Source organism: Desulfuromonas thiophila, from assembly GCF_900101955.1.
GTDB lineage: Bacteria > Desulfobacterota > Desulfuromonadia > Desulfuromonadales > Desulfuromonadaceae > Pseudodesulfuromonas > Pseudodesulfuromonas thiophila.
On sequence record NZ_FNAQ01000020.1, the window covers coordinates 1 to 41,870 of the forward strand.

The 41,870-nt window shown below is 62.3% G+C and carries 36 protein-coding genes and 1 pseudogene; 11 read left to right on the forward strand and 26 right to left on the reverse strand.

What is annotated here, in order from left to right:
- The 11 genes from BLR80_RS11410 to BLR80_RS11460 form a co-directional block, all read right to left on the reverse strand.
- On the reverse strand, positions 1 to 1,851 hold a 1,851-nt coding region (locus tag BLR80_RS11410), incomplete at its 3' end, for a HAMP domain-containing methyl-accepting chemotaxis protein (protein ID WP_143012157.1).
- 51 nt (positions 1,852 to 1,902) lie between these two features.
- Complete coding sequence (locus BLR80_RS11415) at positions 1,903 to 2,382, reverse strand: chemotaxis protein CheW (protein ID WP_092080257.1); 480 nt, start codon at positions 2,380 to 2,382, stop codon at positions 1,903 to 1,905.
- A gap of 64 nt (positions 2,383 to 2,446) precedes the next feature.
- Complete coding sequence (locus tag BLR80_RS11420; RefSeq protein WP_092080260.1) at positions 2,447 to 4,543, reverse strand: chemotaxis protein CheA; 2,097 nt, start codon at positions 4,541 to 4,543, stop codon at positions 2,447 to 2,449.
- Positions 4,544 to 4,573: 30 nt separating this feature from the next.
- Complete coding sequence (locus BLR80_RS11425; protein ID WP_092080263.1) at positions 4,574 to 4,948, reverse strand: STAS domain-containing protein; 375 nt, start codon at positions 4,946 to 4,948, stop codon at positions 4,574 to 4,576.
- 24 nt (positions 4,949 to 4,972) lie between these two features.
- Positions 4,973 to 5,338 carry a response regulator gene (locus tag BLR80_RS11430; RefSeq protein WP_092080266.1) on the reverse strand — a complete coding sequence of 122 codons (366 nt, stop codon included), beginning with the start codon at positions 5,336 to 5,338 and terminating at the stop codon, positions 4,973 to 4,975.
- A 71-nt stretch (positions 5,339 to 5,409) separates the two neighbouring features.
- Positions 5,410 to 6,621, reverse strand: coding sequence for a methyl-accepting chemotaxis protein (locus BLR80_RS11435; RefSeq protein ID WP_171906438.1), 1,212 nt, complete (start codon positions 6,619 to 6,621; stop codon positions 5,410 to 5,412).
- Between the two features lie 234 nt (positions 6,622 to 6,855).
- Entirely contained in the window at positions 6,856 to 7,455 is a 600-nt protein-coding gene (locus BLR80_RS11440; protein WP_092080272.1) for an NUDIX hydrolase, read from the reverse strand.
- Positions 7,456 to 7,480: 25 nt separating this feature from the next.
- Positions 7,481 to 8,464 (reverse strand): tRNA 5-methoxyuridine(34)/uridine 5-oxyacetic acid(34) synthase CmoB, encoded by a 984-nt coding sequence (gene cmoB / locus BLR80_RS11445; protein ID WP_092080275.1) that lies wholly within the window; start codon positions 8,462 to 8,464, stop codon positions 7,481 to 7,483.
- Positions 8,461 to 9,240, reverse strand: a complete 780-nt coding sequence (gene cmoA / locus BLR80_RS11450) for a carboxy-S-adenosyl-L-methionine synthase CmoA (RefSeq protein ID WP_245691510.1) — start codon at positions 9,238 to 9,240, stop codon at positions 8,461 to 8,463. Before cmoA ends, cmoB begins: the two co-directional genes overlap by 4 nt.
- 2 nt (positions 9,241 to 9,242) lie before the next feature.
- Complete coding sequence (dksA, locus tag BLR80_RS11455) at positions 9,243 to 9,599, reverse strand: RNA polymerase-binding protein DksA (protein WP_092080278.1); 357 nt, start codon at positions 9,597 to 9,599, stop codon at positions 9,243 to 9,245.
- Between the two features lie 75 nt (positions 9,600 to 9,674).
- Positions 9,675 to 10,169 carry an RrF2 family transcriptional regulator gene (locus BLR80_RS11460; protein ID WP_092080281.1) on the reverse strand — a complete coding sequence of 165 codons (495 nt, stop codon included), beginning with the start codon at positions 10,167 to 10,169 and terminating at the stop codon, positions 9,675 to 9,677.
- Positions 10,170 to 10,302: 133 nt separating this feature from the next.
- Here BLR80_RS11460 and gluQRS point away from each other — a divergent pair, with 133 nt between their 5' ends.
- A complete protein-coding gene (gene gluQRS / locus BLR80_RS11465; RefSeq protein ID WP_092080284.1) occupies positions 10,303 to 11,283 on the forward strand; it encodes a tRNA glutamyl-Q(34) synthetase GluQRS in 981 nt (326 codons plus the stop codon).
- Here the strand turns inward: gluQRS and BLR80_RS11470 are convergent.
- The 10 genes from BLR80_RS11470 to BLR80_RS11515 form a co-directional block, all read right to left on the reverse strand.
- The gene (locus BLR80_RS11470) at positions 11,252 to 12,898 is read right to left on the reverse strand and encodes a GGDEF domain-containing protein (protein ID WP_092080287.1); all 1,647 of its coding nucleotides are present in this window, start codon (positions 12,896 to 12,898) and stop codon (positions 11,252 to 11,254) included. The genes gluQRS and BLR80_RS11470 overlap by 32 nt on opposite strands.
- A 163-nt stretch (positions 12,899 to 13,061) precedes the next feature.
- The gene (locus BLR80_RS11475) at positions 13,062 to 13,802 is read right to left on the reverse strand and encodes a succinate dehydrogenase/fumarate reductase iron-sulfur subunit (protein WP_092080290.1); all 741 of its coding nucleotides are present in this window, start codon (positions 13,800 to 13,802) and stop codon (positions 13,062 to 13,064) included.
- Positions 13,802 to 15,718: a fumarate reductase/succinate dehydrogenase flavoprotein subunit gene (locus BLR80_RS11480; protein ID WP_092080293.1), complete on the reverse strand. Its 1,917-nt coding sequence runs from the start codon at positions 15,716 to 15,718 to the stop codon at positions 13,802 to 13,804. Before BLR80_RS11480 ends, BLR80_RS11475 begins: the two co-directional genes overlap by 1 nt.
- An 11-nt stretch (positions 15,719 to 15,729) precedes the next feature.
- Positions 15,730 to 16,407: a succinate dehydrogenase cytochrome b subunit gene (locus BLR80_RS11485; protein ID WP_092080295.1), complete on the reverse strand. Its 678-nt coding sequence runs from the start codon at positions 16,405 to 16,407 to the stop codon at positions 15,730 to 15,732.
- Positions 16,408 to 16,729: 322 nt separating this feature from the next.
- Positions 16,730 to 17,473, reverse strand: coding sequence for a tRNA threonylcarbamoyladenosine dehydratase (locus tag BLR80_RS11490; RefSeq protein ID WP_092080297.1), 744 nt, complete (start codon positions 17,471 to 17,473; stop codon positions 16,730 to 16,732).
- Between the two features lie 32 nt (positions 17,474 to 17,505).
- Positions 17,506 to 18,264 carry a TatD family hydrolase gene (locus BLR80_RS11495; protein WP_171906439.1) on the reverse strand — a complete coding sequence of 253 codons (759 nt, stop codon included), beginning with the start codon at positions 18,262 to 18,264 and terminating at the stop codon, positions 17,506 to 17,508.
- Entirely contained in the window at positions 18,239 to 19,525 is a 1,287-nt protein-coding gene (locus BLR80_RS11500) for a hypothetical protein (protein WP_245691512.1), read from the reverse strand. Before BLR80_RS11500 ends, BLR80_RS11495 begins: the two co-directional genes overlap by 26 nt.
- Positions 19,525 to 20,304: an outer membrane lipoprotein-sorting protein gene (locus BLR80_RS11505; RefSeq protein WP_245691514.1), complete on the reverse strand. Its 780-nt coding sequence runs from the start codon at positions 20,302 to 20,304 to the stop codon at positions 19,525 to 19,527. Before BLR80_RS11505 ends, BLR80_RS11500 begins: the two co-directional genes overlap by 1 nt.
- A 5-nt stretch (positions 20,305 to 20,309) precedes the next feature.
- On the reverse strand, positions 20,310 to 23,306 hold the full coding sequence (locus tag BLR80_RS13015; RefSeq protein WP_171906440.1) for an efflux RND transporter permease subunit: 2,997 nt from the start codon (positions 23,304 to 23,306) through the stop codon (positions 20,310 to 20,312).
- Between the two features lie 177 nt (positions 23,307 to 23,483).
- Positions 23,484 to 24,446 carry a chemotaxis protein gene (locus BLR80_RS11515; RefSeq protein WP_092080307.1) on the reverse strand — a complete coding sequence of 321 codons (963 nt, stop codon included), beginning with the start codon at positions 24,444 to 24,446 and terminating at the stop codon, positions 23,484 to 23,486.
- A 391-nt stretch (positions 24,447 to 24,837) separates the two neighbouring features.
- On the opposite strand from BLR80_RS11515, the gene BLR80_RS11520 reads away from it, so the two are divergent.
- From BLR80_RS11520 to BLR80_RS11540, 5 genes are all read left to right on the forward strand, one after another.
- On the forward strand, positions 24,838 to 25,881 hold the full coding sequence (locus BLR80_RS11520; RefSeq protein ID WP_245691515.1) for a TRAP transporter substrate-binding protein: 1,044 nt from the start codon (positions 24,838 to 24,840) through the stop codon (positions 25,879 to 25,881).
- A gap of 223 nt (positions 25,882 to 26,104) precedes the next feature.
- Entirely contained in the window at positions 26,105 to 27,139 is a 1,035-nt protein-coding gene (locus tag BLR80_RS11525; RefSeq protein WP_092080310.1) for a TRAP transporter substrate-binding protein, read from the forward strand.
- A 103-nt stretch (positions 27,140 to 27,242) separates the two neighbouring features.
- Positions 27,243 to 27,761 (forward strand): TRAP transporter small permease, encoded by a 519-nt coding sequence (locus tag BLR80_RS11530; RefSeq protein ID WP_092080313.1) that lies wholly within the window; start codon positions 27,243 to 27,245, stop codon positions 27,759 to 27,761.
- Positions 27,748 to 29,037: a TRAP transporter large permease gene (locus BLR80_RS11535; protein ID WP_092080316.1), complete on the forward strand. Its 1,290-nt coding sequence runs from the start codon at positions 27,748 to 27,750 to the stop codon at positions 29,035 to 29,037. Before BLR80_RS11530 ends, BLR80_RS11535 begins: the two co-directional genes overlap by 14 nt.
- 28 nt (positions 29,038 to 29,065) lie before the next feature.
- Positions 29,066 to 29,488, forward strand: a complete 423-nt coding sequence (locus tag BLR80_RS11540; RefSeq protein WP_092080319.1) for a universal stress protein — start codon at positions 29,066 to 29,068, stop codon at positions 29,486 to 29,488.
- A 477-nt stretch (positions 29,489 to 29,965) separates the two neighbouring features.
- On the opposite strand, the gene cls is transcribed toward BLR80_RS11540, so the two are convergent.
- Both cls and BLR80_RS11550 read right to left on the reverse strand, forming a co-directional pair.
- Positions 29,966 to 31,396, reverse strand: a complete 1,431-nt coding sequence (gene cls, locus BLR80_RS11545) for a cardiolipin synthase (RefSeq protein ID WP_092080322.1) — start codon at positions 31,394 to 31,396, stop codon at positions 29,966 to 29,968.
- 18 nt (positions 31,397 to 31,414) lie between these two features.
- Positions 31,415 to 31,741, reverse strand: a complete 327-nt coding sequence (locus tag BLR80_RS11550; RefSeq protein WP_092080324.1) for a hypothetical protein — start codon at positions 31,739 to 31,741, stop codon at positions 31,415 to 31,417.
- Between the two features lie 193 nt (positions 31,742 to 31,934).
- Here BLR80_RS11550 and BLR80_RS11555 point away from each other — a divergent pair, with 193 nt between their 5' ends.
- Together BLR80_RS11555 and BLR80_RS11560 are read left to right on the forward strand one after the other, a co-directional pair.
- A complete protein-coding gene (locus BLR80_RS11555; RefSeq protein WP_092080327.1) occupies positions 31,935 to 33,620 on the forward strand; it encodes an FAD-dependent oxidoreductase in 1,686 nt (561 codons plus the stop codon).
- A gap of 201 nt (positions 33,621 to 33,821) precedes the next feature.
- Positions 33,822 to 34,274: a hypothetical protein gene (locus tag BLR80_RS11560; RefSeq protein WP_092080330.1), complete on the forward strand. Its 453-nt coding sequence runs from the start codon at positions 33,822 to 33,824 to the stop codon at positions 34,272 to 34,274.
- Here BLR80_RS11560 and BLR80_RS11565 read toward each other — a convergent pair.
- The 3 genes from BLR80_RS11565 to pdxA all read right to left on the reverse strand — a co-directional run bounded on the left by BLR80_RS11565 (position 34,262) and on the right by pdxA (position 39,072).
- The gene (locus BLR80_RS11565) at positions 34,262 to 35,155 is read right to left on the reverse strand and encodes a lipid A deacylase LpxR family protein (protein ID WP_092080333.1); all 894 of its coding nucleotides are present in this window, start codon (positions 35,153 to 35,155) and stop codon (positions 34,262 to 34,264) included. The two genes, BLR80_RS11560 and BLR80_RS11565, sit on opposite strands and share 13 nt — an antisense overlap.
- Positions 35,156 to 35,225: 70 nt before the next feature.
- Positions 35,226 to 38,039 carry an excinuclease ABC subunit UvrA gene (uvrA, locus tag BLR80_RS11570; RefSeq protein WP_092080336.1) on the reverse strand — a complete coding sequence of 938 codons (2,814 nt, stop codon included), beginning with the start codon at positions 38,037 to 38,039 and terminating at the stop codon, positions 35,226 to 35,228.
- The gene (pdxA, locus tag BLR80_RS11575; RefSeq protein ID WP_092080339.1) at positions 38,029 to 39,072 is read right to left on the reverse strand and encodes a 4-hydroxythreonine-4-phosphate dehydrogenase PdxA; all 1,044 of its coding nucleotides are present in this window, start codon (positions 39,070 to 39,072) and stop codon (positions 38,029 to 38,031) included. The genes uvrA and pdxA overlap by 11 nt, the downstream gene beginning before the upstream one ends.
- Before the next feature lie 400 nt (positions 39,073 to 39,472).
- Between pdxA and BLR80_RS11580 the strand changes: the two genes are divergently transcribed.
- The 3 genes and pseudogenes from BLR80_RS11580 to BLR80_RS13475 all read left to right on the forward strand — a co-directional run.
- A complete protein-coding gene (locus BLR80_RS11580) occupies positions 39,473 to 41,176 on the forward strand; it encodes a type I restriction-modification system subunit M (RefSeq protein ID WP_092080342.1) in 1,704 nt (567 codons plus the stop codon).
- On the forward strand, positions 41,166 to 41,696 hold the full coding sequence (locus tag BLR80_RS11585) for a restriction endonuclease subunit S (RefSeq protein WP_092080344.1): 531 nt from the start codon (positions 41,166 to 41,168) through the stop codon (positions 41,694 to 41,696). Before BLR80_RS11580 ends, BLR80_RS11585 begins: the two co-directional genes overlap by 11 nt.
- A gap of 81 nt (positions 41,697 to 41,777) precedes the next feature.
- Positions 41,778 to 41,870: pseudogene (locus BLR80_RS13475) on the forward strand (IS3 family transposase); the annotation flags it as partial.

A 41,870-nucleotide genomic window follows, 5' to 3' on the forward strand; every position in this document is an offset into this window, starting at 1 on the left:
GTCCTGCAGCTGCTCGGCCTGACTGGAGAGCTCCTCGCTGGTGGAGGCCATCTCCTCCGAGGCGCTGGCGTTCTGCTGGATCACCTGGTCAAGCTGCTGAATGGCCTTGTTGACCTGTTCGGCGCCGGTATCCTGTTCCTTGCTGGCGGCGGCGATTTCCTGCACCAGCTCGGCGGTGCGCTGGATGTCGGGTACCATCTGGCTGAGCATGGCGCCGGCCTTTTCGGCCACCTCGACACTGCTGGAGGACAGATCGCTGATCTCGGCGGCGGCGCTCTGGCTGCGCTCGGCCAGTTTGCGCACCTCGGAGGCCACCACGGCAAAGCCCTTGCCGTGTTCGCCGGCGCGGGCGGCTTCGATGGCGGCGTTGAGCGCCAGCAGGTTGGTCTGGCGAGCGATCTCTTCGATGATGCTGATCTTCTCGGCGATGTTCTTCATCGCCTGGACGGTCTGGGCCACGGCCGCGCCGCCGTTGCGGGCATCTTCGGCGCTCTTGATGGCGATCTTTTCCGTCTGCAGGGCGTTGTCGGCATTCTGGCGGATGTTGGCGGCCATCTGCTCCATGGAGCTGGACGCCTCTTCGGCGGCGGCCGCCTGTTCGGTGGCGCCTTGGCTCATCTCCTCACTGCTGGCCGACAACTGCTGACTGCCGGCGGCCACGTTGTCGCTGGCGCTGCGCACGTCGGCCACCACCTGCTGCAGCTGCTCGACCATGTTATTGAGGGCGGCGGCCAGCTGACCGACCTCGTCGCGCTGCTCGATGGCCAGCTTGCGGGTCAGGTCACCCTCGGCCAGGGCGCGGGCGAAATCCACCCCCTGCAGCACCGGCCCGGTAATGGCGCGGGTGATGAGTACGGCAACAACGATGCCCAGCAGCAGCGCCACCGCCAGCCCCACCAGCATGATGGTCGACGCGCGCCCCAGGGCGGTCACCGCGCCGGTGGCGATCTCCTCGGTCTGGCCGACGCCGGTCTTGGCCAGTTCCTCGGCCAGACGGGTCACCTCGCCGCCCACGGCCGCCCGTGCATTAGCCAGTTCCTCGTTCTTCAGCCAGGTCGCCAGAAAGGCCTCCAGGTTGGATTGATAGTCCTGAGCGCCTCTGCGAATAGCTTCCAACTGATCCTTGTTTTTCTGTTGTGCGGTCTGACCCAGCAGTTCGTTGATGAATTTCTCGATCTCAGGAAACACCTTCTCGGTCTCGCGCAGTACCGCCGGCGAGCGCAGCGCCTGGGCACGCCAGGCCAGCAACCGCACCCGGTTGCCCAGATCGATCAGAGTGCTAGCTTGGACCATTTTTTCCACCCTGTCCTGCAACTGAGTGGCGCCACGGCCGGCGGTCAGCTCCAGCTGGAAGGTCTCCTCCATGGCATCAAGATAGTCCTGTGCATTGGTCATGTAGCCAGCCGCCGCCTCATCCAGTTCCTGCCGATAGCTATCCAGCGCCGCATTGAGCCTTACCGTCTCCTCAATCTGTTCACCATAGCGGTTGACCTGCTGCTGGATGGCACTGATGCTGTCTTTAAGCTGGGTCAGGTGCGGCGCCCGCTCGGCCAGGGCTTCAGCCCGCTTGAGGTTGTCATTAACCTCGGCCATGGCCGTGCGGCCGGCTGTCAGAAAGCGCTCCTCGGCGGTGTAGCCATAGCCGCGCAGGGCGTACATGGTCGCCAGGGCGCTGCGTTCGACATCGTTCGCCACCTGCACCTCGGGCACATATTCCTGCGCCAGAATGGTCGACTGTTCGTTCACCCTGGACATGTTCCATACCGCCAGTCCGCCCAGGATCATGGCGATGGCCAGCAACAGGGCGAAGCCCCCGCCGATCTTGGCCCCCAATTTCAGATTCTTGAACATGTGCTCCTCCGCAATGAATAAAATAAAAGGGAACGAGGCCGAAAACGGCCGTCAGCTGGCCTGGCGTTCGCCGCCCGCCGGTTCCTGAACAAAGATGCTGTCGATGTTCAGCAGAGTAATAAACCGCTCGCCCTGCTTGCCCATGCCGCGCAGATAGTCGCTGTTGAGGCGGGTACCCATGCGCGGCGCCGCTTCGATCTGGCTTTCTTCCAGATCGATCACCTCCTGCACCGAATCGGCCAGCGCCCCCAGGCTGGTGCTTTCGCCGTCGAGATTGACCTCGACGATGATGATGCAGCTGGCCAGGGTGCGTTGCGATGGTGGCAGGCCGAACTTGCAGTGCAGATCAACCACCGGCACGATACTGCCGCGCAGATTGATCACACCGCGCAGATACTCCGGCGCCTGCGGCACGCAGGTGATGTCGGTGGAATCAAGCACCTCCAGCACCCGTTCGATGGCGATGCCGAAGGTTTCTCCGTTGAGCAGAAAGGTCAGATACTGACCGGCCAGGGATTCTTCCTGAAACATGGCAGCTCCTGTCGGCGGGGGCAGGCCCCGCGAAAAACCTTACGAACCTCTGCTGGCGGCCGGGCTAGCGCGCCAGCGCGCCCTCCTGTACCGCCTGCTGCAGCAGATAGGCCAGATCGAGAATCAGCGCCACGCTGCCGTCGCCCAGGATGGTGCCACCGGAAACACAGCGCACATCGCGGTACATCGGCCCCAGGCTCTTGATCACCGTCTGGTGTTCGCCCACCACGGCATCGACCACGAAACCCAGCTGCTGACCATCGATCTGGGTGATGACGATCTGCTGTATCTCGGGCAGCTCGCCGGCAATGCCAAAGGTGCGCCGCAAGGGAATATAGGGAATCAGATGACCGCGCACATTGGCCAGGCAGCGGCCATGGGCCTGCTCCACCTCGGCGCGGCTCAGCTCGATACATTCCTCCACCGCCGCCAGCGGCAGCACGAAACTGCCGCTACCGATCCGCACCAGCAGGCTTTCGATGATGGCCAGGGTCAGGGGAATGCGCAGGCGCACGCGGGTACCCACGCCGGGGGTGCTGTCAATCTGTACCGTGCCGCGCAGGGCCTCGATGGCACGCTTGACCACGTCCATGCCGACACCCCGGCCCGACAAGCCGGTGACCTGGGCGGCGGTGGAAAAACCCGGCGCAAAGATCAGCTGAAACAGCTCCTGATCGCTCAGATGCTCCTCGGCACCGATCAGACCTCTGGCGATACCCTTGTCGCGCAGCACCTGGGGGTTGAGGCCCTTGCCGTCGTCGCGGATTTCGATGATGACGCTGTCACCGGAATGTTGCGCGCCGAGAAACACCGTGCCCTGGCGCGGCTTGCCGGCGGCCTGCCGCACCTCGGGCAGCTCGATGCCATGATCCATGCTGTTGCGGATAATATGAACCAACGGATCGTTGAGCCGCTCGATGACGGTCTTGTCGAGCTCGGTTTCGGCGCCGGCGGTCTGGAACTCGACCTCCTTGCGCAGGTCGGAAGCGATATCGCGCACCAGGCGTTTGAAGGTGGCAAAGGTGCTGCCGATGGGCAACATGCGGATATTGAGGGTGCTGTCGCGCAGTTCCTCGGTGAGGCGCTCGACCTCCTCGGCAATGGACAGCAGCTCGGTATCGCCCAGCCGCGCCGCCGTCTGGCTCAGGCGCGACTGAACCGTGACCATCTCGCCCACTAGGTTGACCAGTTCGTCGAGCCGTTCAGCCGGCACCCGCAGGCTGGTGGCGGCCTGTGGTTTTTCCCGCTCCTTGCGCTGCTGGCGCAGTTCGCGCACCAGCTTCTGTTCCTCCAGTGCCGAGGCCACCTCATCGGAATCGACCAGCCGCGCCTCCACCAGCATCTCACCGATGCGCTTGGTCTTGGCCAGCACCCGGTCAATATCGGCCTGGCTGATCTCACCGCGCTCGATGAGGATATCGCCCAGGCGTTTCTGGTTTTCCTCGCTGTCCTCGCCCAGGTCGATGCGGTTGATCTTCAACTCGCAGTCATCCTCGACAAAGATGAACACATCGCGGATGGCCTCGATGCCGGCACTGGTGGTCAGCAGAATGTCCCAGCGCACATAGCATTGTTCGGGATCAATGACGTCGAGGGGCGGCACCTTGGCTTTGTGGGCAATGGTACGGCAGGTGCCCAGCTCGGCCAGTTCGTCGAGCAGGCTGCTCATGCGCGTGCCATTTTTCAGGATATCGGGATGGGGCGTCAGGCGGATGCGGTAGCTTTGCGGTTCATCCGCCGAGCCGGCGGCCTTTTCCACCGCCACCGCCGGTGGGGCACCGCGGGTGGGAATCAGCGCCTTGAACTGGCGCACCAGGGCTTCGCCGGTGGCCAGATCGGCTGCGGTACCCTCGCAACTGGCCTGCAGCAAGGTGGCGATATGGTCACGCGCCTGCAACGACAGATCGACCAGGGTCTTGCTGACCGGCAGCTGACCGGCACGCACCAGATCGTAAACGGTTTCGACCTCATGGGTGAAGCGGGCAATGCTGTCGAAGCCGAACATGGCGCCAGAGCCCTTGATGGTGTGCATGGCGCGGAACACCTGACCAACAACGTCCATATCCGTCGGCCGCTCTTCCAGCTCAAGCAGTGCCGATTCCAGACTGGCAAGCAGTTCCTCGGCTTCTTCGCGAAAGGCCTGCTGGGGAGTCTCACTCATGACATACCTCGCTCGGGGTCAGACGGGCCATCAGGCATCCGCCGGCTGGTTGGGCGACCACAGACAGCGGGTCGGATCAACCGCACGGGGGCAGCCGCATTCGCGAATAAAACCGAGACTCTGCGCCGCATCGATAACCGGCGCGATAAAGCGGTTGCGCAGCTCGAACTGCTTGCCATGATGCTGCACGTAATCGTTGGTGGCACACATCAGCTGCAACACGGCAAAATCCACCGCCGTCACCTGCGCCCAATCCATCGTCACCCGGTCATATTGCTGCAACGCCCGCAACAACAGATCACGCAGTTCGGTAATGCTGTCGATGCCCAGCGGGCCGCTCACATGCAGCTCCAGCTGTGGCACGCCACCGGCCGTGGTAAGAACACGCTCTTCATAGCTGAACATCAGGTCTCTCCTGTCGCACCGCCGCTAGCCCAGTACCTTTTTGACCACCCCCAGCAACTTGGCTGGATCGAAGGGCTTGACCAGCCAGCCGGTCAGACCGGCAGCCTTGCCCTTGGCCTTAAAGCTTTCCCCGGCTTCGGTGGTCAGCATCAGAATCGGCGTGAACTTGTAGGCCGGTGCGGCCCGCAGCTTCTGCACCAGGGTCAGGCCATCCATCACCGGCATGTTAAGGTCAGTTAAAACCAGATCGAATTTCTGCTTCTGGGCCTGAGCCAGCGCCTCCTGACCGTTACCGGCTTCGACCACCTGGTAGCCGGCCCCCTTGAGGGTCATGGACACCATCTGCAGAATGGAACGCGAATCATCAACGGCAAGAACAGTTTTGGCCATGGAATGAACCTCCTTTGTATCGAAACCTCGGGCGGACGGGCGGCAAGCGGTGCTGTTGGCGCAGGGCCATCTCAGAACAGCTCGATATCGCCTTCGTCCATACTTTTCTGTGACACGGGATTGTGATGGTTGCGGGCGATGGTGTCCGTCGCCGCCTGCAGCATCTGGCGCAGCAAGGCCAGATGTGCATGGTAGGTGTCCAGCTCAACAGACGTCGCCGGCGCTTCACCGCCATCGATGGCCGCCAGTTCATTCAGCAGCTGGTCCATGGCGTCGAGCCGCCGCGTGACCGACTGGATCACCTGCGTGGCCATGTCCTGAAACTGCATGGAGGTAATGGCCACACCGACCTGGCCCGACACCTGCTGCGAGATGGTGGCGATTTCGCCGGCCGCCTGCTTGACCTCGGCATGAAAGGTCTGCGCCTGTTCCATCATGCTGGCAATGTGCTGCTGTTCCTCCTGCACCAGCCGTTCGGAATCGTCGGCCAGCTGATGAATGGCGCTTTCCACGCCGCTGAGGGCAGCGGCAATGCCCTGCACCGAATCATCGATCTGCTGACTGAAACGGTTGGAACGGATCGACAGGTTGCGCACCTCTTCGGCCACCACGGCAAAACCCCTGCCGGCGGCACCGGCCCGCGCCGCCTCCACCGAGGCATTGACCGCCAGCAGATTGGTCTGATCGGCAATCTTGCGCACATCGCCCAGCATGCTGAGCACCTGCTGGAACTGCTGCTGGGTCTGGATCATGGCGCGGGAGAGCTGGCGGGCGTTGTCGCTGCTGCGCCGGGTGGCATCAAACAGCTTGGTCAGAGAGGACTCGATGGTGGTCAGCAGACGGGCAAAGCCCTGAGCCTGGCTGCCCGCGCCGGTCTGTTCGCCACAGATCCGGCCGGCCAGTTCCTTCTGGCGGGCACTGTGTTGTTCCAGGGCGGTAAAGCTGCCAATCAGCTTGTCGATGGCATCGGCCAGAATCTGCTGGACCTGGGCGTTTTCCTGCCGCGCGCCGCCAAACTGCTGCCCCAGTTCGGCCTGCAACTGACGTAACAGCTCGCGGGTGCCCGCCAGCAGGGCAACCAGCTCGGCATCATCCCGGCCGGCCGACAAGGTGGGCCGCTCCCGGTGCGGCAGGGCCACCAGCAGCAGGGTCACCAAGCCGACCAGGGCCACGGCCAGCAGCACCGGCCAGGGACAGGCGGTAAAAAAAAGGCCGATCAGCAGCAGCGCCTGGGCGGCCGCGATCAGCCCGATACGGACAGGGTGAGACAACAAAGCAAGCATGGCAGAACCCCTCATCACAGAAACGGTCAGCCTCAAGGGCGACCGGCTGTCAACAAAATCGACAGCCCATCCAACCAATCTTCAGATCCCGGCCACGGCCTCATTGAAACCCGGCGGTTTGTTTTTTATAGCAGCCTTTCGCGCTCTTCCCAGCGCCGACAGATAAAAAAATCCCACAGAGCACCTCTGCGGGACTATAACAACAAAACCGTGACCGATAGGATAAAATTTTAATTATATAAAATGATTCATTTTATGTCCTCGACAAGACCAGTGCAGCAGCTGGCGGGTAAAGCGGTAGGTCAGGCCCCACAGAGGCGGGGCCTCGGCAGCGATGGCAATGGCCGGCACCTGCAGGGGCTGGCCGTGCCAGTCAACGGTGCGGGTGCCATGATGAGCGACATCGCACAGACGGGTCAGAGGCACCCAGAAATGACGTACCGCCTCAGAGTTGCAGCACACCGTCGCCGGCCCCGTCAGACCGAACACAAAGGCACTGACCCGCACCGGCACGCGCACACCGTATTCATCATCGAGTTGCCCGAGAAAACGGGCCGGAGCCAGATCGATGGCCACCTCCTCGCGGGTTTCGCGCTCGGCGGCGGCGCGGGCGTCCCGGTCGCCGGCATCGATCCGGCCACCGGGAAAGCCCAGATTGCCTGACCAGGGATCGCCCGGATGACAGGCCCGTTCAATATAAAGCAGGGCATCGCCGCCTTCGGCCGTCGGCTGCAGAATCAGGGCCACGGCAGCACTTTTGTGACCGTTGCGCGCCGGCAGATTCCGGGGCGAGCGCCCGGTCAGGGCCGCGGCAATAGCATCCTGGATCAGCATGCGGTCTCCTTGCATCCGGCAGCCATCAGCGGGCCTCGGCCAGCAGCAACGCCCGGCGCGGCGCCGGGTAGCCCTCGACGGTGCGGTCTGGATCGGCTGGATCGAGAAAATCCTCCAGCGACTCGGTCTGAATCCAGGCCGTACGGCGCTGCTCGGCGTTGGTGGTCCGGCTGACATCGATACAGCGCACCCGCTCGAAGCCACTGCGCTCCAGCCAGATCTGCAGGGCCGTCACCGTCGGCAGAAAATACACATTGTTCATCTTGGCATAGCGCTCGACCGGCGTCAGCGTCAGCGGCTGTTCCCCTGGAATAACCAGGGTTTCAAGCACCAGTTCGCCACCGCGGCGCAGACAGCGGCGCAGGGCGCGCAGGCTGTCGAGCGGTGCGCGCAGATGGTACAGCACCCCCATGTGAAACAGGGTGTCAAAGAAACCGGTCATCTCGGGCAGTTCTTCAAACTTAAGGGGCAGACTCAGGCAGCGCGGCAGGCAGGCGAAATGCTGCAACAGGCAGAACTGATGGAAGAAGGTGGCATAGGGTTCAAGGCCCAGGGCCAGCGCCGGCGAGGCCGCCTGCATGCGCAGCAGGTAATAGCCGTTGCTGCTGCCGACATCAAGCACCCGCCGCCCCTGCAAGGGTGCAATGGCGGCGCTGAGACGGTCCCATTTGAGGTTGCTGGCCCACTCACTCTCAATCGCGAGGCCAAACAGCTCAAAGGGCCCCTTGCGCCAGGGCCGCAGACCGAACAGGGCCAGCTGCAGGGCCTCCATCGCGGCGCTATCGAGCTGCCCGGCCCGGCCGATACGCACCGCCGCGCCGGTGAAATCGCACGTCAGTCCAGCTGGCGCCGGCGGCAGGCTTGCCAGCAGTTCAAGATACTGCTGGCATTTGCGGTCCCGCTGCCAGCGCTGCAGGCGCTGGCGACAGCACTGCTGCAGCGGCGCCAGCCAGGGCAAGGGTTGCCAGGGCTGCAGCAACCCTTCGAGCTGATGCGCCAGATCGTTCATTTCAGGCAGAGAAAACCGGCAAAATTGAACCACTTGAGCCACAGGGCGATCTGGTCGAAACCGCAACGACGCAGACGCTGTTCGTGCGCCTGGCAGGATTCCGGCACCAGCACCTGCTCCAGCGCCTCTCGCTTCTGGCTGATTTCCAGCTGCGAATAGCCGTTTTCGGCCTTGAAGCGGTAGTACCAGTCACGCTCCAGTTCGGCCAGCGGCGCCTGCTCATGCTCGATCTTTTCCGTCAGCAGCAGCAGACCGCCAGGCACCAGCGCCTGATAGATACGCCGCAGCAGGGGTTCGCGCTCAGTCAGTGGCAGAAACTGCAGGGTCAGATTGATCACCACCACCGATGCCGGCGCGAAGTGCAGCTGTTGGGCCGGACAGGCGAGCAGCTCCACCTGCTGCTGCGATCCCAACACCAGCTCGCCCAAGCGCTGCCGGCAACGCTGCAGCATGGCCTCGGCCGGATCTACAGCCTGCAACTGAAAGGGCCGTTGGGCCATTTCAGCACAGAAGGCAGCAATGAAATTACCGTGGGAGCAGCCCAGATCGTAGATACGGGTGTGGGGCCGATAGAAGTGTGCCGCCAGCTGAGCCTGGCGGCGAAGGGATTCGGCATAAAGAGGCACGCTGCGCTGCAGCATGTCATCGAATACCCGCGCCACCTGTTCATCGAAACAGAAACGGGTAACTTGGCTGCGGGGACGGGCGTAGAGATCGTCGGCGTTCATGACAAGGCTTTCACAGACAGCAACGGCGGGAATCACTCCCGCCGCCACCCTTAGCCGATGCGCTCCTGGCGCTCCTGCTCGGTCTTGCAATCGATGCACAGGGTGGTAACCGGCCGGGCTCGCAACCGCGCCTCGCCAATCTCCTCCTCGCAGCTTTCACAGATCCCGAAGGTGCCATCGTCGATCCGCTTGAGCGCCTCGCGAATCTTGCCGATCAGGCGGCGCTCGCGATCGCGAATGCGCAGCTCAAAATTGCGGTCGGACTCCATCGACGCGCGGTCGGTGGGGTCGGGGAAGTTTTCCTGCTCATCGGTCATGCCCGAAACGGTCTTGCCTGCCTCGCGCAGCAGCTCATCAAGCTGTTTCTGCAGAATGGCGCGGTACTCTTCGGCTTTTTGCTGATCCATGGCAATGGCTCCCTGCATCTGGACGGACGCTTCACAATAAAAAACGACTCATCCTAGTCGCTCGCCGCCGGCTTGTCAAGATCCTTGCGACACATCGACCGGACAGGAATGGCGTGCCGCCGCGGGCTGACCCGCCAATCCGGCCATCAGGCGATTGAGGTTGCTCTGTTCCTCCTGCGCCAGACGCGCGAAATCATACTGCTTGAGGGTTTCGATCATGCCACGCCGCACCTGCTGCCAGGCCTGATGCACCGGGCAGAAATCGTCCCGCTCGCAGCAGCCCTTGTCACCCAGGCAGGTATTGATCAGCAGCGGATCCTCCTCTTCGCGATAGATATCGTAGAGACTGATCTGCTGAGGTGGACGGTTGAGATAGAAGCCACCGCCGACACCGCGCTGCGAACCGACAATGCCGGCACGCACCAGAGGCTGGAAAATCTTGGTCAGAAAGGCCGGGGTGACCCCCTGGGTGCGGCAGATATCCTTCTTCAGGATAATCTCGCCCGGTGGAAATTTCGCCATATAAAGAATGGCCCGGATAGCATATTCCGTGGCGCGAGTAATGACCATGTCTGGCTCCCTGTTTTGCTGACTGAATTTGTAATAAATAGAGAGCCGACCGGCAGATGTCAATCAAAAACCTCAACAGGGTCACAATCTGCCGCTACTTGACTTTTGCCGCCACAACTTCCACTCTGCCGCCATGAACCGTTCAGCCCACCAAAAGACCTTGCCCGTCGGGCGTTTCGCACCCAGCCCGACCGGCTGGCTCCATTTCGGCTCCATCGTCACGGCATTGGCCAGCTACTGCCTGGCCCGCTCTGCCGGCGGAAGCTGGCTGGTTCGCATGGAGGATCTTGATCGGGCCCGGCTGGTTGCCGGCGCCGACAGTGTCATCCTGTATCAACTTGAGGCCCTTGGCCTGTTGTGGGACGGACCGATTCGCTACCAGAGCCGTTGCTTGCCCCTGTATCAGGCCGCTCTCGAACGGTTACAACGGCAGAATCGGATTTATCCGTGCGGCTGCAGTCGGACGCAGATAACGGCAGAAAGCCATGAAACGGGAGTCGATGGGCCGATCTACAGTGGCCGTTGCCGCCAACCGGAACAGCGGCGAAGAACGCGGGATTCGGCCTGGCGCCTGCGTGTGGCGCCGCTGGCGGTCCGTTTCCGGGATGGCCTGCAGGGTGAACAGCGCCAGCAGCTGGCGCGGGAGGTGGGGGACTTCATTATCCGGCGACGCGACGGCCAGTTTGCCTACCAGCTGGCCACGCCGGTGGACGATGCCGATCAGGGCGTCACCCAGGTGGTGCGCGGCGGTGACCTGCTGGGGTCGACCGCGCGCCAGATCTATCTGCTGAAGCTGCTCGGCCAGCCTCAACCGGCCTATGTCCATCTGCCCCTGGCGCTGCACGCCGATGGCCGCAAAATCAGCAAAAGCGCGGCCGACTGCCCCTGTCTGCCGGCCCGGCCCAGCCCCCAGCAGGCGGCCGCGGTGTTGCGGGCGGCACTGGCCTTTCTCGGTCAGAATCTGCCACCCCAGTTCCCGCCGCAGGCCAGCCCGGCGCAGATCATCACCTGGGCCTGCCAATCCTTCGACCTGCGCCGCGTCGATCCACAGCCGCGCTGCGCTGTCCCGGACGGCTGCGAGTTCAATCGGGCTCCAGCGCAGGGCCCGGCATGATCACCACCCGATCGCGACCGGCCTGCTTGGCCCGGTAAAGGGCGGCGTCGGCCCGGCCAATCAACGCCTGGCCGCCTGCCGCATCAGCCGGGCTAAGACCGGCAACCCCGATGCTGATCGTCAAATGCGTCTCCTGCGGCAACGGCGCTGCGGCAGACGGGTCCTCTGGTTCCCCACCGACCGGCAACCTCCGCACCAGCTGGCGGATGCGTTCAGCCACCTGTGCTGCTGCCATCAGGCGGGTTTCCGGCAGCAGACAGATAAACTCCTCGCCGCCAAAACGCGCTACCAGATCACGCGGTCGCCGGAGTGCCTGTTGCAGGGCGGTGGCGACCTGCTTCAAGGCGACATCGCCCGCCAGGTGGCCATGGCGATCATTGTATTGCTTGAAGTAGTCCAGATCGATCATCAAAAGGCTTAGCGGTGCCTGGCTGCGCCGGGCGGCAGCCAGTTCCCGCGCCAGCATCTGATCAAAATGACGCCGGTTGGCCACCCCGGTCAGACCATCCTGGCGGCTGAGAATCTCCAGCGCCCGCTGAACCTGGCGCCGTTCCTCGATTTCATGCTCCAGCTGGCGATTGAGCTGCTGTAGTTCAGCGGTACGCTGCTGAACGCGTTGCTCCAGCTCGCTGTGCAGGCGCTGCAGGCGGCGCAGCAGGCGACCGACCCCACGGTAAAGCAGGCCGCTGACAGCCAGCAGCACCAACGCCCCCAACCCCAGCGCCAGTCGCAAGGACCGGCAAAAATCCTGCCGCAGGTGACTGACATCCCACTGTGATACCAGCTGGCCGATACGGGCGCCATCCGGCCCTTCGAGCGACAAGGCCGGCAACCGCAGGAAACTGGCGCCATCGGCACCCGACAGGCGCTGGTTCGGTGTCGCGTTGAGCAACTGCTCCCGCTGAGCCACAGACGCTGGAAACTGTGCTGTGGCCGCGACACAGACCAGTCCATTGCTGTGTTCTTGCTGCTGCAATGGCGAGGCCGGCAGCTTGTCTGATTGAATGAAGAGGGCGCTGTCGATGCCGTGCAGACGGGCAAAGCGATCCAGTTCCCGCTGGGGGCGGATCTGTAGTAACAGCAATCCCGATAGCTGTTCGCCATCTGACAGCGGTACTCCCACCGCCAGACTCAGTCCGGCGGTGGTGCGGGTCAGGCTGGCCAGGGGCTGCGCCGGGTGCTGCTGCAGCGCGCGCCGGACAAAAGGCAGATGGCCCAGATTGCGGCTCGGGGGTGGTGTGCCTCGACTGCAGAAAAACACCTCACCATCAGGAGTAAGCAGGGTAAGCGCGACAAAATAGGCATCTTCACGCTGCAGGGTGCGCAGCTTGCCCTCGAGCAAGGTCGCCAACTGTTCACGATCACGCCGGACGAATGCCGCCACGATCTCCCGGTTGGTCTGCACGAAACCCTGAGCGCGGTAGAGATAACGGGCCTGGGTCTGAGCCAGTTCCTGCCGGAAGCTGCTGTGCAGGGCCTCGGTCAACTGCTGCGCCCAGAGTTCGGTCATGCGGTCAAACTGGCGCAGGTGCAGCATGGCGAAACCACCAACCAGCAGCAACATCAACAGCAGCACAAAAGCGACCAATTTGTATTGCAGAAGTTTCGCCGTCATAATGCAGGCATTATGGCCTTTTTTGCAGTGCTGACAAGTCCGCTGTCAGCATCCACGTTTTTTGGCACCGCAATTCCTGCTCTTTGTTCATTCTGCCGACACAAAAAAGCGCATCCGGCACTGGCAGCCGGATGCGCTGGGTATGGCTTAAAAGTGGCTCTGACTACTGGGGCAGCGCCTTGATGTACTCGCGATTGAGCTTGGCGATGAACTTGACGCTCACGCCTTTGGGGCAGGCCGCTTCGCACTCGTAATGGTTGGTGCAGTTGCCGAAGCCGGCATTGAGCATGGCTTCAGTCATGTTTTTAACCCGGGCGGCGGCTTCGATCTGGCCCTGCGGCAGCACAGCCAGCTGGGCCACCTTGGCGCTGGTGAACAGCATGGCACTGCCATTGGGGCAGGCCGCCACGCAGGCACCACAGCCGATGCACTCGGCCGCGTCCATGGCGTAATCAGCTTCAACCTTGCCGATCAGGGTCTGGTTGGCTTCACCGACCTCGCCGGTATAGGCCGAGGTGTAGCCACCGGCCTGGATAATCTTATCCAGCGCGCTACGGTCCACCGCCAGGTCCTTGATCACCGGGAAGGCCTTGGCGCGCCAGGGCTCCAGGGTCAGGCTGTCGCCATCCTTGAACTGGCGCATGTGCAGCTGACAGGCCGTGGTCTTATCCTGCGGACCATGGGGGATGCCGTTAACGACGCAGCCACAGGTACCACAGATGCCTTCGCGGCAGTCATTGTCAAACTCGATGGGCTCAATGCCCTTCTCGATCAGATCCTGGTTGACCTCATCGAGCATTTCCAGGAAGGAGCTGTCGGGGCTGACATTCTTGGCCTCGTACTGCTCCAGTTTGCCCTTGTCCTCAGGGCCGTTTTGGCGCCATACGTACAGTGTCAGATTCATTATTTGTAACTCCTTACGGCAAGTTTGACGTTTTCGAATTTCAGGGGCTCCTTGTGCAGTTCAGGGGTCTTGCCTACGCCCTTGAACTCCCAGGCTGCCACATAGCAGAAGTTCTCATCGTCACGCATCGCCTCGCCGTCTTCGGTCTGATACTCGACACGGAAGTGACCGCCGCAGGACTCATTGCGCTGCAGGGCATCGAGGGTCATCATCTCGGCGAATTCGAGGAAGTCAGCCACGCGGCCGGCATCTTCGAGCTGACCGTTGCGCTGATTCTTGCCGCCGGTCACCTTGACATTCTGCCAGAACTCGTCGCGCAGGGCCGGAATGACCTTGAGGGCCTCTTCCAGGCTTTCCTTGCTGCGCGCCATGCCGACATTGTTCCACATGATCTTGCCCAGTTCGCGATGGAACGAGCTAACCGACCGCTTGCCGTTGACGCTCAGCAGCTTGTCGATGCGGCCCTCGACTTCTTCCACCGATTTCTTGAACTCGGCGTGATCGTCCTTCACCTGGCCCGGCTTGACGGTGGCCAGGTAGTTGCCGATGGTATAAGGAATGACAAAGTAGCCATCAGCCAGACCCTGCATCAGCGCCGAAGCTCCCAGGCGGTTGGCGCCGTGAACAGAGAAGTTGGCCTCGCCGAGGACGAACAGACCCGGAACGTTGCTCATGCAGTTGTAATCAACCCACAGACCGCCCATGGAGTAGTGCGGTGCCGGGTAGATGCGCATCGGCTTTTTATAGGCGTTCTCGTCGGTGATCTTCTCGTACATGTCGAACAGGTTGCCGTAACGCTCGCGGATGGTGTCCTCGCCGACGCGGTCAATGGCGCTCTGGTAGTCGAGATAGACGCCGCGCTTGCCGGGGCCAACGCCACGGCCATCGTCACACTGCTCCTTGGCGGCGCGGGAAGCGATGTCGCGCGGTGCCAGGTTGCCGAAGGACGGGTACTTGCGCTCGAGGTAGTAGTCACGATCCTCTTCGGCGATGTCGGCCGGAGCCTTGTCGCAGTCTTCCTTGCGCTTGGGCACCCAGCAACGGCCGTCATTACGCAGCGATTCCGACATCAGTGTCAGTTTCGACTGGTGCTCGCCGCTCTGCGGGATACAGGTCGGGTGAATCTGAGTGTAGCAGGGGTTGGCCATGAAGGCGCCCTTTTTGCTCGCTTTCCAGGCCGCGGTAACACTGCAGCCCATGGCGTTGGTCGACAGGTAGAACACGTTGACGTAGCCACCGGTAGCCAGCACGACCGCATCGGCCCAGCTGGTCTTGATCTCGCCGGTCACCAGATCGCGATAGGTGATGCCGCGGGCGACACCGTCCACCACCACCAGGTCGAGCATTTCGGTGCGCGGCTTGAGCTTGACGCTGCCGACCTTCACTTGGCGCGACAGAGCCTGATAGGCGCCGAGCAGCAGCTGCTGCCCCGTCTGACCGCGGGCATAGAAGGTACGCGACACCTGAGCACCACCGAAGGAGCGGTTGGCGAGCAGACCGCTGTACTCACGGGCGAAGGGCACACCCTGAGCCACGCATTGGTCGATGATGTTGTTGGATACCTGAGCCAGACGCCAGACGTCAGCCTCGCGGGCGCGGAAGTCACCGCCCTTGATGGTGTCGTAGAACAGGCGGAAAACGCTGTCACCATCGTTGTGGTAGTTCTTGGCGGCGTTGATGCCGCCCTGGGCCGCGATACTGTGAGCGCGGCGGGCGCTGTCCTGATAGCAGAAGGCCTCGACATTGTAACCCAGCTCACCCATGGTGGCGGCAGCGGCACCACCGGCCAGGCCGGTACCGACAACGATGACCTTGTACTTGCGCTTGTTGGCGGGGTTAACCAGCTTCATTTCGAAGCGGTGCTTATCCCAGGATTTCTCAATCGGTCCGGTAGGACATTTTCCGTCTAAAATCACGATGAACCCTCCTAAACTTTAATCAGGCCCAGCAGTATGGACACCGGGATGGAAATGAAGCCGACAAAGATGACGATCGCAGCGGCGCGGCCGATTTTTTCCATCACCGGCAGGGTGTTGGCCGTCAGACAGCCCAGGGTCTGGAACAGACTCTGGATACCGTGGCTCAGGTGCAGCAGCACCGTGACCATGGCGCCGACATAGACCAGGCTGATGAAGAACTTCTGGAAGCTCAGAACCACCATGCTGAACACGTCGGCGCGGCCGAGGGCGTCAACCGGCAGGGCGCTGGCCGAGATCTCGGGATTGGTGACGTGCATGGTGAAGTGGAACAGATGGTAGACGACAAAAGCCAGAATCGCCAGACCGGTAAAGATCATGGTCTCAGCACCAAAGGAGGTGCGCAGGTTTTTCTTCTGGTTGTAGTCGATGGGGCGGGCGGCGCGGTTTTCCAGCGTCAGCTGGATACCAATGGCGATGTGCAGGGCGAACACCGCCAGCATCACCAGACGGAACACCCACACCAGAGGCCCGAGAGCGTGCAGGTGCTCGGCATAGGCGTTGAGGCCATTGGCACCAACGAACACCGACGAGTTCCCCAGCAGGTGGACAATGACGAAACTGACCAGCACAAAGCCGGTCACCGCCATCACAAGCTTTCTTCCGACAGAGCTCTGTAGCATTTGCATAGCGTTACCTATCCTTGAAGTGTTAGTGGCTGAACACGCAGGTTCAGGTTCCCAGTGCAATTCACGACCCGATTCCCTCCGCCCGGTCGCAGGCCATGGCGGACGGTGTCGGCCCGTGGCGGCGGCCTCCAACTGACAAATCTGTTCTGCATCGCATTCCCCCTTTTCGTCTCTCCTCAAACACCGATAAACCCGGTTACAACAACATGTCACGGGATTACATAATGGCGCCCATACTAAACATCGTTTTACGAAATTGCAAAAGTTATTTGTATACAGTGTGCATTTTTCAGGGCTTGCGATGCCGGCCGGGCCGGGCTTTTCAGCTGTCGGCCGGTGCCAGCCACTGGTGCAGCAACTGGCCGGCCAGCATCAGACCGAACAGGGCTGGAATGGTCGAGATGCTGCCGAGGGCCGCCTTGGCACCGGCGGCGTCGCGGCCGCCACTGCGCTGGCGTGGCAGCTCGGTGGAATAGACCGCCGGCAGCGGCCCGCTGACGCCACGGCGCCGCAGCTCCTTGCGCAGCACCCGCGCCAGGCGGCAGTGACGGCTGGCAAACAGATCGCCGAGGCAGACCTGTGCCGGATCGGTCTTGTTGCCCGCGCCCAGGGCGCTCATCAGGGGAATACCCGCCTGGCGGCAGTGGCAGATCAGATCGATCTTGGCGCCGATCTGGTCGATACAATCGAGCACCATGTCGTAGGCTGGCGCCAGCAGCTGCGGCGCCGTGGCGGGGCTGTAACGTTCCAGATGGACATGCAGACGCAGGGCCGGATGAATGGCGCGGCAGCGCTCGGCCAGCACCTCGGCCTTGTAGCGGCCGACGGTCTGGTCGCAAGCATGGGATTGACGGTTGATATTGCTCGGGCTGATGCGATCAAAGTCGACCAGCGTCAGCTCGCCGATAGCGGCTCGCGCCAGCGCCTCGACCGCATGGCTGCCGACACCACCAAGGCCGAACACGGCCACATGCCGACCGTTGAGCCGGGCCACGGCGGCATCACCCGCCAGCAGGCGCAGGCGGTCGAAACGGTCGGCCGGATCGGGATGGTGTTCTATCAGCATTGAGAAATCCTCCCGCCCGTGCGGGGCGTAATTCACAGTGACGGCAGACGCAGGATTCGCCGGCAGTTGGCCTGATGGTGCGCCACCAGCACTGCCGGCGACAAACCACAAAGCCCGGCAAGACGATCGGCCAGCAACGCCAGCAGCGTCTGCGGCGCCACAGCAGCGGTCGTTGCCAAAAGCGCGGGCGCGTCGGATTCCAGCACCAGGGCCTGTGGCGGCAGCAGTCGCAGGGCCTGTGGCAGGCGGCGAACGCCAGGTCGCAGCAATACCGGACCGACACCGATGGCAAAACCCAGGGCGATAAACTGGCGGGCCAGTTCGACACTGCCGGAAAAGCCGTGCAGGATGCCGCCGACGGCAGCGGCATCCTCCTGCCGCAGCAGCTCCAGCAACCGGCCATAGCGACCACGGCCATGCAGCACCAACGGCTTGTCCCACTGGCGGGCCAGGGCAATCTGCTGCCTCAACACCTGTTCCTGGACAGCGGCTGCGGGGCCTTGGCGATCATCAAGACCAACCTCACCGACGGCCACCACCTCGGGCCGGGCCAGCAGGGCCGCCAGCGCCGCCGCCGTACCTTCTTGCCACTGCTGCGCCCAGGCCGGATGCAAGCCGGCGGCAACCCAGCGGTCCCAGGCCGGCGCCGCCAAAGACAGCAGCCGCGGCCAGTGGTCACAGGCGGTCGCCAGCAGCAGACAGGCGGGCGGCGGCGGACCATCATCCAGCAACCCGAGATGACAATGGCTGTCGAACACCAGCGCGTCAGAAGCTGTAACGGACTCCGCCATAAAGATTGCTGTTGTCCTCGAACTGACCGAAAAAGGTCGCGGCGTGACGGCCGGCGAACAGATTGACGCCAGCAAACAGCGCCAGCGCATCCGTGGCCTTGTAGTTGACCAGGCCCCGCACATAGCCATCGGCATCGGTCGGTGAATAGTAGGTAAACAGCGACAGCAGCAGATTCTGGCCCAGCAGCTGACGGGTCAGCCGCAGGGTCAGCAACTGGCGGTTTTCGTCACGCGGCCGTTGACCCGCCGGCAGACTGCGGCGGTAGGCGCCATAGGCGTCGAGCCGTTCGAGATAGTACTGCAGCGCGGCGGTAAAATCACGGGCCAGTTCCCGCTCATAGCCCAGCAGTAAACGGTATTCGCTGTTGGGCAGCAGGGGATCGCGGCCGGTGCGGTCAGCCAGGCTGTCGTAATAGCCGATTTCGGCATGCAGCAAACCGGCCCCGAGCGGCCCCCGCAGGCTGGCACCATAAACCCGCAGGCGCGGAAAGGTCATACGCTCACGGACAGGAGCAAAACCTAGCGGATTCTTCCAGTAGCCATCGTAACCATACAGGGCCAGCTCGTAGCCGGCCAGGGTGCGTGACAGCCGCAGGGCGATTTCATCCTCGACCAGCAGACGGCTGCGGCGGTCGACCTGAAGAATCGCGTCACGGCCGACCCGGCGGCCCAGCTGCGGATTGAAATAGGACAGCCGCTCACCGCTGATGTAACGGTCAGCCTCGAAGCCCGGCATGTAGGCGATATCGAGGGTGACGGCACCCCAAAACAGGCTGATCAGGGCGGCATCGGACGGCGCCTTGAGATAATCCTCATCGCGGCCGAGAAAGAAGGCCTGCCAGTCCTTGGGAAACAGATCGTTGATGAACAGCAAATCGCCGGTGCCCCAGGTAAGGATCTGGCGGCCGAGCTTGACATCGACGGCAGCGGCCGGGGTCAACAGCACATAGGCTTCCCGCAGATCGAGCGGACCGCTGCCGCGTTCGAGATCGAGCTCGGTTTCCGGCGCAGCCTCGTCCGCCACCAGATCGGCACGCAGCTGCCACAGCGCCAGGGTGCCGTAATGGCTCAGCTGGGACTGCAGCCGGGCCTCGTTGAGCAGGGCACGGCGCTGGTGATCAGCGTCACGCAGGCGCAGACCGCTGCGCAGATCGGCAAAACCGTGCAGCTCCCAGGCGCGGACCGGCACCGCCGACAACAGAACCAGGCAAAACAGCCAGCCAAGGGCGGCAGCCAGCCACCCCCTGGCGCGCCACGCCATCAATGCAGCACCTCGCGCGGCGGCCGTCGCAGAAAACGCTCGGTAAAGATACGCTCGTTCAGCCCCAGATCGTAGGCCACGCCACTGAAACGGTTTTCGGTACTGCTGTCGCGCAGCAGATCACGCGCCACGGCATGCGTCACCGTGGCAAACCCCTGGATGGTTTCGACCTGCAGGGCCTCTACCTGACGATAAAGCCGGTCGCTGCTGTCGTAGTAATCCGCCTTGAGCGGCAGAAAGGTCTGCTTGTCGATGCGGGTGACAAAACGGCCGAACTCAACACTGGCCGGATTCTTCGGCCGGCTCTCAATGACATAGTGGCTGTCGGTTTCTTCCAGCAGCACATGGGTGTCCTCACGGGTGCTGCGACCCGACACGTCCTCATAGAGAAAATCAGAGCCGACGAAGCTGGTACGCTTGTCGCCCGGTGCTATGCGCTTGACCAGATTCAGCGCCGGCAGCCACAGCCAGCGATCATCCTCGGCGGCCGGATTCTTCCACACCAGATAGGCCATCTTGTTGACATCGGCCGGCGCTTCGAAATAGGCATAGAAGCGCTGCCGGCCATCGGCTTCGTTGCGCCGCAGCAGGGTAAATCGGCGCTGGCGCTCCAGGCCGCTGGCATCGCGAATGGTCATTTCGACCCGGGCGCGGCCATCGGCGCCGGCGTAGTAGGCCGCCTGATTGGCCCGCTCGACAATTTCCTGGGCATCGAGAGCCAGCAACGGAGCCGGCACCAGCAGCAACAGCACGACAACACACCAGAAACGCGGATGCATGGGGTTCATTCTCCTTTGGGTTCGGCAGCGCCCGGCGGAAACAGCCAGCGCCGCAGCAACCGCACCAGCACCGGCAACAGCAGCAGGGTGGCCAGCCAGGATACGGTCATGATGGTGGCCAAAAAGAAGCCGACCGTTTTATAGGGCACCAGCGGCGCCAGCAGCAGGGGAGTAAAGCCGACCGCCACGGTAATGGCGTTGCGGCTGATGGCCCGGGCCGGCTCGCGAAACATGGCGGCACAGCTGGCAGGCCAGTCTTGCCCGGTGCGACACAGTTCGCGGGCCCGCTGCAGGAAATGAATGGCGAAATCGACACTTAAGCCCAGCGTCAGTGAGGACAGCACCGCCACCGGCATGTCGTAATCCTTGCCGACCAGGCCGATGATACCGTAAATCAGGGCAATGGTCACGCTCAGCGGGATCATCGCCAGGGCGCCCCACAGCGGCGAACGGAACAACAGCATCATCATCACCAGCACCACGACAAAGCTGCCGCCAAGAGAGGAAAGCATGCCGCGCACCATCTTGTCCTGCCACACCACGTTGATGTAGGTCAGGCCGGCCCAGCCGGTCACCAGCTCCTGCGGCGGCGTATTCTGCCGCAGATAGCCCTCCACCGCCGCCACCACCTGTTCCATGTCCCGGTTGTCACCGCTCTTGAGCTGCAGCCACAGGTTGGCTTCGCGGTAATCACGCGTCACCAGATGAAACAGACTGTCCTTTTTCTTCATGCCCTCAAGCTGGACAAACACCTGAGCCGTCGCCGCAGCCGTAGCCGGCACGGCAAAATGCGCGGCATTGCGCTGGCGATACAGCTCAATCTCGGCGGCACTGCCACCCACCGGCGGTTCGCGATAGCTCAGTTCGTAGGCCGCCTTCTTCAGCGCATCAACCACCGAGGAACTTTTGCCCACCTGCGGCACCTGTTGCAGATACTGCTGCAGCCCTTCAAGATAGCGCAGCATCTCGGGCCGTTTGAACGGCGGCGCGGTGGTCTCGGCCTGCTGCTCCAGCACCAGCGCGGCAAATGAAGCCTGGCTGTGACGCTCGCACAGGGCCAGTGCCGTATCGAGCAGGGCCTCTCCAGTTACCGGCGGCCCTGCCGCCAATTCCGTCAACAGCTGCCGCGCCTCGCTTCCGGCCAGCACACCGGCCGCCGCCAGCTCCTGCCGCAGCCGTTCCCCATCAAGGCCGACAGGGTCAAGATACTGCAGGGCATCGGCCAGAGCAGCCCAGCCGGCCAAAAAGCCCCGGTCGAGTTGCTCCGCCTGTTGCAGCAGCTCGAAGAAACAGCGATTGACATCGCAGCCAGCCAGACGGCGCTGTTCCGCGCTCAGCCGCTGCAGGGTCTCGAGCAGCACAGCGGTTTCCGCTGGCCGGCTGGCACCAAAACGCTGCTGCAACGCCGCCGCGATGCGCTGGGCCTTTTCGTCGCAGCCGCAACCCTCCGGCTTCAGCGGCGCAAAGGTCAGATAAGCGGTGTAGGTACCACCAAAATGGTGGTTAAGAATGGCGTCGGCCTGCCGGATTTCATGCTGCGGGCTGAACCATTTGACCGGATTGTCGTTGACACTGATGCGGCTGATGCCGTAACCCGCCAGCACCAGCAGGATAAGCGTCAGCATGCCGATGGCGCCACCGCGCCGCTGCGTCAAGCGGCCAAGGGCGACCAGGGGGCCTGTCAGCAGGGTCGCCGGGGCCGCCGCACCGGCCGGCAGCAACTGCCGGCTGGCCAGCCGTTCTTCCGATACCGCCAGGGCAATATAGGCCGGAATCAGCGTCATGCTGAGCAGCCAGGCAACCGCGACACCAAAAGCCACATGCAGACCGAACACCTGCACCGGCGGAATCGGGGTGAAAGCCAGCGAAGCAAAGCCGGCGATAGTGGTCAGACTGGTGTAGAGCATGGGGGCAAACAGATGACCGATGACATGCTCGACCGCGCGCTTCTTGTCACCGAAGCGCGGATAGACATCATAGAACTCGCTGAGGATATGCACCGAATCGGCCACGGCGATGGGCATCAGAAAGATGGCGATCATCGAGCTCATGATGTGGACATCGTAGCCCAGACCTATCAGCAGTCCCATGGCACAGATCACACTCAACAGGGCCACCACCATAGGTGCGACAATCAGCGCCAGACTACGGAAAAACAGCCACAACAGCGCGAAAATTGCCAGCCCGGCCAGCGGTGCCGAGGTCGCCATCTGGATCAGCATCTCGACTCCGAAGGTGTCCTCCGCCACCGGCAGGCCGGTAATCAGCACCCGATCCTGCGCCGGCCAGTCGGCGGTGAGGTGACGCACCAGGTTGGCGACATTATGGCTGAAGGTCTTATCGACGATAGGCAGATAAAGGCACAGCGCCCGCTCGTCCTCGGACACCAGGGTGCCGGCGTACAGCGGATTGCCCATGGCGTCGTCGCGGATAACGCGCGCCTGAGCCTCCGTGTGCGGCGGCTGCTCCATCAGGTATTCCAGCCGCAGCGACCCCAGTTCAGCCTGCTTGATATTGTCAACGACACTGGGGGCAATCAATTCATGGGCCACCAGGGCACTGGTGCCGTCAGCGGTGAACAGCCGGTTGGGATCATGATTGAAGGCGCGGTTGAGCAGACGCTGCCAGCCCGACTGCGGCGCCAGATCAAGACGCACCTCGGGCTCGCCCGGCAGGTGCAGGCCAACCGCGCCGGCCGCCGGTTGCAGATGCAGCAGCTGACGCGTCAGCCGGTCGATGCGGCCAAGGGTGTCGACATTGAAGACCCCGGCCGGATGGCTTTCGTTAACGATGCCGACAATAACAAAATCATAGAGGGCGTATTTCTGCTTGACCTGATGATGAAACTGCCGCACCGGCTCATCGGCCGCCAGCATGTTTTCCGGGTCGTTGTCAAAATGCACGCGGGGGAATTGCAGGGCAAAGGCCAGGGTGGCCAGCAGGGCCAGCAGCAGTACCAGACGCGGATAGCGCAGGCTCAGACGGGTCAACAGCAGCTTCATGAAATCTCCGTGAACAACGCGAATCAGGGGAGGCGGGTAAACACCTTGTGTCTGCCGTTGTCCTTACCACAGCCTCATCAAACAGTCAAAAACATATATATTGTATTTTGAATGTTTTGGCCACAAAAAACCCCGGCAACGGGCCGGGGTTGGCGCGAACAGGCGTGACACCGCCACTCAGGGTTCCAGACAGAACCGGTCAACCAGCGACACCACCTTGGTCACGTCGGGTTTGCTGGTATAGGCATCGGCGCCCACCTCGTCACACTTGTGCGAGGTGTTCTCATTGATCAGGCTCGAATACATGACCACCCGGATATGGCGCAGTTGCGGATCTTCCTTGATACGGCGGCACAGGGCCAGGCCATCGAGTTCCGGCATCTCGATATCGGACACCACCAGCGTCGGCAACACACCCTGCTCCCGCGCCTGCTGGATGGCGTTCCAACAGGCCAGGCCGTCACCAAAGCCCTGCACCTGCTCATAGCCGGCATTGATCAGTACCCGCAGAATGCCCTGCCGGATCAGGGTCGAATCCTCGGCGAAGAACAGCTTGACATCGGCCCGATGACGCTTGCGCTCGGGCGCCGGCACCTCCACCTCAATGGAAGATTCACCAAAGCTGGCGCCGTTGCCGAATACCTCGTAGGCGATATGTTCCATGTCAACGATGAGAATATCACGCTCGGCCACCGTCACCGTGCCGGTGAAGCGGGGCCGATAAGCCTCGAAAAAGCGATCCATCGGCTTGACCTGCGACCAGGACAAACGATGAATCTGATCGACACCGTCGACCAGAAAGGCAATCACCTCGTCATTGAACTCGCACACCAGCACCACCTGGCGGTTTCGCCCACTCCCCCCGTTGCCAACCGAGCCAACAGACAGCAGGCCAACCTTGCCGGTATGGCGCGCCAGATCAATCAGCGGAATGGTATCACCTCGCAGCAACAGGGTTCCCAGCAACGACGGGTGGGCATCGGGCAGGCGGGTCAGCTCTCCGGTATCATAGGGCACGATTTCACGCAACTTATGGACATTGATGCCAAAGGACTGGCCCTGCAGATAATACTCCAGTATCTCGAATTCGTTGGTGCCGGCTTCAAGCAAAATGCCTTTGTTCTTCTGTACCATCGTCATCCGCCACTCCTCCGGTGTGCCACGCGCGGGCACTGTTGATTGGCCAGGTCGGAACGGCCGCCCCAACCCAAGTCACCACCCAGCCATGAACATGACAGCCCGTTCAGCATCCGTCTGCCAGCAACCAACGCTGTCATTTCCTTCTGTCCTCAGGCCGCCGACGGATGCAACGGTCCTGCCAATTTCCGACTATACCACCAGCGTAGCCGGAATCAGCCGATATATAACATAAAAATCCGCCGACGCGCAGTGCCGCAAATGCACTTGACCTGTTTCCGGCACAGCCGTTAGGCTGCGGGCCAGGCTTTTTTACCGCCAGGCGACCGGATTTGCCGGCCCCGCGGTGGTTCTTTCCGTTTGTAACCCGGCTGTACCGAAAAGGAGATGTATTGTGTCCGGATCTGTTCTTTCCCGTCTGCTTACCGTCCTGATGGCGTTTATCGCCTTCACCAGCACCGGCCATAGCCGCGACCTGAGCATTCTGCAGCAATGGCAACCGGCCTTCGATCCCAGCGGAGCCGAATACACCTATATTCTGTCCAATGTCGATCATCCGGCCATCGCCGGCATCGGCGTGGGCTACAAAATTCGCGACCGCTTGTGGCAGGAATCGGGGGGCCGGCTCTATGTCGATTTCCGGCCGCTGGCCCAACTCGGCGGGGAAAAAGATGTGGTCAGCAAGCTCAAGCTGGGCGCGGTTCAGGGCATGCTCTGTTCGTCGGTAGCCGCCGCCAACATCGCGCCGGTTCTCGGCATCGTCAACCTGCCGTTTCTGATCGACAGCCCGCAAAAGCTTGAAACCTTCCGCGCCCGGCCGGAACTGTTCGAACCGTTTCGCGCCGCTGCCCGCCAGCAGGGCATCGAGGTCATCGACTTCACCGGCTACGGCAGCTACGGCTGGGCCACCACCCGCCCGGTACGATCCCTGGCCGACGCCGCCAGCGTCAATTTCCGCATTGCCCAGGCACCGGTCAATGCCGATGTTTACAAGGCCTGGAAACTCAAATTCACCGTCATGCCCTGGCCCGACGTGCCCCAGGCCCTGCAAACCGGCGTCATCGACGGCCTTGATCACACCCCCATGGTCTGCAGCATCACCAAAAAATTCGACGTCGCCCGCTATTTCACCGATCTGCATTACGCCCAGGGGCTCTACATTCACCTGGTCAACAAGCGCTGGCTTGATCGCCTGCCGGAGGATCTGCGCCAGCTGTTTCTGCGCGTGGTAGCGGAGGAAAGCGCCAGTGCCCGTCAGCAGACTGAACTGCAGCAACAGCAGCAGATCGCCGAGGCCCAGGCGGCTGGCGTCACCTTCCTGACCCTGCCCGACAGCGAGCGGGACGAACTGCGGCGGCAGGCCGAGCCGGTCATTGAAAAATGGCGCGCCACCATCGGGCCAGCCTATCTCGACCTGGTGCGCCAGCAGCTGCACTGACACCCACCCTTGCTTCCCCGCGGCGCCGGCCCACGTCTGGGCCGGCGCCGTCTTTTACGACAAAACGCCTGTTTGAGCCTGCGGAAAAACGCCGAATAAAAAACGATTTTATTTTGCAGGGTCAGCGCCCGTGCGCTAGAACTGGCGCTCAAAGCAGTCCGGCCGACCCGCGCGGCCGGCTTTTATCTGTTCGTTCCCTTCAGACCCGACAAGGAATACCGCCATGACCCGTCTGACCACTGCCCTGCTGACCCTGCTCTGCCTTCTGTGCCTGCCGTTGACGGCGGTGGCCAATGATGCCCTGGCTCGCTGGCAACCAAACTTTGACCCCTCCGGCGCCGAATACACCTATCTGGTGTCCAACGTTTCTCATCCCGGCATTGAGGGTGTCGGGGTCGGCTTCCGTATCCGTGACCGCGTCTGGCAGGAATCGGGTGGCCGGCTCTATGTCGATTTCCGCCCCCTGTCCCAGCTTGGCGGTGAAAAGGACGTGCTCAACAAGCTGAAGATGGGCGCCATCCAGGGCATGCTGTGTTCATCGGTGGCAGCCGCTAATCTGGCGCCGCTGCTGGGCATCGTCAATCTGCCCTTCGTGGTCGACAGCTTCGATAAACTTGACCGCTTCCGCGCCACACCGGAGCTGTTTGAACCCTTCAGCAACTGTGCCCTGCCGGCCGGCGTACGGGTTCTCGATATCACCGGTTATGGCCCCTACGGTTGGGCCACCACCACGCCGGTGCGCACCCTGGAAGAAGCCGCCAGCGTCCGTTTCCGCATCGCCGAAGCACCCGTCAACGCCGATATCTACAAGGCCTGGGGTCTGAAGTTCACCGCGCTGCCCTGGCCCGACGTGCCGCAGGCCCTGCAGACCGGCGTGATCAACGGTCTCGATCACAGTCCGATCGTCTGCAACATCACCAAGAAGTTCGACGTCGCCCGTCATTTCACCGAGGTCAATTACGCTCAGGGCCTGTTTGTCCATCTGGTCAACGAACGCTGGCTGCAGCGCCTGCCCGAGGATCTGCGCGCCATTCTGCTGCGGGTGGTGGCCGAGGAGAGTGCCGACACGCGCCAGCGCACCCGCATCCAGTACGATGAACAGGTGGCGGCAGCCAAGGCGGCCGGCGTTCAGTTCTATCCGCTGTCGGCCGCGCAGCAGCAAACCCTTGTCGAGTTGGCCGCGCCTGTGTATAAACGGTGGGAAGAACGAATCGGTGCCGACTACCTGGCCAAGGCCCGCCAGCTGCTGGCGCCCTGACGCCGGCCTGCCGCTAACGCGGCCCTGCGTGATCACATCCAACGGCCGGAGATTTGCTCCGGCCGTTTTGCGTTGAACCTCCTGCAGAAAGAATCTGGTCCCCATGCTGCGAAACCTGCTTACCCGTCTCGATCGGGGCCTGACCCGCTTCGAGGACTGGTCCCTGGTCGCTGTCGTGCTCGTCGCCCTGTTTACCGGCCTGATCAACATCATCCTGCGCAAGACCACCAGCATCAGCCTTTACTGGTCCGACGAGGTGGTCCGCAAGGCGGTATTTTTCTGTACCTATGTCGGCTGCAGCGCTGCCGTGCGGCAACGGTCGCTGATCCGCATTGACGCGCTGCCGCAGATCCTGCCGGTGACCCGCCGCTTCTTCAATCTGGTCAACCATCTGGCGGTGCTGCTGTTTTCCGGCCTGCTGACCTGGCTTGGCCTGGGCCTGACCCGCGCTGTTTATGCCGACAGCTTCGCCCGTACCGCCACGCTGCAGCTCCCCGAATGGTGGTTCTACGCCGTGCTGCCGCTGGTCGGCCTGACGATGACGCTGCGCACCCTGATTCTACTGGTGGAGGACCTGCTGCCGCAGCCGGTCAAGGAGGAGGCTGCCGATGGAAACCAATGAACTGCTGATACTGGCGCTGCTGCTCGGCGCCATGGCGGCGACGGTGCCGGTGTTCATGGCGCTGTTCTTCACCGGTTTGGCCGGCCTGACCTTTATTGTCGGCATCGACCCGCAGATCGTCATCGAGATTCTCTACCGCAGCATGGACAAATTCGCCCTGATCGTGGTGCTGTTCTTCGTGCTGTGCGGCAACATCATGACCACCGGCAGTATCGTCAGCAAGTTGATCAAGACCGCCGATGTGCTGGTCGGCTTTCTGCCCGGCGGCCTGGCCATCGCCGGGGTGCTGGCCTGCGGCTTCTTCGGCGCCATCTCCGGCTCGACCGTCGCCACGGTAGTGGCCATCGGCGGTTTCATGATCCCGGCTCTGATCAATCACGGCTACGATGAGCGTTTCAGCATCGGCATCATGACCACGGCGCCGATCCTCGGCGTCATCATCCCGCCGTCCATCGCCATGATTCTCTATGCCATGATCACCACCGACTCCCTCGAAGCCCTGTTTCTCACCGGCTTCATCCCCGGCTTTCTGATCATGGCCGCCATGTCGCTCTACGCCTGGTGGTTCTGCCGCCGCGATCAGCGGCCACGCCAGCCACGACCGACCCTGCGCGCGGTGCTGGCGGTGCTGCGCGAGAGCATCTGGGCCCTGCTGCTGCCGGTAATCATCTTCGGTGGCATCTATTCCGGCATCTTCACCGCCAACGAGGCCGCCATCGTCGCCTGTGTCTACGCCTTCATTGTCGAACTGGCCATTCACCGCGACATGAAGCTGACCGACGTGCGCAAGGTGGTCGTATCCTCGGCCATTACCTCGGCCACCCTGCTGGTCATCGTCGCCGGCGCCTCGGTCTTCGGCGAATATCTGACCTTCGAACAGATTCCCGATCGCATTGCCCGCGCCGCAGTGGCCAACTTCACCAGCCCCTGGGCCTTTTTGCTGGTGGTCAATGTCCTGCTGCTGTGTATCGGCATGTTCATGGACATCATCTCGGCCACCATCATCCTGACACCGATCTTTCTGCCCCTGCTGGCCCGGTTCGGCATCGACACCCTGCACTTCGGCCTGCTCATGACGCTGAACCTGGGCATCGGTTACTGCACACCGCCGCTGGGGGTGAGCCTGTTTATCTCCGGCACCGTGGCCAACCGCGGCATGCTCTATGTCGCCCGCGCCGTCATGCCTTTTCTGCTGATCCAGATCGCTATCCTGCTGCTGCTGACCTTCTGGCCCGATCCGGTGCTGCTGTTGCCGCGCCTGTTCTACGGCTCCTGATTACAGGCCCCTTCAGAGGAATTCGCCCATGAAGATTCTTGTTCCGATCCGCGCCGGCCAGACCAGCGACGCCACCCTGGAGCACATCGTCCGTCTGCGTCAGCAGTTCGGCAGTACCCCGCTGACGCTGCTGCATGTGGTCAACCTCAAGCAGATGGACTACCGCATGATCCCCGATTTCCAGATCGACATGATCCGCCGTTACGCCAGCGACGCCGGCCAGGCCCTGCTCGACAAGGGCGCCGCCCTGCTACGCGATGCCGGCCTGGCGGTCAGCACCCGGCTGGAAAGCGGCTATCCGCGCGATATCATCAGCCAGATTGCCAACACCGAACACTTCGACCTGCTGATCATCGGCCGCCATCGTCGTGGCGGTTTGCGTGATGCCCTGTTCGGCTCGGTCTCGAACCATGTCCTGCACGAGGTCGATTGCCCGGTACTGCTGTTTTAACCGCCCACCTCTTATCCGAGCCGCTCTCTTCTCGCACCAAAGGAGTTTTTGATTATGGATTCCCTTCTGACCCTGCTTGGCCTGGTTGCGATCTGGTTTGTTCTGACCCGCTGGGTCTTCCCCCGCCTCGGCCTGGGCTGAGGTCCGCAATCCTGTGATCTTCCGGTCAGGAAGAAAAAAAAGGCCGCCGCGCCGCAGGACAAATCCGACAGTTCCGCTGACAACAGCAATCCGCCGACCTAACCAAAAACAGCCGGGGCGGCCCCTTCAACGGGCCGCCCCGGCTGTTTGTATCCGGCGAGCAGAGGACAGTCGCAACCTCAGCAGGCTATTGAAAAACAGCCTGCTGGAGCCCATGGACGGGCGACCAAAATCAATCATTACTTCGTAATAGGTTGATTTTGTGAGCAAGACGGAAATCGCATTTTCGGCTTGCATCGTTGAAAAAACCCCGGATGGGCCTTTTTCAACATCCTATTAGAGAAAGGGCGTGAACAGGCGGACAAAGCGGTCGCGCAGCCGCAGCGTCAGCGGATAGTGCTGCAGCTGGCTCCAGCGCAGCGGTTGGGCACGCTGGCATTGACAATCAAAATGGTCGCGCAGCTGACGGTTGAGCGCCTCGTCATAAACCTCGAGATTGAACTCGAAATTCAACCGCAGACTGCGGGCATCGAAATTAGCCGAGCCAATCTGGGCATAGTGGTCATCCATCAGCAGCAGCTTGCTGTGGACAAAGGGACCGTTCTGATAATACAGCCGTACACCATAATGCAGCAGTTCGGCAAAGCTGGCCCGCCCGGCCCAGTCAACAAAGGGCAGATTGTTTTTGCGCGGCAGCAGGATATCGACCTGCACCCCCCGCAAGGCCGCCCCGCACAGCGCCCGGACAATTTCCGGCTCCGGCGCGAAATAGGGCGTCATGATGGCCACCCGCCGGCGGGCGCAGCTGAGCACACCACTGATCAGCCACTGCAGTTTTTCATAATCCTCGTTGGGGCCGGCGCTGACGCCGCGACAGAGACTCTCACCGGCACGACTTACCTGCTGCGGTTCCAGCGGCGGCAGGCGTTCACCGCTGGCGAACTGCCAGTCCTCGATGAAAGCCTCCTGCATCTGGGCCACCACCGGCCCACGCACCTGGAAATGCAGGTCAACCACCGGCGCCCGCCGGCCCGGCGCGGCAACGCAGTGACGCTGGCTGATATTCATGCCGCCGGTAAAACCAATCTGGCCGTCTATCAGCAACAGTTTTCGGTGGTTGCGCAGATTGATATGCGCGCCGCGGGCCTTGAACGTGAAGGGCAGAAACAGGACGAAACGAACATCACTGGCGCGAAACAGCCGGCGCGCCCGTGGCCAGGTGTAGAATTCGCCCAGAGCGTCGACCAACACCCGCACCTCGACGCCACGCCGGCTGGCGCGGATCAGGGCCGCGGCGAAACGGCGGCCGGTCTGGCGCGTATCGAAGATATAGCTCGACAGACAGATGCGCTCACGCGCCGCGTCGATGGCCGCCAGCATGGCGGGATAGGCCTGCTCCCCATTGTGCAACAATTCCAGCTGGTTGCCATCGAGCAAGGGCCGGCGCGTGACGGTGTCGGCCAACCGCCGCAACAGCACATAGTTCTGGGTCTGAAATGGCGCTCGCAACGGCGCCGGCTCAAAGCCACTGCGGCGTGGCCGGGCCTGCATGCCATTACCCTGCTGTTTCCAGGCCTGGGCCCGGTTGCGGATGCGGTTACGCCCCAGCAGCCAGTAGATCAGGGCGCCGAAACCGGGCAGCGCCAGACAGACCACCAGCCAGCCCAGCGCCGCCCGTGGGTCGTCCTTGGTCAACAGCACATCGACCACGGCCAGCAAAGCCAGACTGTAGAGCAACAGCAACCAGAGCAGCGACAGGGTCGACATGGTTGATCGTTGCCCGCCTCAGCGCAGCCGCGTGGCGCAGCGCGGGCAGCTGAGCATGCTGGTGGATACCACCCGGTGACCACAGGTGGGGCAGTTGAACCAGTAGCCGCAGCGGCACTGGGCATCAGCGATGCCTTGTTTTTTACGACACTTGGGACAGAGACGATACATCTTGCGGCGCAAAATATAATCCTCGAACAGCAATCCGCAGCGGCTGCAGCTGTCGGCCGGTGGCTTGGCCACCGGCGCACCGCACTGCGGATTGGGACAGACAAATACGGCATGACAGGCGCGACACCAGTATTTTCCCATTTCCGCCTTTTTACACAGAGGACAGCGTTCCATAATTGCCCCTTTCCAGCGCCAACGTTCGTTTTTGAAAAATTTCCGAAAAATAATGCCTTAGACTACCTTGGAGCCCGACCAAAAGGCAACCTTTGCCGGAGGACGGCCAAAAGTGCCGTGACAGCCCCGCACATTCATGTTTAGATATATTTTTTTTGCTGAATTGTTTTGCCATTAGCCACAGGAGAACTGCATGAATCCGTCCAGCTGTCGACGTATCGTCGTCATCGGCGGCGTAGCCGCCGGCATGAAAACCGCCTGTCGCCTGCGCCGCCTCGATGCGACGGCCGAAATCACTGTGATCGACCGCAGTCGCGACATCTCCTACGGTGCCTGCCCGCTGCCCTATTATATTGCCGGCCTGTACGATGACCTCAGCGAGGTCCGCCGCACTCCGGCCGGTGCCCTGCGCGACGAGGGCTTCTTCGCCAACATCAAGGGCTTCACCGCCCTGACCGGCTGCGAAGCCCTGCGCATCGACCGCGACCAGCACCAAGTCTGGCTGCGCCGGCTTGATGACGGCAGTGAACAGGCGCTGGCCTACGACCAACTGGTGCTGGCCACCGGCAACGAACCCCTTGTGCCGCCACTGCCCGGCAACGACCTCGACGGCGTACTGCCGCTGAAAACCATGGAGCAGGCCGCCCGCATTGATAAACTGGTCGCCACGGCTCACAGTGCCGTCATCGTCGGCGGCGGCCTGATCGGACTGGAAATGGCCGAAGCCCTGCGCCTGCGCGGCCTGCAGGTGACTCTGCTGGAAATGAAGGATCAGGTGCTGGCCACGGCCCTTGACTTCGGCATGGCCAGCCTGGTCCATCGTGAACTGCGCGCCAAGGGTGTCAACCTGCGGCTGGCCGAACCGGTGCGGCGCTTCGAGGGCCAGGGCCGGGTCGAGGCCGTGATCACTGATCAGGGGCGCTATCCGGCCGATCTGGTGCTGATCGCCATCGGCGTGCGACCGGCAGTGCAGCTGGCCCGCGCTGCCGGCCTGGAACTGGGCCCCACGGGCGCCATCGCCGTCAATGAGCAAATGCAGACCAGTGATCCGGCCATCTATGCCGCCGGCGACTGCGCCGAAGCCACCGACCGTCTCAGCGGCAAGAAGGTTTATGTGCCGCTGGGCTCAACGGCCAACAAGCAGGGGCGGGTGGTGGCCAACAATCTGGCAGGCCAGACCGAAGCCTTTGCCGGCATTCTCGGCTCCCTGGCCGTCAAGGTCTTTGATCTCAACATTGGCCGCACCGGCCTGAGCGCCGAGGACGCCCAACTCATCGGTCTGGAGCCGGTCAGTCTGGTCACCGCCTCGCCCGATATCGCCCATCTCTACCCGGGCAACAAGCCCATCGTCATCAAGCTGACTGCCGACCGCGCCAGCCGCCGCCTCCTCGGTGCCCAGGTGGTCGGTTCCGGCGTGGTCGACAAGCGGGTCGACGTGGTGGCCACGGCGCTGACCTTCGGCGCCACCATCGATCAGCTGGCCAATATCGATCTGTGCTACGCGCCGCCCTACGCCGGTGCCATGGACGCGTTGCACCAGGCCGCCAACGCCCTGCGCAACAAGCTCGATGGCCTGGCCGACAGCCTCAGCGCCGCGGCGGTACAGGAAAAACTGGCCAGCGGCGAGGAACTGCTGCTGCTTGACGTGCGCTCACCGGCCGAATACGACGAGGTGCGCCTGCCGGGTGCCACCCTGCTGCCGTTGGGCGTCCTGCGCCACAAACTGGCCGAGCTGCCGCAAGATCGCCTGATCGTGCCCTTCTGCAAGGTCAGCCTGCGCGGTTTTGAAGCCCAGCTGATTCTGCAGCAGGCGGGCTTCACCAATGTCCGCTACCTCGAAGGCGGCATCGCCGCCTGGCCCTACGAGCTGGAGCGCTGACAGACTCTCCAGCTCGGCACGGATTGCCAACCGCCCCTGTAAAGAGCAACCCTGGGGCGCGTTGGCCGTTGTGCCCCATCGGAACGAACAATTTCTCTGGCGAGAAACATCATAAATTCATATTAGACAGATCGGTTTTCCTTCTTTAACGTTCCTGCTGCGACCTGTTCCTTTCCCGCCTCACGCAGCCAGGAGAGACCGATGCCCTCCCAAACCCATCTGCTTGAAGAACTCAGTGAAGATAAACGCCTGTTGATTCAGAAATTTCGCCTGCAACCCAGGATGATCGACCAGAAAATCTACTGGGTGCGCTGTTTCGGCAACCGCCCCGACCATCCCTACGCCACCCATCGCGCCATGCGCCGTTGCCATATTATTGAGCTGGTCTTTTCCTTTTACGATCTCTGCGTCGCTAAAATGACCTACATCCGCACCCACGCCGACGCCTTTATCCCCTGCAAAAACGATCTGCACCTCAATCGCCTGGTGTCTTGCCCCTGGTGGGACATGGACTGCCTGTGCCACCGTGCCAGTGGCACCCTCATTGATCTCCGCAATCTCGCGGAAATCAACGATATCAACGTATTTCGCGCCCTGTGCCACAAACTCGAAAACTCCGGCCCCGCCGCTCTGCGCCTGGTTCAGAACCAGTAAGCCAGCCGCAGGATGCCGTAACGGCAGTGAAAGCGCTGCCCCTTGAACTCCTGCTCGGGAAAGTAAAAATCCAGGTCCAGCTGATAGCGGCCCTGCTGCCAGTGCAACCCGGCGCTGAGGGTATCGAACTGGCGCTCGGGCCTGACATGGTAGTCACGCGTTCTGATCCCTTCGAGAAAGACATTGCGGTCGACCAGACGCCGTTCGGCAGCCAGACTCAGATAGCGCCGCGGTTGGTCTGGCGGCGCCAGCCGCGCCTGCAGCGGCGGCGGATTCAGGCCCAGCCGCAAGGTGGCGCCGGCCGCGCCATCAACCTGCACATTGCCGCCCCGGCCAGCCAGGTGCAGCAGCACGTCGGCCTGCCAGCGCTGGCCCTGCCACAGCGGCAGCCGGCCATCGACACGCAGCTGGCCGATCCAGCCCCAGCGCTGGGCGATCTGGCTGTCCCAGCCATCGTACTCATTGAAACCAAGCAGCTGATGGGCCAGATCCTGCGCTTCCTCACCCAGCGCCCGTTCGCCGGTGGTCCCCAGGGCCAGGCCGCTGGTCAGCAGCAGCTGGGGCGCCAGTTCGAGCCGATAGTCTCCGGCCAGATAGAGCCAGCCGGCATAGGGATGCTGCCCCGCTGGTGGCACCGAGGGGTTGCGGCTTTTGGGGGTGTACAAATCCTGCCCCAGCCGCAGACTGAAGGGCTGGCCAGCGGGGGCAACGCCCAGTTCAACACCACTGGTATAGCCGCGATCCTGATTGAAAAAACCGTCGTTGGCCACCTGCAGCCAGACCAGCGCCGCCGGCGGTTCCGTTGCGGACAACGCCCCGCCCGCCGTTGCCAGCAGCACCGACAGCAGCACGACCGCCCGAACCATCCCCTTCCATGTCATGGGAACACCCCTTTCCTCAGAGTCCGCTGCCGGCGGACCCGTCCATTTCAGCGGCCCCGGAAAAGGCCGGTTACTGTTTCAGGCAGGCGCGCAGATAACGGCCGGTATGGGACGCCTCGACGGCGGCCACCTGTTCCGGTGTGCCACAGGCGATGATCTGGCCGCCCCCGCTGCCACCTTCGGGCCCCAGATCGATCACATGATCGGCGGTTTTGATGACATCCAGATTGTGCTCGATGATCAGCACCGTGTTGCCGCTGTCCACCAGGCGGTGCAGCACCTCCATCAGCTTGCGCACATCGTCAAAATGCAAGCCGGTGGTCGGCTCGTCGAGAATGTAGATGGTGCGGCCGGTGGCGCGCTTGCCCAGTTCGCGCGCCAGCTTGACCCGCTGCGCCTCGCCGCCCGACAGGGTGGTGGCGTTCTGGCCCAGCTTGATGTAGCCCAGACCGACATCGCGGATGGTCTGCAGCTTGCCGTGAATGCGCGGAATGTTCTCGAAGAAGGCGCTGGCCTGATTGACCGTCATGTCGAGCACCTCGGCGATGCTCTTGCCGCGATAGTGTACCTGCAGGGTTTCGCGGTTGTAGCGCGCGCCGCCGCAGACCTCGCACTGGACATAGACATCGGGCAGAAAGTGCATTTCGATCTTGAGCACGCCATCGCCGCTGCAGGCCTCGCAGCGGCCACCCTTGACATTGAAGGAAAAACGGCCGGGCAGATAGCCGCGAATCTTGGCTTCGGGCAGCTGGGCGAACAGGTCGCGGATGTCGCCGAACACGCCGGTATAGGTGGCCGGATTGGAGCGCGGCGTCCGGCCGATGGGCGACTGGTCGATATCCACCACCTTGTCGAGCTGCTCCAGCCCGCGGATGCTGGCATAGGGCGCCGCCTTCTCGCGGCTGCCGTTCAGCTGGTGGGCCAGGGCGCGGTAGAGGGTATCAATGATCAGGGTCGACTTGCCCGAGCCGGACACGCCGGTAACGCAGGTCAGCACCCCGAGGGGAATGCGAACATCCACCTGCTGCAGGTTGTGACCGCGCGCGCCGCACAGTTCCAGCCAACGCTCGGCCACGCGACGCTGGGCCGGCAACGGCACATCCAGCACGCCGCTGAGGTACTTGCCGGTAAGGGAAGCGGGATGGGCCAGAATCTGCTGCGGCGTGCCGGCGGCCACCACCGCGCCACCATTGACCCCAGCAGCCGGGCCCATGTCGATGACATAGTCGGCTTCGAGAATGGTTTCGGCATCGTGCTCCACCACCAGCACCGTGTTGCCCAGATCGCGCAACCGCACCAGGGTATCAAGCAGGCGACGGTTATCGCGCTGATGCAGCCCGATGGACGGCTCATCGAGAATGTAAAGCACGCCCATCAGCGACGAACCGATCTGGGTCGCCAGGCGGATACGCTGGCCCTCACCGCCGGACAGGGTGCCGGCCGAGCGGTTGAGGCTGAGGTAACCTAGCCCGACCTGGGTCAGAAAGCCGAGCCGGTCACGCACCTCCTTGAGAATGCGCCGGGCAATCTCCGCGTCCTTGGGCGTCAGTGCCAGTTGGTCGAAAAAGCGTTGCGCCTGGGCAATGGGCAGCTCGCCCAGTTCGAAGATATTGCGCTCACCCACCCGCACATGCAGCGCCTCGGGTCGCAGCCGCGCCCCCTGACAACTGGGGCAGGGCATGATGTCCATGTATTCTGCCAGCTTCTCACGCAGGCCGTCGGAATCGCTTTCGCGGTAACGCCGCTCCAGGCTGGGGATCACCCCCTCGAAGACCTTCTGATAATAGTTCCGCCGCTCACCCTGATCATAGTAGAAGCGGATTTCTTCCGTACCCGAACCGTACAGCACCAGCTGCCGCACCGCCTCCGGCAGCTCCGACCAGGGCACCTCGACAGAGAAGCCGTAGTGTTCAGCCAGGCAATCGAGCAGCTGCTGATAGTAGAAGCCCTTGCGCGTCACCCAGGGCGCGATGGCGCCTTCGCGCAGGCTCAGCTCCGGCCGCGGCACCACCTGCTCGGGATCGAAATAGGAACGGGTTCCCAGCCCGCTGCAATCGGGGCAGGCCCCTTGCGGGTTATTGAAGGAAAACAGCCGTGGCTCGACCTCGGCGTAAGACAGGCCGCAATCGATGCAGGCGTATTTCTCCGAAAAGGCCAGACAGGGACCATCGACCTGCTGCACCAGCACCAGACCGTCGCCCAGCCGCAGGGCCGTTTCGAGGGAATCGGCCAGGCGGGTCGCCAGGCCGTCCTTGATCACCAGCCGGTCAACCACCACCTCGATGTCGTGCTTTTTGTTCTTGTCCAGTGCCGGCGTCTGGGCCAGTTCGTACAGCGCGCCATCGATGCGCACCCGCACATAGCCCTCGGCCTGCAGCTGCTGCAGTTCCTTGCGGTATTCGCCCTTGCGACCACGCACCAGCGGCGCCAGCACCAGCAGCCGGGTACCCTCGGCCAGCGCCAGCACCTGATCGACCATCTGCTGCACGCTCTGGGCGGCAATCTCGCGGCCACAGCGGTGGCAGTGCACCTTGCCGACACGGGCAAACAGCAGGCGCAGGTAATCGTGAATCTCGGTCACCGTGCCGACGGTGGAACGGGGGTTCTTCGAGGTGGTTTTCTGTTCGATGGAGATGGCCGGCGACAGACCATCGATGCTGTCGACATCGGGCTTCTCCATCTGTTCGAGAAACTGGCGGGCGTAGGCCGACAGGCTTTCGACATAGCGCCGCTGACCCTCGGCGTAGAGGGTATCGAAGGCCAGGGTCGACTTGCCCGAGCCGGACACGCCGGTGATCACCACCAGTTGATCACGCGGAATCTCGACATCGATATTCTTCAGGTTATGCTCGCGCGCGCCCTTGACGACAATCTTATCCCGCATGCTGACACCCTCCCGCACACCGCCCTTGCCGATTACGGGCCATCTGCGCCGCCATGTTCACCGCCGCCACCAGACTAGCGGGATTGGCCCGGCCGCTGCCGGCCAGATCGTAGGCGGTGCCATGATCGACGGAGGTGCGCACGATCGGCAGGCCAAGACTGACGTTGACACCATCATCAAAGTGCAGCAGCTTCAGCGGAATCAGCCCCTGATCATGATACATACAGATCACCGCGTCATAGCGACCCTGCACGGCGAAATGAAACAGGGTGTCGGCGCTGTGCGGGCCACTCACCGCCAGGCCGGCGGCCTGTGCCCGCTCGATGGCCGGCACAATGAGGCGCTGTTCCTCGTCACCGAACAGACCGTTCTCGCCGGCATGGGGATTGAGCGCCAGCACCGCCAGGCGCGGCTGCGGCAGGGCGAAATCGCGTTGCAGGGCGGCCGCGGTCACCTTGATCGTCGCCAGAATGGCCGCGCTGGTCAGAGCCGCCGGCACCGCCCGCAAGGCCAGATGGGTGGTCACCAGACAGACCCGCAGGCGCGATCCGGCCAGCATCATCACCACCTGCTCGGTACCGCAGCGCTCGGCCAGCAGCTCGGTGTGGCCGGGGAAAAGACAGCCAGCGGCATGAATGGCCTCCTTGTGGATCGGTGCCGTCACCATGCCGGCGGCACGGCCGGCACGGCATTCGGCGCAGGCCCATTCAATGTAATCGAGCATGGCGCGGCCATTGGCGGCACGCAGCTGGCCGAAGGGCGTCTGCTGCGGATCAAGCTGCGACAACGGCCTGACCCGCAGACCGTGCGACCCGAGCCGCAACAGCTCCTCACCGTTGGCGGCCGGCCGCCGCTCGGCAGCAACCCCCAGCAGCACCGCGGCGCGTTGCAGAATGGCACCATCACCGGCCACCAGCAGGGCATCGCCCCAGGCCGCCAGGGTACCCTCCAGTGCGGCCTTGACGATAATTTCCGGGCCAATCCCGGCAGGATCACCCTGCGTCAGAATCAATGGACAGGCAAAACTGGGCATACAGCACCCCTTTACGAAAAACCGGGTGAAACACCCGAAAAACCGCCGGCTGTGCGCCGGCGCCGACAAACTGTCGCCCATCATAGCTGACCGCTGCGGTTATGTATAGCCCCCGCACGACCCGATCAGGGTTTGACGCCGCGCCGGCACCCTGTCAAGAACCAGAGCAGGGCATCAGCAGCCGCCTTGTACCTGCGCGAAAACGATCACAGCCCAATCGCCTTCTCACCACCGCCCTGATTCTTCTAGAAAAACCACCAGAACTCATCTACAGTTCTTCTAATGTCCGATCTGCGGGCGAGCCGTACCGCCAGCAAATCGCGACTATCCCCAAAGGCAAGGCCTCACGCAAGCGGATTGTTTTTCATTTCCTCCTACCCGACAAAAAGGTTCATCCATAATGGCCAAACAACCCGCCACACCGAAGAAACAGAAATCCTTTGAACAGACCCTGTGGGACACCGCCGACAAGCTGCGCGGTTCCGTCGAGTCGTCCGAATACAAGCACGTTGTTCTCAGCCTGATCTTCCTCAAGTTCGTCAGCGACAAGTTCGAACAGCGCAAGGCCGAGCTCATCGCCGAGGGGAAAGAGGCGTATCTCGACATGGTCGATTTCTACACCATGAAGAACGTCTTCTACCTGCCCGAGGAGTCGCGCTGGTCGTACATCCAGAAGCACGCCAAGCAGGACGACATTGCGGTGAAGATCGATACCGCCCTGCACACGGTGGAGAAGAACAACAAGGCACTGCGGGGTGCGCTGCCGGACAACTACTTCTCCCGCCTCGGCATCGATGTCAGCAAGCTGGCGGCGCTGATCGACTCGATCAACAACATCGACACCGTCGGGGACAAGGAAGAGGATGTCGTCGGGCGGGTTTACGAATACTTCCTCGGCAAGTTCGCCGCGACCGAAGGCAAGGGCGGCGGCGAGTTCTATACCCCCAAGTGCGTGGTCAACCTGATCGCCGAAATGATCGAACCCTACAAGGGGAAAATCTACGACCCCTGCTGCGGCTCGGGCGGCATGTTCGTTCAGTCTGTGCGGTTCGTGGAGAGCCATCAGGGCAACAAGAAGGATGTCTCCATCTACGGCCAGGAGCTGACCGCCACCACCTACAAGCTGGCGAAGATGAACCTCGCCATCCGGGGGATCGCCGGCAACCTCGGCGAAGTGCCGGCCGATACCTTCTTCAAGGATCAGCACCAAGACCTCAAGGCCGACTTCATCATGGCCAACCCGCCCTTCAACCTGAAGGAGTGGCGCGCAGCCGACGAGCTGACCCACGACCCGCGCTGGGCCGGGTACGACGTGCCGCCGACCGGCAACGCCAACTACGGCTGGATTCTGCACATGATCTCCAAGCTGTCGCAGAACGGCGTGGCCGGGTTCGTGCTGGCCAACGGTTCCATGTCCACCAACACCTCCGGTGAGGGCGCCATCCGCCAGAAGATCATCGAGAACGATCTGGTCGATTGCATGATCGCCCTGCCGGGGCAGCTGTTCTACACCACCCAGATTCCGGTCTGCCTGTGGTTTTTGACCAAGAATAAAAAGGCGCAGGTGATTGAGGGGCACACCGACAGCAACCACCGCGACCGCAAGGGTGAAACCCTGTTCATCGATGCCCGCAACCTGGGCACGATGGTGGATCGCACCCACAAGGAACTGACCGCCGACGACATCGCCGAGATCGCCCGCACCTACCATGCGTGGCGCGGTGTTCCCGCACCCGATTTTGATTCCGATTCTGTCGGGGCAGACCTGCGTGCCTGCCCTGGTTTATCTGTAGGGGCAGACCTGCGTGTCTGCCCAGACAAACAGGGCGAACACATAGGTTCGCCCCTACGGGAATTGAACGCGAATGCGTATGCAGATGTGGCGGGGTTTTGTAAATCCGCCACGCTGGAAGAAATCAGGGCCAACGATTACGTGCTGACACCGGGGCGGTATGTCGGCGCAGCCGAGATCGAGGATGATGGCGTCCCCTTCGAGGAGAAGATGCTTGAGCTGACCCAGACCCTCTATCGGCAGATGGAAGAGTCGGAAAAACTCGATGCGGTGATTCGTGAGAATCTGGAGGCGTTGGGTTATGGGGGGTGAGTGGAACGAAACGTCTTGGGGCGACCTTGTTGAGCTAAAGTATGGTAAGTCGCTGAAAGACTACAAGGACGCGATTGGTGATGTCCCCGTCTTTGGAACTAATGGCCCTGTTGGCTGGTGTGATAAGCCTCTGTGTGATTTTCCAAGCGTTATCGTTGGGCGTAAGGGCGCATATCGCGGTATCCATTACTCGGATAAGCCCTTTTATGTGATTGACACTGCATTTTATGTCGCTCCCAAGACAGATATTAACCTGAAGTGGGCTTACTACAGTCTTCTAACGCAAGACATCAACGGAATGGACTCAGGCTCCGCTATCCCCTCAACTAGTCGGGAAGATTTTTATGCGTTGCAAGCGAAAGTTCCCCCTCGAAAGATTCAGGATTCAATAGTTGAGCACCTCGACGCACTGAATGACAAAATCGAACTCAACCGCCAGATGAACGCCACGCTGGAGGCGATGGCGCAGGCGCTGTTCAAGAGCTGGTTTTGGAGCGGCGCCGGTTTTCTTGGACACTGATTTGGGGTAATGTCCCCGTGTCCAAGGAGATTGACAATGACCAAACAGAACCAGAACGAAACCGTCACAGGACCGTTGGCCGAGGGGCAGCGCTGGAGTGCCGCCCGCAAGCGTGAAGTGGTCCTACGTCTGCTGCGGGGCGAATCCGTTGATGCGCTATCCCGCGAACTGAGC

Excerpts from the sequence above, each read along its gene's own strand:
- BLR80_RS11415 (WP_092080257.1), bottom strand. The coding sequence starts at position 2,382 with ATGTTTCAGGAAGAATCCCTGGCCGGTCAGTATCTGACCTTTCTGCTC.
- BLR80_RS11420 (WP_092080260.1), bottom strand. The coding sequence starts at position 4,543 with ATGAGTGAGACTCCCCAGCAGGCCTTTCGCGAAGAAGCCGAGGAACTG.
- BLR80_RS11425 (WP_092080263.1), bottom strand. The coding sequence starts at position 4,948 with ATGTTCAGCTATGAAGAGCGTGTTCTTACCACGGCCGGTGGCGTGCCA.
- BLR80_RS11430 (WP_092080266.1), bottom strand. The coding sequence starts at position 5,338 with ATGGCCAAAACTGTTCTTGCCGTTGATGATTCGCGTTCCATTCTGCAG.
- BLR80_RS11435 (WP_171906438.1), bottom strand. The coding sequence starts at position 6,621 with ATGCTTGCTTTGTTGTCTCACCCTGTCCGTATCGGGCTGATCGCGGCC.
- BLR80_RS11440 (WP_092080272.1), bottom strand. The coding sequence starts at position 7,455 with ATGCTGATCCAGGATGCTATTGCCGCGGCCCTGACCGGGCGCTCGCCC.
- cmoB (WP_092080275.1), bottom strand. The coding sequence starts at position 8,464 with ATGAACGATCTGGCGCATCAGCTCGAAGGGTTGCTGCAGCCCTGGCAA.
- dksA (WP_092080278.1), bottom strand. The coding sequence starts at position 9,599 with ATGGATCAGCAAAAAGCCGAAGAGTACCGCGCCATTCTGCAGAAACAG.
- BLR80_RS11460 (WP_092080281.1), bottom strand. The coding sequence starts at position 10,169 with ATGGTCATTACTCGCGCCACGGAATATGCTATCCGGGCCATTCTTTAT.
- gluQRS (WP_092080284.1), top strand. The coding sequence starts at position 10,303 with ATGAACCGTTCAGCCCACCAAAAGACCTTGCCCGTCGGGCGTTTCGCA.
- BLR80_RS11470 (WP_092080287.1), bottom strand. The coding sequence starts at position 12,898 with ATGACGGCGAAACTTCTGCAATACAAATTGGTCGCTTTTGTGCTGCTG.
- BLR80_RS11475 (WP_092080290.1), bottom strand. The coding sequence starts at position 13,802 with ATGAATCTGACACTGTACGTATGGCGCCAAAACGGCCCTGAGGACAAG.
- BLR80_RS11485 (WP_092080295.1), bottom strand. The coding sequence starts at position 16,407 with ATGCAAATGCTACAGAGCTCTGTCGGAAGAAAGCTTGTGATGGCGGTG.
- BLR80_RS11490 (WP_092080297.1), bottom strand. The coding sequence starts at position 17,473 with ATGCTGATAGAACACCATCCCGATCCGGCCGACCGTTTCGACCGCCTG.
- BLR80_RS11495 (WP_171906439.1), bottom strand. The coding sequence starts at position 18,264 with ATGGCGGAGTCCGTTACAGCTTCTGACGCGCTGGTGTTCGACAGCCAT.
- BLR80_RS11500 (WP_245691512.1), bottom strand. The coding sequence starts at position 19,525 with ATGGCGTGGCGCGCCAGGGGGTGGCTGGCTGCCGCCCTTGGCTGGCTG.
- BLR80_RS11505 (WP_245691514.1), bottom strand. The coding sequence starts at position 20,304 with ATGCATCCGCGTTTCTGGTGTGTTGTCGTGCTGTTGCTGCTGGTGCCG.
- BLR80_RS13015 (WP_171906440.1), bottom strand. The coding sequence starts at position 23,306 with ATGAAGCTGCTGTTGACCCGTCTGAGCCTGCGCTATCCGCGTCTGGTA.
- BLR80_RS11515 (WP_092080307.1), bottom strand. The coding sequence starts at position 24,446 with ATGACGATGGTACAGAAGAACAAAGGCATTTTGCTTGAAGCCGGCACC.
- BLR80_RS11525 (WP_092080310.1), top strand. The coding sequence starts at position 26,105 with ATGACCCGTCTGACCACTGCCCTGCTGACCCTGCTCTGCCTTCTGTGC.
- BLR80_RS11530 (WP_092080313.1), top strand. The coding sequence starts at position 27,243 with ATGCTGCGAAACCTGCTTACCCGTCTCGATCGGGGCCTGACCCGCTTC.
- BLR80_RS11535 (WP_092080316.1), top strand. The coding sequence starts at position 27,748 with ATGGAAACCAATGAACTGCTGATACTGGCGCTGCTGCTCGGCGCCATG.
- BLR80_RS11540 (WP_092080319.1), top strand. The coding sequence starts at position 29,066 with ATGAAGATTCTTGTTCCGATCCGCGCCGGCCAGACCAGCGACGCCACC.
- cls (WP_092080322.1), bottom strand. The coding sequence starts at position 31,396 with ATGTCGACCCTGTCGCTGCTCTGGTTGCTGTTGCTCTACAGTCTGGCT.
- BLR80_RS11550 (WP_092080324.1), bottom strand. The coding sequence starts at position 31,741 with ATGGAACGCTGTCCTCTGTGTAAAAAGGCGGAAATGGGAAAATACTGG.
- BLR80_RS11555 (WP_092080327.1), top strand. The coding sequence starts at position 31,935 with ATGAATCCGTCCAGCTGTCGACGTATCGTCGTCATCGGCGGCGTAGCC.
- BLR80_RS11560 (WP_092080330.1), top strand. The coding sequence starts at position 33,822 with ATGCCCTCCCAAACCCATCTGCTTGAAGAACTCAGTGAAGATAAACGC.
- BLR80_RS11565 (WP_092080333.1), bottom strand. The coding sequence starts at position 35,155 with ATGACATGGAAGGGGATGGTTCGGGCGGTCGTGCTGCTGTCGGTGCTG.
- uvrA (WP_092080336.1), bottom strand. The coding sequence starts at position 38,039 with ATGCGGGATAAGATTGTCGTCAAGGGCGCGCGCGAGCATAACCTGAAG.
- pdxA (WP_092080339.1), bottom strand. The coding sequence starts at position 39,072 with ATGCCCAGTTTTGCCTGTCCATTGATTCTGACGCAGGGTGATCCTGCC.
- BLR80_RS11580 (WP_092080342.1), top strand. The coding sequence starts at position 39,473 with ATGGCCAAACAACCCGCCACACCGAAGAAACAGAAATCCTTTGAACAG.
- BLR80_RS11585 (WP_092080344.1), top strand. The coding sequence starts at position 41,166 with ATGGGGGGTGAGTGGAACGAAACGTCTTGGGGCGACCTTGTTGAGCTA.